Raw genomic sequence first — 56,130 nt, forward strand, 5'->3', positions numbered from 1 at the left:
CTCCCAGCCAGGAAGAATTGCGCAAGTCGGATTTGCGTGTAGAACGAGAGTTGGTTCGCGAATATGTTGAAGCCCTTCTTGTCCTTGCGTTCAATCCTCTTTGCCTACCGCCCTATTCTCCTGATGTTTTGCATGCTTTCTGTGTTGACTTTGTTCTTTCTATAGGGTCTAAGAGAACATTTGTCGGCTTCTCGGAAGAAGTATTTTTCGAAGTGCAGTTAACCTTACGTATTCCGGGAAGAAGTAAGCCGTTACAAGTAACACAGCCTCAAGAATTCATCGATGCAGTGAAGTATCAAGAGGTGGCTACTTTCAACGGAAGACAAGTTCTTCTTTCAAAGGAATGTTTCACAGAAGATTCTTGGAAGATCTTGAATGTCTCTTCTGAACATCTTGTGATGCTAGCCGATACAAAGCCTTCTGGAGAGAGCTCTAAACGAGCTGTCGTCAAGAAGGCTTTTTTGGGAATTGAGGCTATTGCTCATATCTTATGTGAACAGAGGTCGCTTTTACTGGAAAAATTACCTGTTTCCTCTTCTTGTGAGGAAAGGGAGTTCCCTCTTCTTTTTACATTTGGAATGGAAGCTCCTTTGCGTTTTGCTGTGGATCCTATTGAAGTGGTTCTCGAATTAGATGCGATCCAATCACCTTCACCTAAGTTGATTCTCAAAATCCTCTTGGCCTTAAATCAGACAATGCGCGTCAAGCTACAAGATGTTTGCCTCTTGCTAAAGAGTTCTCCCCCCGGTCTGCTATTTAACGGAGTTTACTACGCTTTTCGGAATGAAGTGATGTCTGCTCATTTGCGTAGAATTGAGCGACTTGACAACCTCGTCATACCAGAGCCCTTGTGTGGTACATTTTTAGAGTATGTTCTTCCTGAAATGCGCAAATTGCTCCGAATCGACAACGAAGAGTTGATCCAGCAATTCTCGACCTACGTGTACACAGGTGATGTAAGAGGAATCTGTCATGTCTTTTATGTAGGAGGGAAGCTGGAAGTTCAGTTTTCATTCCTTTACGGTGACTTGGAAGTGCCTGAAGCTGTTTCTAGATTGACAGTGGAGATTATTCGACAGTTTGTGTCGGATGAGGGTATTTTGGCACGTAACCTCGTTCAAGAGCGAGCTTTGGTTAACGACATTTTCCATCATTTTGTTTTTGATCCAGAAACAAATCTTTTTCTGGCCAAAAACGAGAGAGCTCTCCTTTACTTCATGACAGAAGTCATTCCGAAATATCGAGATCGAATTGAGTTTCGATGCCCAGACAATCTTTTGGATCAATTTATCTATGATGCAACGACTTTCAAGGTTGGACTCTATGAGGGTATTGTTCCAGGACAGTACGAGGCGCATATTGAAGTGAATGGTCACTTGGCAGGGCTTTCTCTAGAAAGATTGTGGGAATGTGTTCTATACGAAAGAAGATATGTCGATTTGATTTCTTCAGATCGAAGAAGTGCAGGGAAAAAGATTAAGCGTGTTCTTGTTCTTGATCTAAAAAGGCTGATGGAAATTATCCATTTCTTTGATGACTTGGGGATTAAGAAGCTCGAGACTGGAGTTTTCCAGGTGCCGTTTTGGACATTGGCCCAAGTTAACCCTAAAGAAAAGCTTAATGAACTCATTGATTTAACGATTGATGAAAAGCTTTTAGCTTTTCAACGAGAAATGAGCGACTTTCCTCTCAGTGAGACTGCCGTCATTCCCCAAGATATTAAAGCCGTTTTTCGAACTTATCAAGAGGAGGGGATTGTTTGGCTCGAGCGGTTACGGAAGATGCACCTCAACGGAATTCTAGCTGACGATATGGGGTTAGGCAAGACCTTACAAGGTATTGTTGCTTTGACCCACTTCAAAGAATTGAATCCAGGTGCTGTTTCTTTAGTCGTTTGCCCAACCTCTCTTCTCTACAATTGGCAAGAAGAGATTCAGAAGTTTAGTCCGAATCTCAGTTCTTATGTTGTAGACGGTGCGCCCATTACCAGAAAGAAAATAATTGAATCGTGTCAAGGTCAAATCGACGTTCTTATCACTTCCTACACCCTACTCCAAAAGGACGTGGAATCATATAAAAAGACCGTTTTCGGATATGTCGTTCTTGATGAGGCTCAACACATTAAAAATAGGTCTACTCGCAACGCAAAAGCTGTCAAACTGGTGAAGAGCCATCACCGACTCGTTCTCACTGGAACACCCGTAGAAAATAATGTCCAAGAACTGTGGAGCCTATTTGATTTTTTAATGCCAGGCTTTCTGAGCAATTATGAACGTTTTGTAGATAAGTATGTTAAAGGGACTCTTTTTCAGGATGATAGCGAAGAACGTATGGAAAGATTGAAGAGAAAAGTGTCTCCTTTCATTCTCAGACGCTTAAAGAAGGATGTTGTGCAAGACTTACCTCCTGTCAATGAAATCGTTTATCACTGTGCTTTGACAGACTCCCAGAAGGAGCTCTATTGCTCTTATGCTCGTTCTGCGAAGGAAGAGCTGACAACATTGATTTCAAAAGAAGGTTTCGAAAGCGTTCAAATCAATGTTTTAGCGACTTTGACACGATTAAAACAAATTTGTTGTCATCCTGCTATATTCTCAAAGGACAACAGCTTGAAATGTGATTCCGCAAAATATCAAATGTTTTTGGAGCTCGTTGATTCCCTTGTTGCTAGCCAGCACAAGGCCGTTGTCTTCAGTCAGTATACGAAAATGTTACAGATCATGAAAGAGGACTTAGAAAAACGTGATGTTGTGTTTTCCTATTTAGATGGCTCATCTAAAAATCGTATGGAGACAGTACATCAATTCAATGAGAATCCTGACATTTCACTTTTTCTCGTCTCTTTAAAAGCAGGTGGAACAGGTCTAAATTTGGTTGGAGCAGATAGTGTCATTCACTATGACATGTGGTGGAACCCGGCTTTGGAGGAGCAAGCAACGAGTCGCGTTCATCGAACGGGACAAAGCAAAAACGTCTCGTGCTACAAACTCGTAACTTTGGGAACGATTGAAGAAAAAATTATAGAGATGCAAGAGAGAAAGCGCAATCTTGCGGAACAGGTCATCACTAATGAGGAAGACGTGATGACCAAGCTAACCTGGGAAGAGGTTCTTGAGCTTCTTGAAACATAAAGGTATCCTTTTTTGATTCAAAAGTACGACAGGGTTAAGAGATGAGTGAAAGAACTTTAGTTTTGATTAAACCAGATTCTGTTCAAAAGAAATGCATTGGAAAGATTCTCTCACGATTCGAGGAGGGAGGGTTGACTTTGGTCGCCATGAAGTTAGACACGTTTACCGAAGAACGTGCCCAGGAGTTTTATCGAGAGCACCTTGATAAGGCTTTTTTCCACGATCTTGTTGCCTTTATGACAGAAGGTCCTATGGTTGTTTGTGTGTTTGAGGGAGACAGTGCCGTTGCTCTTGGGAGAGAGTTGATTGGAGAAACGGATCCTAAAAGATCTCCAAAGGGGACTATTCGTGCCGATTTTGGTGAGTCAATTGACCGTAATGCGGTACACGGCTCCGATTCTGTTCCCTCTGCTAGACGAGAAATTGCCTGTTTTCAATTTACGTGACATGAGCAGATTCAACTGGTTGACCGGATTCTTATGTTTAGTATGGATTCCTTTCGACTTGAAAGCCGATGGCGTCTTGCGATCTAGAAATCGCAGTCCATTTGTCTGTGAGTATTGCTCTTGGTCAGCTGATTGTTTTATCCAGTGGGATATAGACGCGACAGCTCCTCTTAATCTACAGCCAAGGGTTATCCCTTGGCGAGAGGGTTGTTTTTCTTATCGTTTTTCTGAATGGGCTACTTTTCTCGAGTGGTATTGTTTTGGTGTCCGTGCTTCTCTAACCAAGGCAAAGACGGTCTTTGGGCTTTCCATGGAGCCACCACCAGACAGCACACAACAGGTTGTGACTACAGACCATTGTTTCTATGGCACTTTAGGATGTGCATGTGATTTCGGAATTAATTTTTTATTTAATCGCTGCTTTGGTAGCGACGTGGATTTATTCCCATTTGTTGGTGTTTCTCGTTTAAGACAGGGTGTCTTTTTTAGCGATGTGCATTCCATTTACAGTGCATTAACGCTGTCCAGTACACAACTGGATAGAAGGGGAACAAGATGGCCTAGTCTCTTTTGGGACTGTGTACGTGTCGGGGTGGCCACTCGTTTGCAATATGCCCAGCTCATGTTAAAGGGAGAATGCGCCTTTTCCCCGGTGGTGTATGCCGATACGGCCGGAATGGGGCTAGATTACTGGGATTTTTTTGGAGCAGGTAGTGCATCGAGTTATCAGATGGGTTTATCGTACCAGCTCAGCGTACATTTTCCCTTTCATGCAGTGGAAGTGGGTTTAGGAAAAGCATATTGGTCGTTGGATGCCGACATTCTTTTGCCAGCTCTTCAAACACGTGTGGGTGAGGATGGGAGGTTGATTTTCAGTGCAGTGGATCAATATTTACGAGGCACTTTGGTACAAACTTTCTCTGGTTTTTTCGTTCAATTTAACTACTCTTTTTGAGAAGGGCTAATGCCATGTTGGGACGAATCTCGCATTTTTGTGTTTTAATTCTTGTGTATGCTCCTGTCACAGGAGCGTGTTTACAATCTGCTATCACATCAAACAAAGCAGGTAGTGAGGTGAATCTAGGTAAGAAAAAGGGATTTTCTTTAATAAAGTTTCTTTTTTCTCCTCTCATTCGTCTTTTGGTTGGATTTGCTAATTCGGGCATGGTTCTTCAAGAGAAGGGTGTGCTCAAGTTGCCCCCTGGGTTTACTGAAAAGACTTTCCACCACATGGCCAAACAAACAGGATTATGGCGGCAAGTTTCCTCTTCTATTACGGAAGAGGCCTCGTTCACAGATATTTGTACTGCCTTTCTGCAGAAGGGCTGTTTTTCAGCTTGGTGTCGGGTCTTAGAAGCCACTCTCAATTTGCGTGTTCTTATCAATCCTGTAGATCGTTTTCAAAGAAGCAGTTGGTCTCCTTCAGGCAGTTATCTTATTTTACATGAGGCGGCTCCCAGGCAAGTGGCTATGGAGACCGTTATTTACGTTAATGGTATTCAAAACACCTTGGCTGATGCCTTGTATCAAGGCTGGTTTCTTTCTCGGTTTTGTGGTGTGAATGTTCTAGTCTCTTACAACTCTTCTTGTCGAGTAGCGCTCAAGAATTTGGCCAGAGGATTTTTGAACGCTAAAGGTTTTTTGCCTGCAGAGACCAATCCAGCTGTCAGGAATTTGAAGGAGGCTATGCGCCTCGTTTTGATTTTGAATCGGTCTGAGCCTTCTATGCTGTTTGCACACAGTGATGGCACTTCAGTTTCCAAAGTCGTCTTTCGAAACTCTGCCTGGAAGACGGCAAGACACTTTCATTACTTTGCCTGTGGTCCAGCCTCTGTTTTGGAGCCTAGAGGCTTTCTCTCTTCTTTTCAGGTTGTTTCCTCGAGGGATCCTATCACTCTAGTCATGGGGGGGCGTGCAAACAAAAGGTCGATACTTTCGTTCGTTCCTGCGACAACAACAGCGCCCTTTCTCGATCATCCTTTTCTTTCGCCCACTTATTTTCGACATATTGAGAAGTTTGTAGAGAATTTTCGAGGCTTATCTTATGAATAGAGGCAAGGTCCTGCTCATTATTTCTTTTGCTTATCTTATGAGGCTATGCGCTCATGAGGTGCCCCAACCTTATCATCGTCTGCAAGATTTGCAAATGACTATTCTTGAAGAGGTTTGTCGTCTTTTCGACCTTCAGTCCTCTGGTACAGCATCGAGCTGCTATACAGCTATTCGTAATCTTTATTGGTCTTTTTCTTCTCCGAGAAGGGTTCTTTCGAAGGAAGAAGCAGCTCAATTGCTTTACCAAATCTACGAGGCAATTTACCATCGACTCAATGCAAGTCAAGATCTTGATCTAATCAAGCTCAGGCCATGTTTAGATGCCGACTTTCTACACGTTGTTCTTTTTTTTCGGGAAAGGAATGGTATTGGAGACTCTTCCATTGACTTGATGCGCGGCTGGACAACTTTTGAAAGATACAACAAAAACGAAACCAACCTTCTTTTCAAAGAGCGAAGACTCTTGAAGGAGCAGCTTGAGGATGGAACGCATCCGGCCCTCATGCCTGAAGAAGCAGACTTCTTCAACAGGTTTGATTTTACCACGCATCTACTGCTTAGACAACCTTTTGGTCACTTGTTTGCAGCCTTACCAGATCTTTTAGATGATGAATTGAATGAATTAGGGATTATTCAATTTCGTTTAGAAGATCGGGCATGTAACGTATGTGATTCGTCCTTCGGTGCAGTAAGAAAGATCTTTTGTTCTGGAAAGTGGATTGATCCTCATCCCTTTCCTAAAGGCAATTTACAGGATGCTTTTGTGCGAGCTGTTGAAAAGATCCTACACGTGATTAATACAAATGAACAATGGCGTCCCTATTTGGCAAACTATCCGTTTTCTGTCGAAGATATTGAACTGGTTCTGATTCCAAGTGTTAATCATAGCAATGAGGAATCGTGGTTGCAGAGCGTGTATAACGTAGGAAAAAATATTCTCTTCATGGGCCATAGCTCAGAAGGGAAAGATAATTTCTTGGTTCAAGTTCAATTTTATCCTGATGCAAAGGAATTTGTTCTTTCCCAATATGCTCGTGAGAAATCAATATCCTGAAAGAAAGGGTCAATGTTTACCCCTTTTAGTCCAAGTCGCGTCCCACATAGGTACCCAGGATGGTAGAGCGGTATAACGATGTAATTATCCAGTAAAGTCTGCTCCATCTCCTCAATAGAAAGCTCTTCAGAAAGAAAACGGACCTTCTCTTCAGGTGTGAGCAGATGATGTAAATGTCCGTGTAAAAAAGGTTCCAGGAAGGAATCATTTTCAGGACAACTACTTTGGTAAAAAAGGAGTGCAATATTGAAATCTCCTGATAGGAGCTGTTGAATCCCTTGTTCGAAGGGAGGTTGTTCAATAGGTAAAGAAACCCCTAAACTCTTAATCCAAGTTTTTCGAATGATCTGTCGAACTATGAAAGGAGGACCTTCTTCAAGGGCGAGAATATTAAGGCCATCAAAGTCGTCCGTTGATAAATGTAGTTCTCGGATAGCTCCTTCGAGGAGCTCTTTAGCTTTTTCCTTCCTCTTATGATAGGGCTCTGTATTTTCCTTTTCTTTCTTAGCAAGTACAGGTGGAATGAGTTGATAAGCTGGGAAGTTGAGGTGAGAATGCTGCTCTAGGAGAGCTTCTCTCTTAATGGCTAAGCTTAAGGCTTGACGAATTTGAAGATGGTGGAGAGGTTGCTTCTTCCTGTTGAATAAGATCGCTGCTGTCAGACCAGATTGTCCGATAACATGCAGTAGATAAGGTTCTGCACGTATAAGTTGCCGTGAAGGTTTGACTTGGTCATAAAAAACAGCAAGGTCAATTTGTCCCTGTTCGAGAAGGGAAAAAGATAATTTTTCATCTCTCAAAAAGAGAATACTGACTTCATCTAAATGAACTTGATGTGCCCTAGGATAAAAAGGGTTTCTTTTCAAAACCAAGTTCCCGGGATGCCACGATTTGATAAAGAAAGGGCCGTTATTTTTCTCTTGTCCAAGTGTCGGATCCCTAGGGACAAGAAAAGGAAGGGATAATACCCTTGGAAAAGCAGGATCTGGCTCATTCAATGAGACTTGAAATTGATCAGGTTGCGTTGCTTTGATTCCAACTTGATCCCAGGGGATGCGATTGTTAAGAAAATCTGTCACCCCAGTAATCAATTTCATCACTTGGGGACATCCCTCAGGGCCGAACTGGAGAAGAATATCTTTCCATCCTTGTTCTAGGTCAAAAGAAGTTAGAGGAGATCCATCGGACCAAAAACGATTACGTAAGGAAAAGGTGTAAGTTGTTTCGTCGTCAGAAACATGCATGCCATCCGCTAGTGCAAGCTCCACCTCACCCTGCTCGTTGACGCATGTTAACCCTTCATAGAGGTGCCGCACTAAAATGGTGGTGATCGAGGAAGGTGCAGGTGGAAAAAGTGACCCATTTGGGTCAAAGGGCAAAGCAACAGTTAACCCAGATCTAGAAGGAGACTGCTTGGTCCAAAGGTAAGTACATGACCCCCAAAGAGTGAGAAAGAGAATAAACAAGGCCTGAGACAATTTTCTGTCGTAAAAGTGTTTGTCCGTTCTGTGATTCTTGGTCATTGTTCTGGGTCCCAGTAACATCGCGAGAAATCCATAGTGTGAATAGGGCTAATTTGAAAATTTCTCAATGATCGATCGACTGCAAAGAGGGCAGGGGGCCTGTAAAGAGGGATCACGGATGCCTCATGTAGTAGAATCTGTTCTGCCTTGGACAGAAAGAGCTCTTTCTCTCGAGTTGTTGAGGCACTTTTTGCTTTTTTAATTAGGTCGTCAAAAGAGGAGGAGTTCCACTGAAGGTTAAATAATCCGTCCCCAGCAAAGATCTCTAAGAAATTCAAGACGTCTGCATAGTCTGGGCACCACGTTATGGCATAAAGTCCCGGTTGGCCTTTCGCCAATTGTTCTAAACTCGATGTGGCGTCCTTAGCTTGAGCGGGAATGAAAATACCTAAGACTTTATGCCATCTTTGTTGAATGGCTTCAGGGACCTCTCTAGGCAAAGTTGTGGGAAAGTAGAGGCAGATTTCGCTAAAATCTGTACGAGACAGTCCTAATTCTTTCAACCCCTCATCAAGAAACTGCTTTGCAAGGTTCGGGTCTTCCTTAATGGGTTGAACAAGATGCTGTTCGATAGAAGAAATGTATGGTGGAATCATGGTGTAAGCAGGTTGTCCATATCGTGCAACGACGCGAACAAGCGTTTCTCGATCTAGGCTTAAGTTGAGAGCTTTTCGAATTTTTGTATTGGCAAGAAGGGGATGTGTTGCATTGATACAGATGACACGTGTGCGATAGGTTTGGTTGAGAACGTGCAAGCGATTGGCTAGAAGAAGCTCTGTTTCAACGAAGGGGAGGTTTTCTGGTAACTCGCAAAAGTGGATTTCTTTTTTTTCCAGTAAAAGGAGACCTAACTTCGTATGAACAAGTTGAAACTCTAAAGTATCTAAACTGACTGACGTAGCATCCCAATAGAAGGGGTTTTTCTTAAGTGTGACCGAATGGTCAAAAGTCCACTTTTCTAGGAAAAATGGGCCATTCGTTGGACCGAACTCGTCCTTCCAAGACGGATGGCGTGGGCAAAACAAAGGCAGCGCCAAGTAGGACAGGAATGAAGGTGCATCTCGTTCTAGGGTCACTTCAATGGTATGCTCATTTAGTACGCGTACCCCTACCTCTTCCCAGATGCCCTTAAAAGGAAAGTCTTTTGCGCCTTGAATGGAGGTCATATAATGACGCATATGATGGTTCAGATGCGTCTTGTCGCCTTCCAAGCTATATTTCCATGATCGTTCAAAGTCATAAGCTGTAACAGGTGTGCCGTCGGACCAGGAGGCTTTTCGAAGATAAAAGGTGTATGTCTTTCTTTCAGGGTCAAATTCAAACCTTTCACAAGCTTTAGGGACAATTGTGTTCTTGCTATCTAATTCGACAAGACTTTCGTATAAGTGTTTGGAGATGATCATCGAAGAAAGAGATAAATAGCCAAAAGGGTTAAGCGTAATCGTCGCATTTTTAATGCCAATGCGTACGCTACGATTCTCCCCTTTTTTGACACCGAGCACCGAGAGGTAACTGACGAGACAGATAAAGAGAAAACAAAAGAAGAGGAGAAGGGGACGACTACTTCTTCGTTCGAACATAAAAAAGTGCTCTCCTTCGTTCCTTTCTGATCGCCCGAAGAAATTCGAAAATATAACTCGACATCAGCTCCCAGAGCCTACAAACCCCAAAGAATGTTCCTCAAGGATCGCAAAAATTCTGTACGAGGGCATCTTTTCCTCCAATCTTTTTCTATACGTGTTTATCAAGAAGAATGAGGGCTATTGGTATAAGAGCCGTATGAGAGCTTTTTTCCAAAAGGATAAGTCCCAATCTTTTTGTAGCTCGAGCTGGTGTAAAGAGAGAGGAGGCTGTTTATGTAGGTGGAGCAAGAAAGACCATCCCTTTTTCAAAGGATCCTTTTTAAAAATCGAGGAAGGCCAATCTTCCAGAGTTGAGGGCCAAAGGCCCTCTGAAGCCAGCAGAAAGCAAGCCACTTTGATAAAAAGAATATCTGGATCTGCTTGGGGTGGGAAAAGAAGCTCTTGTACAAGTCGAAAAAGAGCATCGACTGGTATACCAGGTTGCAAAGAAGAAGCAAGTAGAGATTGTAGTTCGAAGAGAGGCATTCCTTTTTCTAAAGGGGAGGGATACATCTGCTCAGAGTAGAGGAGGGAGGAAAAATCGACTGTATGCTGTCTTAGGAAGACACGCAAAAGAGAGAGAGGATAGGGAGAGAAAGGGGCAGGAATAAAGATCTCTTCTGTACCTTGCTCAGATAAAAAAAGCATCATGCGATGGTGAGGTTTAGATTTACAAGGTTTTATTCGAATGGGGAATCCCGTTTTTTCTACGTAAAACATATTCAGCGTTAGCTAAAAAAATAGGGAAGTTTTAACATACCTCTCCTTGCACCGGTAGCTCAACGGACAGAGCACCTGGCTTCGGACCAGGGGGTTGGAGGTTCGAATCCTTTCCGGTGTATCCTGTCCCTCTATCTAGAGGTTGCAGTTGATTTCGGAACCATCTTTTAAGAATCGTCTTTTGATTTCAATGGAGCGCCTAGGTTTTTCAAGACAAAGTTTGGCTTCAGAAAAAGATACGAAGTGCCTGAGCCCCATCCTTTCTTCCGCTATAAAACGTTTGGACTTGCTTTACTGTTATTCTCGAGAAGGCAGAATGGAACCCTTACTGCTTATTGAGTGTAAAACAAAAGAATCCTTTTGGAGAAAAGCCAAGAGACAAGTGGCGAACTACAACTACTTTATCCAGTCCCCTTTCATTGCTGTCGCCTGCCCAGGCCGTCTAGAGTTGACGTCTCCAAAGGAAGAGCTACAGGACGCGTTGTCTCTCTTAAGGGAAATATCTTTTTCAGAGTACTGTCTGGGGTTGCCCTGGTGGCAGGGCATACCACCTTGCTCTAAGTTAAGAGGTCTTTTAGAGAAGTATCACTTGCAATAGCCTTCATCAAGTTGATAGTGCCAGCAACATCTTTTCTGTGTACTGTTTCCACTGGAGAGTGCATGTAGCGCAGAGGCAGAGAAACACCTCCCACAATGCAGTTGACAAGCGAAAGATACTGCATACCCGCAGCATCCGTTCCTCCACTGGTACAAGCGTCGATTTGAAAAGGAATTGCATTTCTTAAGGCAATGCCCTTCATTTTTTCAAAGAGACCACGATGACTAAAAGAAGTGGCATCAAGTAATTTAATTGCCGTGCCCTCTCCTAGCTTTAAACGCGCTTCATGCTCAGGCGTGCCAGGGGTATCTCCCGCTAATCCAACGTCGAAGTTGATACCGATATTAGGTCGAATAGCTGCGGCTGCATTACGAATCCCTCTTAAGCCTACTTCTTCCTGAGTGCAAAAAACACAATAAAGATCGTGAGGGCACTGCTCTAATTGCATGAGAAAGGAGACAAGGGCAAAGACACAAATGCGATTATCCATCGATTTAGAAGAAAGAAGAGGTCCTAACTCTTTCAAGTGTCCAACCCGGACAACGGGTGTTCCAATGGAGACCCCCTTTGCTTCTAATTCTTCCTTTGTTAAGCCAGTGTCGATTAGACAATCATCTAATTTTGTCTCACCTTTCTTGTCCTCAGCTTTCTGGATGTGGATCGGCTTTGTTCCAATGACACCACGAATGGGTTCAGAGCCCAACACGATGAACTCTTGGCAAACCAATGTGCGGGGATCAATACCTCCGATAGGGAGGACACGCAAAAAGCCGGAAGACTCGATGTGTTTGACCATCAAGCCAATCTCGTCAATATGAGCGCTGAACATCAAACGGGTTCCGGCTTTCGTTGTTCCCTTTCTATAGGCAGTTAAATTACCCATTGCGTCCGTATTGAAAGAAGTAACATAAGGGGCAAGTTTACCTTTCAACAGTTCAACGACTAGTTTTTCATCTCCTGATGTTCCATGTGTCAAAAGGATTTCCCTTAACAAATTCAGGTCCAACTCTTCAGACATGACGCCCAGATCCTTAGATTTTTAGTTTGATGTCAACACCACAGGAAAGGGCAAGGCCCTTCAAGGCGTCCAAAGTCTTTGCTGGAGGATCTAAGATCTCTATTAATCTGTTGTAAGTGATGAGCTCGAACTGCTCGCGAGATTTGCGATCGACATGAGGGGAGCGCAAAACAGTATAACGTTCTCGACTAGTCGGTAGAGGAATCGGACCGACAACCATCGCTCCTGTCCTTTTCGCAGTTTCTGTGATGTCCCTTGCAGAATGATCAAGCAGTCCCTTATCAAAACCTTTCAAGCGAATCCTGATCTTTTTTTCGAACTTTTTCTTTGGCATAATTGCTTTCCCTCTCTCAGAACAAACAAAGCTTAGTTTTTAACGATAGCTTCCTGAATTTTCGAAGGAACTTGCTCGAAGTGGCTGATCGATGCAGTATAGGTTCCACGTCCAGAAGTCAGAGAACGAAGCTCTGTTGAATAGCCTGACATTTCTGCTAAGGGAACCTCTGCAGCAACTTGATAGGTTCCTTTCACGATTTCCTGCCCTAAAACTTTTCCTCGGCGACGATTCAAGTCTCCAATTACATCTCCAATTTGAGCCTCTGGAGTCAAGACCTCAACCTTCATGATAGGTTCCTTTAGAATGGGCTTCGCACCTCGAGCAGCATCCTTCAGCCCCATAGATCCACAAATGCGAAAGGCAATCTCGCTTGAGTCAACCTCATGATAAGATCCAAAAACGATGGACACCTTGACATCGACTAGCGGATAACCAGCCAGTACACCTGTCGTCAAGCCGTCTTCCACGCCTTTTATGACTGCAGGAATGTACTCCTTCGGAATGACACCGCATGTAATTTTATTAAGGATTTCATTGCCTTTTCCTGGAGGGTTCGGCTCTATTTCTAAAACTACGTGTGCGTACTGACCACGACCTCCGCTCTGTTTCACATATTTCATTTCAGAGCGATTGGGCTTGGAAATAGTCTCTTTATAAGAAACTTGAGGCTTACCAACATTAGCTGCAACACTGAATTCTCGAAACATTCTGTCGCACAGAATCTCAAGATGGAGCTCGCCCATTCCTGAGATAATTGTCTGGCCTGTCTCTTCGTTTGTTGAAACCCGAAAAGTAGGATCTTCAGAAGATAAGGAGGAGAGAGCAAGGGACAACTTTTCTCTGTCCGCTTTCGATTTCGGTTCAATTGCCATGGAAATGACGGGCTCTGGAAACTCCATTCTTTCGAGAAGGAACTGAGTGCCTTCTTGACAAAGCGTATCACCCGTCGTTGTGAACTTCAAACCGACAAAAGCTGGAATTTCTCCAACGGATGTGCGATCCAGATCCGTTCGATCGTTGGCATTCATCTGCAAGATACGAGAGACCCGTTCCTTCTTGCCCTTGGAGACGTTCAAAATCGCTGTCCCCTTGTCTAGACTCCCACTATACACGCGAGCATAAGTCAGGCGACCCACATAAGGATCACTCATAATCTTGAAAGCTAAAGCAACAAATGGCCCCTTTATATCAGGAGGGAGGGCTTTTTCTTCTTCTGTATAAGGGTCAAAACCGTTAACAGCTTGTCGATCTAGAGGAGAGGGTAACCAACGGATGACGCAGTCTAAAAGCTGCTGAACACCCTTATTTTTAAAGGCGCTCCCACAAAGAACTGGGATGAAATCCCCTGCTAGGACTCCCTTCCTGATCTGCTGTTGAATGCGTTCCGGGGTAATGCTATCTGGTCTGATCAAAAGGTCGTCCAAAAAAGATTCGTCGTTAGAACAACTCGCTATTTCTTCTAACATGTAGGTACGACGATCTTCGCACTCACCCCGCATGTCTTCTGGAATTTCTCCAATAGAAAACTTTTTTCCTAAATCGTCCTCAAAAAAAACAGCCTTCCTCTCAATAAGATCGACAATGCCGCGGAACTCACTTTCGGCTCCGATGGGGACATGGACAGGAACGGGAGAGGCTCCTAACTTTTCACGAATAGAATTGACCGCGCCAAAAAAGTCGGCACCCATGCGGTCCATCTTGTTCACAAAAACAATCCGAGGGACCCCATACTTGTCTGCTTGTCTCCAAACTGTTTCGGTTTGCGGTTGTACTCCAGCTACTGCACAAATAACGGCACAGGCACCATCAAGAACTCGTAGAGCTCGCTCCACTTCCATTGTAAAGTCAACGTGTCCTGGAGTATCGATAATGTTAATAATAGAGTTGCCCCAAAACACGCGAGTCGCAGCCGCTGTGATCGTAATACCACGCTCCCTCTCTTGTTCCATCCAATCCATGGTGGCTGAACCCTTGTGCACTTCACCCATGGCATGCACTGAACCAGAGTAAAAGAGGATCCTTTCTGTCAGGGTTGTTTTGCCCGCATCAATATGGGCCATGATCCCGATATTTCGGAGAAAGGCTAGTGGATTCTCTTGCGAGTTGGACGACATGTACTCTCCTCTGAACTTACCACTTGTAATGTGCAAAAGCCTTGTTCGCTTCTGCTGCTCGGTGCATCTCATCGCGTTTTTTCACACTGGTTCCTTGACCATTGTAGGCATCCAGCAACTCTAAAGCGAGAGCCTCCTCCATGCTGCGCCCAGGCTTGGCTCTGGCAAATTGAATAATCCATTTGAAAGCCATAGAAACCCTCTTGTCAGCAGGTAATTCAACGGGAACCTGATAAGTAGCGCCTCCCACTCTCCTCGACTTGACGGAAACAAGAGGTTTGACATTTTCCACGGCTTGTTCAAAGGCTTTGGCAGGATCCTCTGCATTAATCTTCTGCGCAAAACGAGAAAGAGCGCGATAGACAATCCTTTGAGCAAGGGATTTCTTCCCTTGCATCATAACCTTATTAATGAACTTGGAAAGAAGCTGACTGGAAAACTCAGGGTCTGGGTCAACTATTCTTTTTTCTGCGCGACGCCGACGAGACATAAACAGGCACCTTAAAAATCCGTATTTATTGTTTGAAAAAGATACCCGTTACTTATCGGGCCCTCCAGTAAGGTATAAGGAAATTTGGGATAACAGCTTCACTGAACTATCTGGAAGCTGTCTTGGCGACAGGCCTTTTCGACCCGTACTTCGACCTTCCTTTCATCCTGCCTTTTACTCCAGCACAGTCCATAATGCCTCGGACGATGTGATATCGGACACCAGGCAAGTCTTTGGTACGACCACCACGCACGAGCACCATACTGTGCTCCTGCAGATTGTGCCCCTCTCCTCCAATGTAGGCGATGACCTCTTGCCCATTAGAAAGACGGACCCAAGCGACCTTTCTCAAGGCGGAGTTCGGCTTCTTCGGTGTTTTCGTCTTGACTTGTAAACAAACTCCACGCTTTTGGGGACAGGACTGCAGAGCCGGTGCTTTCGATGCTCTCGTTTTCGATTGACGACCCTTTCTGAGAAGTTGGTTTTTTGTCGGCATCCAGTAATGCTCCTGAAAGTAAAAAGATCTCCGAGAGGTTAGCTTTTTTACACAATTTTTTCAATGATTGGTGGTCTCTAAGTTTGGGGAGTGTCGTCTACTACATTGCGAAGAAAGACTTCTCCAGTTACTCTCCTGTCCTCTTTCCCGGCCAGGTAGCTCAGTCGGTAGAGCAAAGGACTGAAAATCCTTGTGTCACCGGTTCGATTCCGGTCCTGGCTAATCTTTCAGGCTCTCTGGAGTCCTTTCGCTGCAGGTCTCATTTTTAGTAGTGTTTGACTTCTCAGTGCTGCGCGATTTAACATGGCCGACTCGTTCTATGGTTTCGTCGCTTTGATTGCGCGTTGTTTTTTTATATCAAGTTTGGGAGCGTGTCAGATGGATTTAGCGTATGCAGTTGCGCGTACAGGTGGGAAGCAGTACAAATTCGAGCCTGGACACTATGTCGACGTGGAACTGCTGGGGGCCGAGTCTGGTCAAACTTTGGAGTTGTGTGATGTTTTAGCGATTCGGGAGAATGGCGGCAAGCTAGTGTTAGGGTCTCCTTTTATTCCCGGAGCGAAGGTGGTTGTGCGTGTTTTGGGAAGTGTAGCCGGTGAGAAGTTGATTTTTTTCCGTTACAAAAGAAGGAAAAGATGTCGTCGTCGTCTTGGGCATCGTCAAAAGTATTCCCGAATTGAAGTGCTAGAAATTGTAAGAGGGTAAGTCGAGATGGCTCACAAAAAAGGTCAAGGTTCTACGCGAAATGGAAGAGATTCTCGCCCTAAGTATCTGGGCGTAAAAGTTGGTAATGGTCAGATCGTTTTAGCAGGAAGTATTTTGGTGCGTCAGCGTGGAACGAAATGGCATCCTGGAAGAAATGTTGGCAGGGGATCGGATGACACGCTTTTTGCTCGTGTTTCTGGTCGTGTGCGTTTTGTAAGACGAAAGAGCACTGTCTTGGAAGTTGAGTCGCTGGGAGTAGCCAAAGAGTAGTCCGTTCAGACATGGTCCTTTTTGTTGATGAAATAGAAAATTTGGAGTGGATTGCAGGTCGTGGTGGTGACGGGTCCGTGTCTTGGATTCGTGCTAAGCGATTACCCAAGGGAGGACCTGGAGGAGGAAACGGAGGAGACGGTGGGTGTATTTGTGTTCGTGCTTCTCCTCATCTTCACTCTCTTCATTTTTTTTCAGATAAACCTTCTCTTCGTGCTGAAAACGGTAGGAAAGGTGGATCAAATGGCTGTCGGGGGCCTAGTGGAGGGGATCTCATTCTTGAGGTTCCTTTCGGTACGCTTGTCTGGGATCAGGATAGTGGGGAGCGTTTGGGGGATGTCATGTCTTCTGCTTGTCCTATCGTCATTTGCAAAGGAGGCCGAGGAGGCAAAGGGAATTTGGTCTTCCGTTCTTCCTCTAATCAAACGCCATGGTCCAAAACAGAAGGAGCTCCTGGAGAAGTTCGGAAAATTCGTCTGGAGTTGCGGTCTATTGCGGATGTGGGATGTATCGGACTTCCCAATGCAGGTAAGTCCACTTTGTTCTCTGCCCTTACAGGTCTACCGGTCCGCATTGGGGATTACCCTTTCACAACTCTCATTCCAAATTTAGGTGTACTGTCAACACCGTTTGGTCCATGGACTCTTGCTGACATTCCGGGTCTTATTGAAGGTGCTCATTTGGGCAAGGGTCTTGGAATTCGTTTTTTACGCCATATTAGTCGTGTGAAGGCTCTCCTCTTTGTTCTTGAGCTGAAAGAAGAGTTATCAGAAATGAAGAAAGACTTTGAACTCTTGCTTGGGCAATTGAAAGAATACGATTCCTCTCTTCTTCAGAAAGAGATGTTTCTTGTCCTCAACAAGGTAGATTGTTTTGAGGGGGATCGTGGTGCTGTAGTCTCTTTTTTTAGATCGAATGTCTGTTTTCGATGTGCTCTTGTTCTTTCAGGTCGAACGGGCGAAGGTATCTCAGAGTTGAGGAGATGTTTGGAGTCCTTTCTTTTCACTCCAGGTTGTACGTCCCTCCAGTGATGCCATTGAGATAGAGCGATTGTGTTTCTCCTTTCCACTTAAACAAGAGGCGGTAGATGGGCAAGAATACGATCTGGTATGATCTCACTCTCAACTGTTTCCCTACAAAAAGCTGCTCTATAAAAGGCAAAACATTCTCAGCGTGAAACATAGCTTGGATGGTCTGTCGTCTTTCAAGAGAGGTCCAAGCGATTAAGCGGTTCTCCTGTGTATAAGGTAGAGAGGGCCATATAGGATTGTGGAAGTAAAGCATGACGTGAGAGCCTTGCCGTACCAGAAGGCCTTTATCGATACAGCTTTCTAAAGCAAGTTCGGTTTGCTTTTCCCCCTGTTGCCTAAATATGTTCTGTAATCGGGAAAGAGCAATTGTATGGCGTTCTTGCTGTGATACAAACCGGAGCAATTGAAGTTCTTTTGCATTTACTCTTGCTCGAAGACAATCACCAAGTCCATGTGTCTTCCCCCAAGTTTTCGTATTTAAGACCATTTCACCGTCACGGAGAGACCAGAGGATCACGCCTGATTCGACCGATAGGGATTCTTGGATATGATTCGCTCTTAGCTTAAGATACGGTACAAATTCTTGTCTGATGTCTAAAAGGCTCGCTTCAGGGTATTGCTGGTATAGACTTTCCGAAAGGGCTTGTGTTGACAAGGTTGTCGCGAAAGCCTCACAAGGTGAACGATGGCTTGGAAGAAGAGATTTGAAAAAAGAGAAGGGCTCATTCTGTGTTGTATAAATGTAGCCGAGGAGGGTCAAGGTCAATATCCAGAATAGGCGCATGATAGGGCTCCTAATTTTCTAATTTGGAGGTGTTGTGAAAGAGTGGTTTACATCGTTTGGGTGTTCTTTTTCGAAGGGGATAGGTTGGATTTTAGGGTTTAGCATGGGATGTCTGCTGATAGGTGGAGCCCTTATGGCTGTCTCTTCAATGGGACCTTTAGGTTCTGGGGGAAAATACGTTCTACAAACCTCTTCTAATGCAAATGGAGTTTTCTTAGAGCCAAGTCTAGATACTTCTATCTTTCTCGAACTTTCGATTCGTGGGGAAATGAATGGAAAAAATATCTCCCGAAAAGAAATCGAAGGAGCTCTGAATTACGCGATCCAGTTAGCTGGAGAAAAGTGGAGAGGTGTGTCTGCTCTCATTCTTCATGTCGATTCTCCAGGTGGATTTGCAAAAGAAGGGTTTGATCTGTTTGATTGCTTGGAGGTTTGGAAAAACAGAGAACAAATTCCTGTGTATGTCTTTGTCAACGGAGTGTGTGCTTCTGCTGCTTTTTTCACGAGTTGTGTAGCAGATAAAATTTTTGCTCATACGATTTCTTTAATCGGCTCTATTGGTGTGATTTCTCCTTGTTTTTCTTTCGGGGAAGCCTTGGAACGCCTTGGTGTTGACATAAGATTAATCAGTGCTGGTACAGGCAAGACGGATTTAAACTTTCTTCTTCCCATAGAGGAACCTGGTGTTAACAGAAGACAACATCTTGTAAATGAGATTTATGAGCTTTTTCTGAACCATGTTGCAGTGCATCGTTCTATCTCTGTTGATCTATTGCGTCATGACATTGGAGCACGCGTTTTCTTAGCACAAGAAGCTCTTGAACTCGGTTTAATAGATGGAGTGGTTTCAGGACGAGCTGCGTGTTTGCGTCAAATTGAGCTTTTACATGGCACTTCTGGTGCAGCTGTCGTTAGGGTAGAAAAGGTACATACTTTCCCTTCCCAATTGGATAATCTTTTGCAATCGTGGCTAGCATCTCCTCTTTTTTCTTGGTTCGCCTTGGCATGATGACTAATAGGCCTGCTCTTGTTTTGGATGCTTCGGGCATCCTCTTTCGATCTTTCTTTGGGATGCCTTACCTCAAAAACGACAAGGGAGAACCTACAGGAGCCCTATTTGGGCTTGTGCGTTTCCTTTTTCGACTCAAAACAGAATTCTTTGGGGCTCCTATCTTGGTTGTTTTAGATGGTCCGGATAACAAGAGAAGGAGAAGACGACTCTATCCGCTTTACAAGGAGCAGAGAGTCGAGCTTGATCCGGACCTCTATTTTCAAATTGGGGAGGTTCCCGAGCTTTGTGCTCGTTTAGGATTGCCTTGCCTTGCCTTAGAAGGAGAAGAAGCTGATGACGTCATTGGATCCGTAGTTAGAAACAGAAAACAAGAGACGTATGTTTTCTCTTTTGATAAAGACCTTTGTCAGCTTGTTTCTACAAGTGTTCAGGTGGTTAGACCCAAAAAAGAATTCCTTTTTCTAAATGAAGCAGGTGTCCAGGCCGAGTACGGTGTTTTGCCCACACAAATTCCAGCTTGGTTGGCTATTGTCGGAGACGCATCAGATGGATTACCGGGGATTCCTGGTCTTGGCCCTAAAAAAGCGGTTGCGCTCCTACGAGAGTATGGCACATTGCAGGCGGCAATAGATTCGCACCAAGTTGGCCGAGTGGGTCAGTTGTTGCTGCAGTATCGTGAGCAGGCTCTTTTCATGGAAGCCTTTACTCGATTGATTGATTCGATTCCTCTTCCTGCTTTCTCATGGTCTTCCCCTGTTCAGCAAGGGGCTTTAGAAACTTGGCTCAAGGAAAAAGGTTTTTTTTCTTTGTTGAAAAACATGCCAGTTGATTAGCCCCGGGAAGAGGCAGGGCTTTTTTTAGCCTTGCTTGGCAAATAGCATCGACTGTAGATGCGACTTGAGCGCTTGACTTGCTTTTTTGATAAAAGGAACAGTCGGCTGAATGAAATAATGATCATCATGGATGATGAGGTAGCTTCCCTTTTGCGCTGCCATGTAAAAAAATCTCCCTGCTGCGTAGAGTCTACTTTGGAGAAAATGGGTTATCCAGTTAAAATGAGGGCCTTGCTCTAGTCGTCTCGTGTCAAGATTGTGGAGAATGCCGGAAAGTGTGTCTGGCAGGTGTCCTTTGGTCCGTACTCCCTTGTTTCTTTCTCACTGGGGTTGGTTCATCTGTCCATGTTTAGGGAGACTTTGGGTTATTTCTTGTGGAGTTATGGGCTTATTTGTCTCTCCGCTTTCTCGACGGGCGCTTGTTGCTGTAGATCAAGTCATTTTCCTATTGGTGAAGTTGTTCATCTTCTCTTTCTGTCATTTAAGGGACTTACATGAATTCGGAATCAGTTAATCAAGAGTCTTCTTCGGACGCCCTTTCGCAAAATGTGGGAGCAAAGGTCGCTTGTGATGATCGCTCAAGGGAGAACTTGCTCGTACCACCTTCCATGTTGGTTTCTCCTCCTTCTTCGGTTCAGAGAAGATCCTCTAAGGAAAATGGCTTGGCACGGTCTCGGTCTGTCGAGAAGGGAATAGAGCGCAATTCAGAGAGGAGTACAGGGGAGAGGCGGGAGCGTCGACCCGTTCCTAGAAGGCAAAAGTCTGATCGGGCTTATTCTTTGGGTGGTCATGGACAAACATGTTCTTCTGATCGTATGTATTCTGGCAATGTACGTGATCAACATGAGGATCGGTGTCGTTTGATTCGTATTTCTTCCGAAGAAAGTTCAGCTCCTTTTTCTGAGGAGGAGGGTTCTTCTCCTTCAGATAGGGTACCGCGTGTAACACGTATTGCGGATCTTCAAAGGATGAATGTTGAGGGGCTGCACGCTTTTGCTAAGCAGATTGGTTTTCGTTTCGCAGGATCTTTAACCAAGTCACAAATGGTGTTTGAGTGTGTTCGTGTGTTATGTGAACGCCCGGATGAGATTTTAGTTTGCGAAGGTGGTCTAGAAATTTTGGCGGACGGGTTTGGCTTTTTGCGTTCTCCTAATTACAATTATCTTTCTTCGGCTGAAGATATTTATGTTTCTCCTGCGCAGATTCGCCGCTTTGACCTTAAAAAAGGGGATACTGTTTCTGGTACAGTTCGATCTCCTAAGGATAAAGAAAAGTATTTTGCCCTTCATCAGATTGACAAGATTAATGGGAAGTCGGCTGTAGAGTTAAGGGATCGTGTTCTGTTTGAAAACTTGACTCCTTGCTATCCAAGCGAGCGTCTTGTTATGGAAACGACGAAAGATGTTCTTGCCACTCGGGTCATTGATTTGATCAGTCCTCTTGGGAAGGGTCAAAGAGGCATTATCTTGGCTCCTCCTCGTTCTGGGAAGACGGTTATGCTCCAGAACATTGCTCGTGCTATTGCAACCAACCATCCAGACGTTACTCTTTTGGTCTTATTGATTGATGAAAGGCCTGAAGAGGTGACAGACATGTTACGGACTGTCAAAGGGGAAGTTGTGGCTTCTACCTTTGACGAAACTCCAGAAAGGCATGTTCAGGTAGCAGAGATGGTGATTGAAAAAGCCAAGCGTTTGGTTGAAGTCGGGCACGATGTTGTTATCCTCCTCGATTCCTTAACTCGTTTGACTCGGGCCTACAATACGGTTCAGCCCCATTCGGGTAAGATTCTTTCTGGTGGTATTGACGCTAATGCTTTGCATAAACCGAAAAGGTTTTTTGGAGCAGCTCGTAATATTGAAGAAGGGGGCTCCCTGACTATTTTCGCTACTTTACTCGTCGAAACATCGTCTAGAATGGACGAAGTCATTGCTGAAGAGTTTAAAGGAACGGGGACAACAGAGCTTTGCCTTGAGAAGGCTTTATCGGATCGAAGGATTTACCCAGCTATCGATATTGTACGTAGTGGAACACGTAAAGAAGAGATGCTTTACCATCCTAGTGAGTTAGAGAAGATTTACATTCTTAGACAGGCTACAACAGAGTTGTCTGTCATTGACGCGATGAACTTATTGCTAGGTCGTTTACGTAAGACAAACAGCAACGTTGAGTTCCTGCTTTCCTTAAAGGACTAAAATAAAACATGCTCTTTTGGGCTTTTTGGATTGTTCCTCAAACCTTAACCTTGTTTAGGCTAGGCGTGGGGTTGGTTCTTTGTTTGAACCTCTCTATCTCCACAAAAAAGTTTTTGTTTTTCTTCGCTATTTTGTCTGATGGACTAGATGGTTTTCTGGCAAGACGCTGGAAAGTTTGTTCAGCTCTTGGAGCCTGCTTGGACCCTGTTGCTGACCGCGTTCTTTTCTATGCTCTTGCCTGGTCTTTTTCTTCTTCTGTACCTGGAAAACTACATCATCATCTTCTTCTCATTCCTTTACGGGATCTTGCCCTTCTCCTCTATTGGCTTTGCTGGCTAGCTCTTCCTGCTAGGGAAAGACAAACCTCTGCTCTTAGGCAATCCATGATTTCGGGAAAGTTGCTTACGGCTTTTCAGGCGCTGCTGATGTTCGCTCTTTTCTACGGTGTTCCAATCGGTCTAGAATGGTTTTTTGTTCATTCTTTTCTGATTGCCGTAACAGCCTTTGAATTAGGTAGTTTATTCTCCTGATGCTGGAATCTTAATAAGGTCCCCCTCATGAAAAGGTTCCCTTTTCTTAGGATTAGCATTAAGAATACTCTCAACGGAAATACCGTACTGTTTGGAAATCGAACAGATAGTATCTTCTTTCCCCATTAGATGCATGCCACGTATCTGTTCCGACTCTGAGGTCACGTGCTCTTGGTTTTCTAAGAAATCAAAAACTTGTGCTAAGCGTGCTAATTTTTGAGAAACAACAGATCTCTTGCGGTACAGTTTGACCTGTTTAGGTGAGACAATTTTACTGCTGGAAAGAAACTCTTCCAGTCTTTTCTCGAGACAAGAACGAAAGTCTTTTAAAGCTTCTCCTGTTATGGAGATTTCTTCCTTTACTTGTTCCAGCATGGGCAGCTGGACATTTACTGCTTGAAGTTCTTCAAGACGATCACGACACTTTTGAAGGTTTAAGGTAAAGTTCTTAAGATCTTCTCGATAGAGATTGATTTGCTCCTGTTGGAGGGGTTCGGGGAGTCCGTGATCTTTCAGACCATCCACTTGCTTCGTTGTATCTTGTCGGGCAGCTTCTCCTCTTCTTGCTTTTTCCTCTTCTGAAAAGAAATAGTGAGGGATCTTTTGCTGAACAAGAAGAAATTGTTCGAGTTTTGCTTGGGCTCTTTCAAGCTCCTCTTTCTCTACATTCATATCGGATCGAAGGCGTTCTAAACCAGCAATGGAGGCATGGCCAGGATTAGAGAGAAAAAATGTGATCTCATCTTCAATCAGACCAATATGGTAAATTGACTCCCGAGACTTGAGGTAGATCGTATTAACATCACGACACAACTGCTCATGAATCGTTACCATACAGGGCGAAGGATCTTGTGCACCACATCTCGATAGGAAGGTCTTCACTTCTTCAAGCTTCTCCAAAACAGGTTGCCACCTCTCTCGGAGAGACAAGGTCTCCTGCTGTAGACTTTGGAGTTCCTCTTCGAAGGGAACAGAGGCTGTTTTCTCTTTGCCTTGGTCTTGAGGAGGAGTTGGAAGGGGTGTCTCTCCAGCAGTAGTCCCTTCGGTAAGATCATGCTCAGTAGGTGCAGCTTCTGCCTTTTCCCTCTTTTGTCTTTCCCTTTGAGCGATTTCTGTTCTGACTTCCACGATTAAGTTTTGAATATCGCGACGGACTCGATCCAAGTCCTGTTCTTTTACATTTATATAGGGATTTTTTGATCGTACTTTTTCAAGAAGCTTCTCAACACGTCGAATATTTTCTTCGACCTTGCTAAGCTTACTAGGACATTTTTTTTCGACTTTTTCTTTAAGGTGTTCTAATGCAGACAGAAGCCTATGGAGATGCTTACGAATATGGTGTAAAGATCTGGTTGAGTTGCTCTCTTGACTAGCTTGCAAAACTAAGGGAGTCCGCTTACACAGTCTCTGTTCAACAGAGGCACAGGACATCCAATATGTACTCAAGAGAACAGACAGGAGGATCCTTTGGGAAGTCATCGAATGTTTCTCCAGTTAGAGCAGCAATAAGGATAAAAGGGGTCAGCGTAACAGAGCCCTATCCCTTTCCTAAGAATAATCAGGACAGACTCCCTCCGCCCTTCAAGCTTCAAGAACAGGAACCATCCATCTATAATCCGTCGACTTTTTGTGAGCCACCCTTATCTTTGAGCAAGAAGAGCTGTCCTCTCTAAGAAGTAACTCTTTTGTACTGAATTTCAACAGATTGCCTGATTCGCAGGAAGAGAGAATGAGCTCCCTCTACTGTGAGAGAAACATATCGTTGCAGCCAGTAGTGGTAGCTCAAGCAAGTCATCCCGTTTAGAAGGGCAAGAAGGGGAAAAACAAGGTCGAAGCTATACGTAGAAAGGAGAGGGGGCGGTTCTAGGCTCCAATCCACTGAGAGGGTGTACAAAAAACCAAAAAGGCCCATTCCTAAAGAAAGCCACATTCCAAAGGGGAAAAAGTTAATCCTTTGGTAGAGATCATGCTTTACCTCTTCAATCAAGCAGGAGACCCTCTGCTCAACAAGGGCAAGATCTTCATGAGACAAATAGCCACCTTCTTTGGTGCAGGAACTATTCTTTTGAATAAGAAGGAGGCAGGTGCCATAAAAATCTTCGTAAATTGGCTCAAGAATGGGATGAACCAAAATATCCTTTTTTAATAAATCAAAGGGTCGGTCTTGAGCTTCCTGAATGTAAAGCATCATATCCTCTTCTTTAATCGTACATGTCCTGAGGTGAAACAAGCCCCTAAGGAAAAAAAAGAAGTTAAGGGGAAGAAAAGCAAATAGGCACAGAAAGATGCACTTAGAGAAAGGACTAAAGTGACAATAGGCTTTAAAAAGAAAATGGATGTTCATGTTGCTGATTGGCATGGATACGATTTAAAGATCATAACAATCAAAGGAGAATCCTACTGGGTTAATCTCCTTCTCGCTAAACTTCAAGACAATTTTTTCGTTAGGGGAACATATGTTTAGTCGACTCTTTCGAGTTTTAGTCACTTTTTCGACCCTCTTCTCAGGGATATTGGTCTGTCAAGATACGACATCTTCTATCCTCCATCGAGAGGGTCTCTTCGGAAAGTTTTTTTCCGTTTTGCCCTCTTCCTCCTTTTTGCCCTCTTCCCATTACTTGGGCCTCCTTCTTGGTATGCTCGTCCTGGGACTCCTTATTCAACTAGCACCTTGGACTACTTCTTTTGACTTGGGAATCTGCTCCCAGTCTTTTTTTGTTTTGGGCCTCCTAGAAAGAGTGGTCGTAGCCGGTACGACATTGATGGCTACCCTAGCTGCAGGAAGTTCCATGCACCTTATGGCTTACTTCATTAACCTAAAGGCTGTTGTGGAGAACCTCTCACCTTATCACGCAGCTTTTTTTTCAACGGTCTGCATCCTTTGCGTAGGATGTGCCACGTATTTTTTTCTTGCGGACACTCGATCCCAATTTCAAGAAAAAGAAAAAGACCTCCTGGGTAGCCTTATTGCTCTTTTTTTTAAGACCTTTTTGCAAATAGGCTCCGTCTTTTTATTCTTAATTCCTATGACAAAAGGCTTGATGATCGATATCTTCTCCCAAAGCCTTCTCTCCTACTGGCCTCTTTACATCGTTTTAGGTTTAGGGACGCTGCTGCCTTCCTTTTCTAAGTCCATCTTTATGGGGGAAGCTGTTTCAGGGACAGTTTGGGATTCCTTTTCAAGGTGGGGACAAGCCCTGTCAGGGTGGATCTTCTTAATTGGAGCCATTTTCTTTGCACGGGCTTTTGCGGAAACAGTCTACTTCCCTTCTACAGTTTGGTCCCTCTGCCTGGCTTCTTATCTTGTCTCCTTTTGTCTTTTTTGCGCTCGAGAATTTTCTCATCGGATCGTATCTTGGGTCTGGATTATGATGGCTTTCTTGGTTGTCGTTGCCTTTTTTATTTTAGAACGCCATGAATTGTGTGTTCAGAATATCGGTTTTCACCCCGTTCAGGAACAGCTAGGACTCGTTTTCCCTTGAGGGTTCGTTATGTTTTTTGTCGACACCCATGTTCATTGGACGCATGACAAGTTATGGCCTGCTCATGCTTGGATCGAGAAAGCACAACAGGCTCAAGTAGCTTATATGATGACGATCTGTCTTTCTTCAAAGGACTTGAATCGAGCCATGGAGCTGCAACAAAGCTACTCCTCTGTCGGAATAGTTGCCGCTCTTCATCCAGCCGATGTATACGGACAGGACGATCTTTTTTGGGAAGAAGTACAGCAATATGCCAAAACAGCAAAGCTTAAGGCTGTCGGAGAAACAGGGCTCGATCTCTTCCATCAAGATGTACCTTTGGAAGAACAGAGAAGGCGTTTTATTCTCCATCTCGAATTGGCTTTATTGTGTCAGTTACCTGTTGTCGTTCACGCACGAGAGGCGCTTCCTCTTGTTTTGGAGATCTTAGACCAACATTACCTGTCAGATCGACAGGCACGCCGAGGCGTTATCCACTGCTTTGGTGGAGGAATAGAAGAATACAAAGAAATCACTAAAAGAGGATGGTGCGTCGGAATCGGCGGGTGTGTGACCTTCAAAAGGTCAAATGCACTGAGAGAATGCGTCAGGATACTCGACCCTTCAAGCTACGTCCTCGAGACAGATGCACCCTATCTCAGTCCGGAACCGGACAGAAGAAGGGTGAACCAAAGCGGATACCTTCCCGAAATAGCAAAGTTTGTTGCTCTCCTGAGAGACGAAACAGTAGAAAAAGTCGCTGAGGACACAACAAAAAACGCGATAGCCCTCTTCGATCTCAAAGAGATCACCTAGAAGGCTTTTCGCTCAAAACACTCTACTTGTACTTGTGCTTATGACGATCACGCCTGCGCCTTTTCTTGCGCTTGTGCTTATTCATTTTGTGTCTGCGTTTCTTTTTGACCGATGACATAGACGTCCTGTTCTTTGTCCTTAACTGAGCAAAAAAGAGTCAAGCGGCCGTTAGTCTACGGTTTGTTTCTTTTTTTAGAAACCGGAAGCCGTCAACTCGGTGAGAAATCTTGAAACTTTTTAGGTGAAGGGTGCTTCCCCGTCTCCCCCGGCTGTGAGGATGCCTCGTCTCGGAATAAATTAGCAAACTGTGCGAGTCGAGCACGATAAGCTAATTCCACTTGTCCAGTTATGCCATACCTGTTCTTTGCAACGATGACCTCTGCTGATCCTGGTCGATCATTTGGGTCGTAATACTCACGGCGCAGCAGAAAAAGAATAATATCTGCATCTTGTTCAATGCTGTTGTGTACGACGAAATCATTCGCAATGAAGTTATGCCATGGTGTAACTGTTAAGTCGAAAACGAAGTCTTCTCCATCAGGTTGAATACGAAGAATCCTATCCCAAACCACCTCTTGACCTTTACGAATACAGGCGACTTGTTCTCCAATAGAAAGGGCGTCCAGTCGGCTCCACCCTTGTTGTTGTAAAAAACGATGATTGGCTGTGGCGCGAATCGATCGTCCACTCTCTGTTTGCAAAAGAAATAAGGCTCTTTTCCCATTGTTCCAATGTTGCGACACTCTTCCGAGTGTAAGAGACGGATTGTCTAAAGGGGTTTGGCATGTCCAAGTTCTTGTCCCTTGCGAGACCACGTCACAGAGAGGAAGGGTAGTGTTTTCCAGAGAGATACGCGTCTCTCCTGCTAGGCAGCCCGACTCTCGTAGATCACTCATGATGGGCCGATGCCCTGGTCTCTCTTCAACTTTACGAGATAATTGAGCGAGGCAAAGAAGAGGAATATGGAGCTCTCTAGCTAAGTTCTTCATCATTCGCGAGATCTCAGATATTTCATTCTGTCTGCTTTCTGCATAACGGCTTGTTTTTGGGCCATCAAGAAGTTGAAGATAATCGACCATCAGAAGCTCAATATTGAATTTTTCTTTCATACGACGAGCACGCGTGCGCAAGTTAGAAATATTGATATTTGGCTGATCATCAATGATCATTTGCGCATTCTCGATGGTCTTGACACAGCTGACAATGCGCTGAAACTCCGCTCCTGTCAAATCTCCCTGTAGGATTTTACTTAAAGAAATCTCAGCTTGAGAGGCAATGATACGGTGAATCAGCTGTTCTGTAGGCATTTCTAAAGAAAAAATACCAACAGGTTTTTTCTGATGAAAACAAACATTTTCTAACATATTTAGGCCAAGTGCTGTTTTTCCCATACCAGGTCGTCCAGCCAGAATAATCAGATGGGCCGGATTTAGACCGTTGATCATATGATCTAAATCGTAGAATTGAGTGGGGAGGCCAGTTACGCGAGAATGGTCTGGTCCTTTACTGAGAAAATCTCCTTGTCGCTTTTCTAATATTTCTAGGAAAGGTTGGGGAGAAGACGGGTGTTTCCCCTGTAGAAAAGCGGAAAGTGCTAGACCGTCTCGTGCATGAACTTTTTGGCTGATCTGAAAAAAAAGATGTTGTGCACGATCCAACGCGGAATGCACATCATCCGGTTCCTCTCTAGCCTCTTTTTCCACTTTTTGAGCTGCGCGAATCATTTTACGCAATGTGGATTTGTCCTTTACGATACGAATATACTCTTCTGTGTAGGGTGTTAATCCAGAAAGGTGGGCCAAATCGGCTAACATCGCCATGCCACCGACATCAGCGAGTAAATTTTTCTTTTTTAGAGCTTCTATAACGAGCTGTGTATCTACTGGTCTGTCATTAAGATAAAACTCTTTCAACACTCGAAGGAGACACTGGTGTTCAGGAAAGAAAAAATCTATTTCCTCTAACTCGGAAGCTACAAGATGCAGGATATCGTTGTTGGACAATGAACAACCAAGAAGTATTTTTTCTGCATCTCTTGAGAAGAGCGATTTCTTTGATGCTTTCGGTGGAGTTTCCATTATGGGTACACTGTATGAATCAGAGAGGGAAGGTACACGAAAAATGGTTTTCCTGGCACACTCGCTCGGGTTTGGAAAGATGGCTGAGTGGTCGAAAGCACATCCCTGCTAAGGATGCGTATCCGTTAGGGTACCGTGGGTTCGAATCCCACTCTTTCCGTTTGTTCTATGTGGGCTTGGACTTGACTAAGTGCCGTTAGAGCAGCTGTTTCCGTTCGAAGAAGGTAACGATGTAGTTTAATGGCCTGGCCCCTTCTCTCAAGTTTTTTTTTCTCTTCTGATGAAAAACCATTTTCTGGTCCTACGATGATTTGGATAGGCAGACGGAGTGCCTTAATGGTGTTGACAGGGACCCCTTCTGTATCACACCAGAGAACAGATCCCTTCGGGTCCAAGTTGGATTCTGGGTCGGAAATCAATTGGATAGAGGGAAGAAGAGGGTTGCGACTTTGTTTGAGTGCCGCGATAGTGATTTGCTCGAGTCGGTGAAGTGTTAGCCTCATAGAGGAGTGGATGTAAAAAGCTGTGACTCCTAGTTCTGTTCCTTTTTCAATAAGCCACTCGAGTCGTTGTTTGTTTTCTATGTTTATGAAGAGGTGAAGTGGAGGTGAGGTGAGGTGCTTGATCTCCTCATGTCGTAGAATCGCCTTTTGGGGATCCGCTTCTATCAAATTTGAGAGAGCCACATCGCCTTTTCCGTTGATCACACGTAACTTCTCTCCCGCTCGTTTACGGAGAACGCGCACAACATGGTGTGATTCTTGTTCAGAAAGCTGGTAGTTCGTTCCAGAAGAGAGAGGCATGTTAGGGCAGAACGAAGTGAAGAGATGCTTTTTTATCATTGGTTAATTACCACTTTTGCAAAACTGGCTCGCTTTTGTAAAAGGCTTTCTACACGCTCAACAAAGCAAGGTTCTAGTTTAATTTGAACGAGATAGTGGGCGAAGAATTGTTCAGCGACTTCTTCGAGTTCAGATGGAGCCAGCCCCGTTTGCTCTTGTAAGTGCCGAGTATATTTCTCAATGAAATTCCTTTTCCATTGAGGCAAGTCTGTCATGCCCAAGGAAAGACAAAGACATGTTTCTGATTGCCAGTGCATGTCTAAAAAAAGATGCTCTTGTGCTGTTTTTAGAAAGAGGGGTGAAATGCCTTTGAAAGGAATCGTTTGTGTGGAAGAGAAGAGAGAACGTGCCAATGAGGAAGAAGATCGAGAGGATTTTATCGGTAATTCAACACTGTATTGATGATCGTGTCTTGGAACGAAAAAAATGTGTAATTGGGATAACCTTGTGTCTGTGATTGCTTTGGGCTCTTCAAATAAAGCTGGAAGGTAAACAGATCTTTGCTCAGGGGCCAATTTGAGACAGATGCCTGTATCAAGAGGCCCTGCAAGAAACTCTTCATAAGCCTGAACAATGGCTTGTTCAGGAATAGGCCAGAACAACCCGATTTGTAACTGTTTCTGAATAGAATCTTCGGTTCCACGCATTTGTTGCTGGAGCCTTTGAGGAGCGTAGGCCAAAACTTGGTGTTTCCATGTATGAGGCAAAATAATTTGCACAGGCGCTGTTTGTTGTGTTTTTTCAACCAGAGCGATATGCACCTGCGGTTTTCCTACTGCTGTTAAATCTCTCCAGTCTGTAAGCGGTGTGTTATTCATATAAATTTCTTTAGATGTGACGACATGGAAGAGACAGTCAACTGGTTTTTCAGCAAGGTCAAGTACGACACGCAGGTCGGAGGGGTTGATCTGGTCAAGTCTATTTCTTTTCCCTCTCAAAACGAGATTGGTGCTAGGTGTGACACGGCTATTCCTATGACAAAGATAGAATCCATTTGGGATGTTTTTGACGAATACAGGGACATCGAGAAAAATTTGGTTGATCTCTGTTAGAAGATGGACTTTCCACCACCAAAAAAGAGCGATCAAACAAGAAAATAAGTGTCTCTTCCAATTTTTTTGAACGCTAGGAGGGAGAGGACGCTCTTTCACGGAAACCGTTTCCTAGCTAACTGCAGATAGGGTGCTTCTGACAATAGAGCGAAACCGATCTGGTTTTACACCACTTGTCATTTGCCCATTCTTCAGGAGAGAGACTCGACCATGTTCTTCGGAGATCACAATCACGAGAGCATCCGTTTGCTGACTGACTCCCATGCCAGCTCGGTGGCGTGTTCCCATCGACTTCAAAAGCGGGTTATTCGGATCATTGGCAAGAGGTAGGATAGCGGCAGCTGCGAAAATCGTTAATCCTCTAATGATGACGGCCCCGTCATGTAAAGGAGTTCCAAAGGTAAAAATTGTTTCCAAAAGCTCTTGGGAAAACTTAGCTTGTAAAACGACTAACTGTGAGGAAATTCTCTCTTGTGAATCTTCGTCTTCGATGATGATCAATCCTCCTACTCTGTGATTGGCCATCCGAAAAACAGACTGTGTCAATTGATCCAAAAAAGATTCTAGTTCTTCTAGATCGAGATCTTTTCTTTTTTTACTTCCAAAAGTGACTAGCGCAATGCGGAGTTCGGGCTGAAAGAGAGAGGGAACAGCAAGGAGACAAATGGAGAAAGCAGCCCATGTCACTTGAGACAGTGCCGTTAAATCTAGGTGATGGGTACAAGTAGAGGCACACCATAAAACAGAAAGAAGGAGCAGGGCGTTCATGACCCGTGTCGCCCAAAAAAAAGATAAAAAATAGTCGATAATTAAAGCCGAAATGGAAATTTCACAGACGGAGAGGAGGCGAACGGCCCAATCAGATGGCAATAAGACAATCCAAGGCAAAACTTTCCCCTTAAAATGAAGGTACAGATATCAAGGAAGCGGTTTAGTGTGGAGGAGACGACAAGCTACCCGTAATTTAGCGGATCGGCTCCTCTTGTTTTTTCTCTTTTCTTCAGAAGAGGCGCCAAGAGGTTTCTTTGTTAGAATGGCGAGGTCTCCTTTTTGTTGCTGATTTTTCAAAGAATGTTTAACCATTCGATCTTCCAAACTGTGAAAGGAAAGGATGGCGGCAACTCCTTCCGGAGACAAAAGTTGGGGCAAAAGAGAAAGTGTGCTCTGCAATTGATCTAGTTCGCTATTGACCTCCATGCGTAAGGCTTGAAAAAGAAGCGTGGCCGGATGAAGGCTTCGATTCTTTTTGAGGACAGGGTGAACAGCTTCAAGTAGATGCTCTACAGTTTCAATAGGTTTCTTTTTTCGATAGATACAGAGGGCACGGGCTAGTTGACGTGATCGAGGAACTTCTCCTCTGAAGAAGAGATCCGAAAGTTCTCGTTCAGAGTAGGATTGTAAGATAGACAGGGCAGATAGAGGATCATGAGGGTTCATGCGCATGTCGAGGGGAGCATTACGAAAACGATAGGAAAATCCTCTTTCTGGGTGATCCAACTGCAAAGAACTCATTCCTAAGTCGAGAAGAAGGAAGTCAAAACTTTGTCCTTTTTTCACAGCTTGCTCGGAAAAAGAAGCAAAATCGGAATGGATAAAAGAATACAATTCAGGAAGGTCTGAATAAAGCGCCCGCTGTGCTTGCTCCAAGGCAGAGGGATCCCTGTCGACACCAACAAAATGGCGAACAGAAGATGTCCGAAGGATGTGTCGAGCGTGTCCCCCACAGCCAACAGTACAGTCCAAATAGGAAAAAGGACGATCCTGAGGCAGAAAAGAAGAGAGGACCTCGGAGAGAACAGGAATATGTAATTGTTGCACGTAGGGGCACCGGTTGTTTCCCGATTTTAACTTTAGATACTTTTGGGAACCAGTGAAAAGCTCTAAATGCATTTCCCTTCGGAAGAGTTTTTACTCTTTTCTCAAAAAAAGAGCGACTCAGATAATCCAGTGGGATAAGAAAGAAGAGAGGTAGATCATGCGCAAGGTGACTATTGCCGACTTTGGAAGAGACGAGTCGCAGAAATACGCTCGTCTTCAATCTTTGTTGGAATCTGTTTGGTCTGCACACCACGAAGCTCGGATTGTTCAGCATCATGCTAGAGTGAGCGTTTCTACCCCTTGGTTGGGAGATGATCGTTTTCGTGAGGCGGGCCTTGTTTCTGCGACAGTTGGTCAATCCCGGTTCTCGGAAAGGCTGGATATGTCCCATTATCAACATCCTCTCCGCAAGCCTTCGGTTGCACATTACGTTGCTCCTGTAGGATGGCGTTATTTCCCGGCCAGTTGGGCATATCAATACAAAATGATGAGCCTAGATGAAGACGAATGGTCAGAGATGAGCGACGTCTTATCGAGTTACTTACCAACCTCGAGCTTGAGGAAAAGACAGTTGCAAAGCTTGTGTTCTTTTGTGGAAAGGGTATTGGCTCTTGTAAAATGGTGTGTGAGTGCCATTTGTAACCGAGCTAGATTTCAAGGAGCCTAAAAATGAAGGACGGAGACAAGGAGATTGTGTGGCGTGACCTTCTAGGTTTTTCCGATGAGCAAATTCAAGATTTGCGTTTCACTGGTTACTTCTACATTCGACAGGGGAAATATGAAATAGCAAAATCGTTCTTTGAAGCTCTCGTTATTTTTCAATCTCAGGAAATGCCTTCTAAACAAGAAGTATATGATTTTAAGACTCTAGGTGCTCTTTATCTAGAGTTAGGCAAATATAGGCGTGCTTTAAGATACCTTGATCGTGCTTTACAATTTGATGCAGAGGATTGGACAGTCCGTCTTAATCGTCTCTATTGCCTTTTCTCCCTTAACAAAATTGAAGAGGGGTTAGAGGCTGCAGAGGAGTTACGGAACAGTCAGCTGCCGCAGATCGCTGGAGCAGCAGAAGCTTTGGTGTCGGGCTGGCGAGAACAGCTTGCTGTATAATGAGGACCTCAAGACGAAAAAGGGGGCGCTCAGGTGGCTTTACTGGATAGAGAGCCGATATGTCCATCCTTGACTGCTTGGGATCAATTTTTGGAATTTGCACGTTCGCGTTCCTCTCTAACGGCTTTTCAAAATTGGATCGATCCGATTGTCTGTTTGGGCGTTGAGGAGGACGAGTGTGTTCTTCAAGTGCCTAACGTTTTCGTGCAGGAGTATTTACTCTCTAATTTTGGCGAAGACTTGCGTTCTTTCCTTCCTGTGCGCTCAGATGGTAAACCTTCGATTCGGTTTGTTATTGCTGATCTTCCCTTGCCTGAACCGAATGATGTACAAGCGCGTTCGGCAGCCTCTTCTGCGTCTTCGGATCAGTCGGGTGGGATGAAGCTGAATCGATCGTACACCTTTGACTCTTTCATTGAAGGCACCTGTAATCAGTTTGCGAAATCGGCTGCTTTTGGTGTCGCTTCACGACCCGGTAGGGTTTACAATCCTTTTTTTATTCATGGGTCTGTTGGATTGGGGAAAACGCACTTACTTCATGCTATTGGACACCATCTCTTAGCAACGCATCGAAAAATTCGTGTACAATGTTTGACTGCCGAAGAGTTTGTGAATGCTCTCGTAGATAGCTTACGTAACAAGACTGTAGATCGTTTAAAAAAGACTTATCGCAATTTAGATGTTCTGCTTGTAGATGATATCCAGTTCCTTCAGGAAAGGATGAACTTTGAAAACGAATTTTGCACGATGTTCGAGGCTCTGATTAATCAATCCAGACAAATTGTGATTACAAGTGATAAGTCGCCTTCTGATCTTAAGCTTTCAGAAAGAATGGTTGCGCGTATGGAATGGGGACTAGTCGCCCAGTTAGGCATGCCAGATCTTGAAACACGTGTGGCTATTCTACAGCACAAGGCGGAGTTGCGCGGGTTAGACCTGGAGCAGAAAACAGCCTTTCTTTTGGCTCAACACCTTCAGTCTAATGTGCGACAAATTGAAGGTATCGTCAACAAATTGTGTGCACAAAGTCGCTTGCTTAGCCTTCCTGTAACGGAAGAGTTGGCTATGCAAAATTTAGGTGAACTTCTAGGGTCTTCTCAAAAGGAACAGTACCGCATTACTGCAGAGGAGATTATCGAACTGGTTAGCAACCATTTTGGCGTCAAAATTACAGATATCAGAAGCACAAAGAGAATAAAAGACGTGTCTCTTGCTAGGCAAGTAGCTATGTTTCTTGCTCGTGAATGGGTCCGAGGCCCTTTGATGGCCCTTGGGTTGGCTTTTCAAAAGACGCATTCCACGATCTTACATGCATACAGAACGATAGAGAGAAAGCTGCCTAACGACAAGGAGCTGTTTGTTAAGGTAGAGACGGTCCGCGCAGCCATTCGTGCTAAGGCTGTTATCCATTAGCTCTTTCTTGCTCTCGGCGCGACTCGAACGCGCGACCTGTCGCTTAGGAGGCGACCGCTCTATCCTACTGAGCTACGAGGGCCTAAATCATTTATCCTCTTGATTGCGAAGCCTGCTTCCCTGCATTTTCCCAAGAAGGGGGTTCTTTTCTATGCAACACCCTTCTAAAGTACCCATTTGAAAACGGCATTAAGGAGGATTGAAGTGCCTGATCATCAAGAAGAGTCAGATCTTGGGATCGTGGGATTAGGGACAATGGGGGCCAGTTTGGCTCTCAATTTCGCTGATCATCAGTATCGGGTAGTAGTCTACAACAGAACAACTTCCAAAGCGGAGAACTTTTTTGCAAAGTATAAAGATCGCTATCCTTTGCAACTGGCTCGATCTTTAGAAGATTTTGTCAAAAAACTACGAAGGCCTCGAAATATTCTTCTCATGGTTTCAGCAGGTTCTGCTCTGGATAAAATATTGGAACAACTTGTTCCTTTGTTGGAGGAGGGAGACTTAATCGTTGATGGAGGGAACAGTCACTTTCTCGATACAGAGAGAAGAATGCAGGCCCTCGTGGAAAAGAATATCCTTTATGTTGGATGCGGTATTTCCGGTGGAGAGGAAGGTGCACGACATGGACCAGCTATGATGCCAAGTGGGGCAGAAGCCTCTCGACAACGTGTTGAATCTCTTTTGGCTTCTGTCGCAGCTCGTGATGAAGAAGGCCATGCTTGTTGTCGCTGGATTGGATCGGGAGGCAGCGGGCACTATGTCAAGATGGTGCATAATGGCATCGAATACGTAGAAATGCAACTTCTTGCCGAAGCATACGATCTTTTGCGTCGAGGTTTTGGTTTGAATTGCTCAGAAATTGCTTCGATTTTTTCTCATTGGCAATCTGCCTCCTGGGGTGGTTTTTTATTGGACGCTTCCATTCGTGTTCTTCGTCATCACGGAGAGAGGAAAGAGTGTTTGGTCGATGAAATTTTGGATGAAGCTTCTCAAAAGGGGACAGGGCGTTGGTCTACTTCTGACAGCCTCGAATTAGGTGTGCCTGTACCAGCTTTTTATGAAGCCGTCGCAGCACGATTCCTTTCTATGGAAAAGGATTTGCGTACTCTTTTTCAATCCAGGAGTCGGGAGAAGGAGCCTTTTGCTAAGCAATCCTGGAGTGAGCGAGACTCACTCGATTTGGCTCAAGCGCTTGAGGTTTGCAAACTCTTCGCTTTTGGACAGGGCTTCCTATTGATTGTTCGTGCTTCTGAATTGCATAATTGGGGCGTGCTCCCTGCAACGGTTGCCGGAGTATGGAAATCGGGTTGTATTATACGTAGCCGCATTCTTGCTGAGATGCAAGAAGTCTTCGGGAAGAATCATCAAGCTTCTGTATTCTCCGATCCCTTCTTAGGGCGAATAGAAGGGGGTCTTGCGGGTTGGAGAAAAGTGGTAGGATTAGGGGTGTCCTTAGGGATCCCTTTGCCTTGCATGAGCAGTTCTTTGGCCCTTTACGATGGTCTCCGAGCGAGTGTGCTGCCGGCAAATTTCATTCAAGGCATTCGTGATTTTTTTGGGTCACACGGTTACACTCGTGTGGAACAGCCTCATGGTCAATCTTGTCACGCAGATTGGAACAGATCGTCTTAAGTGAGTCAATTGATGCAAAAGCTTTGGAAACGTATTCGTAATTTCTCCATCATTGCCCATATCGACCATGGAAAATCGAGTTTGGCTGATCGTTTGTTGGAAAAAACGGGTACTCTTTCTGCTCGTGAGCTCGTTCCTCAGGTCTTAGATGGGATGGAACTAGAGAGAGAACGGGGGATCACGATCAAGGCGCATTTGGTAACGATGCGCTATACCTTTATGGGGGAAGAGTATCAGTTGAATTTGCTCGATACTCCAGGACATGTCGATTTTTCTTACGAGGTTTCTAGATCCTTGGCGGCATGTGAGGGAGCCCTTCTTGTTGTAGATGCAACGCAGGGTGTGCAGGCGCAAACGCTTGCCAATCTTTTTCTAGCTGTAGAGCGGGGGCTAACGATTCTTCCGGTTCTTAACAAAATTGATTTACCTGCTGCTGATCCAGACCGGGTCACGCGAGAAATTCAAGAGATTTTGGGATGTTTAACGGATGTTTTTCTTTGTTCGGCCAAGACCGGTGAAGGAGTAGAGGAAATCTTGGAGGCTCTTGTCACACAGGTTCCACCACCTAGAGATCCGGAGGATGAAGAATTAAGAGCTCTTGTTTTCGACTCCCATTACGACTCTTATCGTGGTGTTTTAGTGTATGTGCGGCTGATATCTGGGTCGATTGCTAAAGGAGACAAAATTGTTTTTCTTTCATCTGGAAAAACCTTCGAAGTAACAGAGGTAGGAGTTTTTTGTCCAAAAGAACACCCTCTTGATGCTCTGTGCGTAGGAGAGGTGGGATATGTATGTGGCAATATCAAGCAAGTGAAAGATGTTCAAGTAGGGGATACGATTGTTCACATAAAAACCTCTGTCAAAGAGGGTCTTCCAGGTTTTCGTGTTATTAAGCCGACTGTATTTGCTGGTATTTATCCTTCGACTACAGATGACTATTTGAACTTACGAGAAGCCCTAGGCAAGTTACAGCTCAGTGATTCTGCTCTTTCTGTAGACCCAGAAACGAGTCACGCTCTTGGCTCAGGTTTTCGGTGCGGTTTTCTTGGCCTTCTTCACTTTGAAATTATTGTCGAAAGGTTACAGAGAGAATTTGATTTAGACATCATCTCGACATCCCCCGGTGTTCTGTATCGTTTTTCTTTGATTGGGAATAGGCAAGTTGAGGTAGATAATCCTACCTTCTATCCAGATCCTGTCACCATTGTAAAGGTAGAAGAACCTTGGGTTTCTGCACGTTTGTTTGTCCCAGCAGACTACCTAGGTGCTGTGATGCAGTTGGGTATTGAAAAGAGAGGAGAATTGCAAGCTACTGAGACCTTAGACTCATCTCGTCTTATTTTAACGTATGCGTTTCCATTAAATGAGATTGTTGTTGAGTTTGGTGACCAATTAAAGTCTTTGTCAAAGGGTTATGCTTCGTTCGATTATGAGCCAATTGGATATCGTGTTTCTGATATCGTGAAGCTAGAGGTACGGATTAACGGAGAAGTCGTAGATGCTTTTTCTTGTTTAATTCACCGATCTAAAGCAGAGCGTAAAGGGAGGTATCTTTGTAAAAAATTAGTGGGTGTCATTCCTCGGCATCTCTTCAAGATCCCGATCCAAGCTTCTGTTGGTGGCAAGATCTTGGCTCGAGAAACGATTTCAGCTTTGGCTAAAGATGTAACAGCCAAATGCTATGGGGGTGATATTACGAGGAAGCGTAAGCTTTGGGACAAGCAGAAGGAAGGGAAGAAAAGAATGAAGCAAATGGGAAAGGTTTCCGTTCCTCAGAAGGCTTTCTTGGAAGTATTGAAGTCGGAGGAATAAGTGCGAGTACGAGTAGAATGGGGAGAGTTACGAGCACGTGTTTTTTCTGGATTAGTTGGGGCTTCGCTAGCGGCCTTTCTTTTCTGGATGTCTGGTTATGCCCTGGGAAGTTTGGTCTGTCGTTTCGGGATCCGTTTGCTTGCCTGGGGGGCGACATATGAGCTAGTAAGAATGACGCAGATTGTGTACAAGGACCTGATTCATCCATCCTTTCACCTTCTCCTCAGTATCTTTTTCTTTGTTTGTGTCGACTTCTTACCTTCTCTTTCTCTAGCCCTTTTGTCTGCGATTTCTTTGATTTCTGTTTTGATCTTTTTCGACCCCTTTTCTGCCTTTATCCGTCTTTCGTCTTCCCTTTTGATCTTTCTCTACGTTCATTTTCCGATCGCTCTCTTCGAGCAATTGTTAGAGGACAAGCTCCCCCATGGGCGTTGGTGGGTGCTTTATCTACTGTTGGTTGCTAAGGGTTCAGATACGGGTGCCTACTTCTCAGGGAAGCATTTTGGGAAGCAACTTATAGCTCCTCGAGTTAGTCCTAATAAGACGGTGGTGGGTGTTGTAGGGGGTATGGTTTTCGCGACAGTGTTAGCGCTCTTCCTTTGTCTCTTCACTACCCCGCCTTGGAGTGGATCTGTGCTGACGTTTTGTGCTCCTGGAGTTGCTCTCTTTGCGCAGTTTGGTGATTTGATCGAGTCTTCTTTCAAGAGATCTTGTGGTGTGAGGAGTAGCGGTTCCTTTTCCGGTATGGGAGGAATCCTTGACATGCTCGACTCTGTCTTGATGGTCTGTCCTTTGATCTACGCCTTAGCATGTCTTTAGTCATTACTTTAGATGGTCCTGGGGGAAGTGGAAAGAGTGAAATCACACGACTCTGTACCGAAGCTTTAGGAGGACTTTGGTTAAACTCTGGACAGGCCTATCGACTTCTGACTTGGACAGCTCTGCAAAAGGGATGGGATGGAACAGAAGAGGATTTGGTTTCTTTTTTTCCTTGCCTGCTTGAAAAGGGGCAATTGCAATGGAAGCCTTGCCGACATCAGGTGGTTTGTGGTTTATCTTCTTCTGAGTCTTTGCCCTTCCCTGAAGATCAGCCACGTATTGAATCTGCAATCGGTGTTCTTGCTCGCCAACTTTGTGTGAGGGACTTCATCAATTCTTCTTTGAGAGACCTTTCCTTTGAAACTCCCTATTTCTTTTTTGAAGGGCGAGACATGGGTTCTGTTGTTTTTCCCAATGCTGATCTCAAAATCTTTCTAACAGCTTCCCTTAAAGAGAGGGCTCGGCGACGATTTAAACAAAGGCCTTCTGGTCAATCCTTAGAAGAGATTCAAGTTAAGTTAGCCCAAAGGGATTGGGACGATGCACACCGATCCATTGGAGCTTTGGTTCAACCCGCAGGTTGCTGGGTCTGTGACAGTTCAAATTTCTCTTTAGAGGAGACAGTTCAAGCCATTCTCGATCATATACGGAGTGGTCTGGGAGGCCATTTTTCTTCAAGTTGACGACGTAACCCTGTAAAGCGTGCTGTTTGTCCTTGATTGCGCACGCAATACCAGAGATGTTTTCTGCTACCAATCAGGAGGACGTATTGTCGTGCTCGTGTGATGGCTGTATAGAGCAGCCTTCTAAAGAGCATGATGGAATGGGAAGGATGAATAGGCATGACAATACACTCGGCCTCACTTCCTTGATACTTGTGAACAGACAAAGCATAGGCGTGCTGTAATTGATCAAGCTCATCAAAGCGATAGATTATAGATCTACCTTCCATGGAGATGAGTTCACATGTTTGGTTGGCTAGATCCGCATATCTTAAGAAATGGATGGACCCATTGAAGATTTCCTTACGATAGTTATTTCGGGTTTGAATTAACTTGTCTCCTAGAAAGAAAGTTCTCGATCCTACAGAGAAACTACCCGCTTGCCCTTTTTGAAAAGTCTGTTGGAGGGCTGTATTGAGACGCTCAATGCCTACGGGACCCTTCCTCATAGGACAGAGTACTTGAACCTCTTCTTGAGGATCCAACTTATAGAGACGGGGGAGTCTCTCGTATACTTCAAAACAGATGCGTTCGACAATACGCTGGCCATCTTGCTCTTCAATAAAAGAAAAGTCTGGGCTCTCTTGTATCAAAGGAGAACGGCCAGATTGAATCAGATGGGCTGCTTGAACAATGCCGGAGCGCTCCGATTGTCTGAACAGAACAGAAAGAGTGCAGATCGGTAACCTTCTGGAGGAGATCAAATCTTCCAAAACTTGGCCTGGACCAATACTGGCCAGTTGATCTCGGTCTCCTACTAAAACAAGATGGGCATGACAAGGTATAGCTTTGAGGAGATGGTGGAAAAGAAAAGAGTCAACCATGCTCATCTCGTCTACGATAACCAAATCGGCTTCCAAAGGAGCATTTTCTGTTTTTTGGAATGTTTGAGATGCGAAGTCATATTCCAGTAAATGATGAATCGTTTTGGAAGGATGTCCACTCGCTTCTCCTAGCCTCTTAGCTGCTTTTCCTGTTGGTGCACAGCAGATCAAATCAAGTCCAAGTTGCTTTCCAATCCAAGCTAGACAACGAGTGATGGTGCTCTTGCCCGTTCCAGGTCCGCCAGTCAAAATATGGACTTTATGCGTATAAGTCATGCGAACCGCCTCTTTTTGGGCGTCGGCTAAGGTCATGCCTAATTGATCAGATAACTTCTGCAGAAGACCTTCAAGATCAAAAGAGGGGATACGAGAAGGAGATTGTAAGAGGCGATCAAGCTGAGAAGCGATGTTCTGTTCCGTTCTATAGGCAAGAGCACTCCAAATAAAGGGCTCTTTGCCTAGAGACCCCTCTTTTAAGTCTTGTAATAGACGGCCCTCGTTCAAAAGATGTTCTAAATATTTTTCTAGGGCGCTTCTTTCATTTAGTTGGAGAAGCCTCTGGGCTTCTTCTAAAAGATGCCCTTTAGGAAGACAAGTATGACCCTCTTGATGACTCTGAGAGATAATCGCCTCGTAGGCAGCTTGGATCCTAACAGGGGCGTCTTGTGCTAAGCCTAAATGTTGGGCCACTTGATCTGCTCTCTTGAATCCAAATCCCCAAATCTCTCGCACCAAAATATAGGGATTACCTCGGATGACCTCTTCTGAGCGGAGACCCCACTTATCATGAATCTTCTTCGTATGTCGTGTCGATAAACCAATCTTTTGGCAAAAAACCATCAGATTGCACAAATCTCTTTGTTTCTTCCAAGCCTGGTGGATCTGTTCTGCTTTTTGAGGGGTGATACCCCGGATGATACTTAATTGATCCGGTCGATGATCAAGGATAAAAGGGGTCTCCTTCCCAAATTTCTCAACGATCTTGGCAGCTAAAACAGGGCCAATACCAGGAAGATTGCCTGAGCCCAAATAATGGATCATTTCTTCTAGGTTTTCTGTTGGCACATCCATAAAGAACGAGGTAACAGCAAACTGATCTCCATAGGAAGCAGAACGCTTCCACTGACCTTGACAGGAAACACGCTGTCCTATGCTAAGACCTGAGAGGGATCCAACGAGAGTAATGACCGATTGGTCATCCAGGCGAAGTCTAACGACAGAAAAAAGCCCTTTGGGATCATCATACGTCACTCGAACAACGATTCCCGAAAGACAGGTCTCATCAGACTTTTCGGAAAAGGACACGAGACACTCCGGATGCAAGACTCGAACTTGCGACAAATGGATTAACAGTCCACTGCTCTACCAACTGAGCTAATCCGGAACAAAAGTCCAGGTGCGAATTCTAAGTTCGCACCCCGAATTGAAGCAAGACTAATAGAGGAAGCCGGAATTTAACCGCCCATGGAACACATGTCATCACAACAGGAACTCTGCTTTCCTGCTTCAGGAAGGTCCGTTACTGTTGCTTCTGTTGTCAAGATCATGGAAGCCTGAGCTTCAGCATTGCGCAGAGCCATAACGACGACCTTCTTAGGATCAATGACACCACTGACGACAAGATCCTCGAATTTGTCTGTGCGGGCATTGTAGCCGAAGTGCCCCTTTAATCCTTCCACCTTTTGCAAGATGACAGCACTCTTCTTTCCTGCGTTATCCGCAATTTGAAGCAGAGGGGCTTCTAAGGCCTTTAAGACGATTTCAATGCCTAGATTCTCATCCCCTTGACAAGCAGGCAGAGCCTTGCGAAGCTTCTGGGCGGCTCGAATTAAAGCTGTTCCACCACCTGGGAGAATGCCTTCTGCGACGGCCGCCTTCGTTGCTTCAAGAGCATCGACAATACGATCCTTTCTCTCTTTCATTTCGACTTCTGTTGCACCGCCAACGTAGATAACTGCAACCCCTCCGGAAAAGTGCCCCAGTTCGGCCTGTAAATTTTCTTTCGTATAAGAAGAAGTCGCCTCTTCCAATTCGGACCGAATCTGCTCTCTTCTCGTCTCGATCCTCTCTTTGGATCCCTTCCCATCTACGAGAACTGTCTTCTCCTTTCCAACAACGACGCGACGGGCTTTCCCCAAGACGCCCTCTGCCAAGTCGAGAGACTCAAGTTTGTCTCCTAGCTCTTCACTGACGACACGACCACCGGTTAGGATAGCCAAATTTTCTAGAGACCGCTTTCTACGATCACCGAACCCAGGTGCCTTTACGGCACAAACACGCAGTCCCATGCGCAGACGGTTCACGACCATCGTTGTCAAGGCTTCATCCTCAACATCTTCAGCGACAATGAGAAGGGGAGAGTTGGAGGCAGCCGCCACTTGAAGAACGGGGACAATCTCTTTGATCTTACCGATCTTTTTGTCCGTGATGAAGATCAAACAATCTTCTAGGACAGCTTCTTGTGTGGCTGTGTTTGTGATGAAATTGGGCGAGATGAATCCTCTGTCAAAGGACATCCCTTCAGTGCGCTCCTGGTACGTGTCGAAGCCACGACCCTCTTCCACGGTGATGGCCCCATCTTTTCCCATCTCTGTAATGACGGTCGCAATCAGATTTCCAATCACTTCATCTCCATTTGCAGAAACAGAAGCAACTTGGGAGATCTCTTTCAAATCCTTAACAGGTAGGGTCATGTCTTCCAGAATGGAAATGATCTTTGAGGCAGCAAGATCCATTCCCCTTTTGATCTCAACCGGATTAGCACCAGCCGCAATCAGCTTAGCACCCTCTTTGCACATCGCATAGGTCAGGACGGTTGCTGTTGTTGTCCCATCCCCGGCCTTATCAGCTGTCTTACTAGCAGCTTGCTTAACGAGCTCAATTCCAAGGCCCTCTATTCCCGCATCGGAAATACTCTCTGCTACGGAGACACCGTCTTTAGTGACACGGGGGGGCCCGTACTTCTGTTCGACAATGACCCATCTTCCCTTTGGACCGAGGGTGACGGATACGGCCTTTGCAAGCCTCTCAACACCTCTCAAGATTCTTTTGCGAGCTTCTTCTCTGTATTTAATCTCTTTAATGGTCATGGCAAACTTCCCTCATCCTCTCGTTGACTAGTCCGACTCAACTTGCGCGATAATGTCACTACTGCTGGCGACCAAAAACTCCTCGCCTTCTAGCGTAACTTCCTGCCCGGAGTACTTGCTAACTAAGACGGTATCGCCCACTTGAACAGGCATAGCAATAAGCCGTCCCTCTTTGTCTCGCTTGCCGGGACCCACAGCAACTACGAGAGCGACCTCCGGTTTTTTCTTCGCGCTTTCAGGCAATATAATCCCGCCTGAATGTGTCTCCGCTTCAACTCTTTTCAGGAGAACTCGATCACCGAGAGGTTTGAAATTTTTTTGACAAGCACGCTTGTTTGCACAACAGCTCTTTTCCATGAGTAACGATCTCCAGTGTGGACATGCCCTGCCAGGGCAGGACGAAAGACTGACGGCCGTCAGTCTAACTGTGGAAGTGACTTTTTTGCAATGATCTTAGCAGGCAGAGAGGTAGAGTGCTAGCTTAGTCGTAAAAGGGAATGACGCGTTCAAAAAGTTCCCTTGTGCAGTAAATAGGAACATTCATCATGACGGCGAGAGTGATGCAGTCACTCGGACGTGCATCAATCTCGACGAGACAGTGTAAGTCTTTTTGCTTTTGTTCTAGGCAGAGTTTTGCAAAGTAAACAGTGTCTTGCATGTCTGTAATCACCACTCTGAGAAGTGAAACATCGAGACCTTTCAGGATGAGGAGTAAAAGGTCATGTGTCATTGGACGTGTGCGAGACAGTCCTGCAAGTTGCATTTGAATCATTCGGCCAATTTGCGGTTCGGTATAGATAGCAAACTGTTTTTCTTCGTTTCCAAGGACGAAGACTGTATAGGCTCGATTTGGAACAATCCTATCAAATTTCATTAAGATCAGGTCGTCGGGCATTTGTTCTAAAGTTTCTTCCACCTGCAACTCCTCAACAGAAAGAGGCACACCATACGTAGATGGGAATTGTGCCGTACCGCGAGTTTACCTTCACTGGAAGATTTTCTTGTGAACGATTCGTGCAGAATCGATGACCAAAATTGTTGTGGGTTGAGCGGGTTCAATGGGAAAGAGTCCTGTTTCGAGGACGCCTGCTAAAGAGTTCAATTGATGATACAAACTGTACCAAGAAGGTTGTTCCTGAGCGGGAAGGAAGAGGTCTACGAGCCAATTACCGTTATCAGAGAGGAGAGGGGAGCCTGATAAATTTTTTCGCAATTTACAAGTACCAAATTGGTCCAATTTCTTGAGAAGAAAGGGAAGACTAAAAGGGAGGATCTCAAGAGGAACATGTAAGGTTGAAGGTCGTTTCAACTTGTCTTCTGTGATGAGAATCAAGTAGTTTTTGGCAGCTTGTTTTAGAATTTTTTCTCGAAGAAGGGCGCCGCCTTCTCCCTTAATGAGGAGCCTTTTTTCTTCTAATAAGAAATCAGCACCGTCTACGACAAGGTTGAGTTGGCTAGGAACATTTTGTTTGAGTAGATTCAGTCCAGAGTGAATGGCTAGTTGTTCGCTTGCATAGGACGAAGCTGTAACTTGGTAAGACAGGTGATGTTCCCGAGCATATTTTCCTAACGCTGTGATGAAAGCATTTGTTGTGGATCCTGTTCCTAGTCCGATGACGCCTGTGGCTGGCACTTGCATGATTGCCTCTTTTGCCAAAATCGCTTTCAGATCATATTTGACCATAGGAGGTCCTCCTTGATGACCCAATTTGTTATTTTTGAGTTAGGTACAAGGATGGAGGGACAACACCGTGACAGCTAGAGTTGTGTTACAAGAGTTCTTAGACGACTTATATCAGCCTCATCTTTTTGACGATTTTGGGCCTAATGGCTTGCAGGTAGAGGGCAAAGAGAGTATCGAGAAGATTGGAGTGGGTGTCACAGCAAGTTTGCGTGTAATTCAGGAGGCGGTAGCTTGGGGAGCAGATGCTTTGATTGTTCACCATGGTTTGTTTTGGAACGGTCAGAGCTCTCTACTTATTGGCCGCTTTCTGCATCGGGTACGCCCTCTTATTACTAAAGGCGTATCTTTGTTCGGTTACCACTTACCTATGGATGGCCATCCAACTATTGGCAATTGCTGGGGAGCTGCTATCGATTTAGGACTGCAATCTTTAGAACCGCTTTCCTTATCTTCTCAAGAAAGAACGCCTATTGCCGTGAAGGGATGGTTTGAGCATCCGGTTCCTTTGCAGGAGTGTCTTTATCGGTTAGAGTCTTATTACTCCTCTTCTCTTCGGGTGGCGACATGTGCAGAGAGTGTAACCGTTCAACAGGTGGGTATTTGTTCAGGGGGTGCACACCGTTACTTTGAGAGAGCCATTGAAGAGGGCATAGACCTTTTCCTATCTGGGACTGGAGATGAGCCGCAATGGCATTTAGCACAGGAGTCGGGTAAGGTCTTTGTTGCTGCGGGGCATTTTGCAACAGAACGCGTTGGTCCACTTAAGTTGACGGAATTTCTTCAAAAAGCGTTCCCGGCTTTATCTGTGCGATTCTTTGATGAACCCAATCCTTTTTAGGGATAAATTGGAGCATGTTAAATCCATTAGTTTTTTTGAAAGAAAGAGGTTTAGTTGAAGCTACCACTCCTGATTGTGACAGCTATTTAATGGGAAAATCACCCAAAGTTTATCTAGGAGTGGATCCTACTGCAGGTAGCTTGCATTTAGGCAATTTGCAAGGCTTTATCGTTGCCAAATGGCTGGAGAGAATGGGATGTGATGTCACTTTGCTCATTGGAGATATGACAGCTTCTGTTGGAGATCCTTCTGGCAAATCGACCGAACGTCAAGTTTTAGACCATGATCGTATCCTAGAAAATAGTCGTACGGTTCAAAATTGGATTCGCTCTTTTATGGGGCCTTCTGTTCGTTTTGTGAACAATCTCGAATGGTTCGGTCATATGAGGTTGACCAATTATTTAGGAGAAATAGGGCGATTCTTTCGCATGGGGCCGATGCTGAGTAAAGAGTGGATTCGTCGTCGAATTCAATCCGATGTGGGCATGAGTTATACGGAGTTCTCTTATCAGTTATTGCAAGCATACGATTTTCTTCATCTTTTTCGAACACATGGTATCCGTTTACAAATGGGTGGCAGTGATCAATGGGGAAACATGACAGCGGGTTGCGACTTAATTCGCAGAAGGGAAGGAGAGGCTTCTCACGCCTTTGTCTGGCCTCTTTTAACAAAAGAAGACGGTTCTAAGTTTGGAAAAACAGAGTCAGGAGCGATTTGGCTCGATGCCAGCCAATTATCCCCTGCCTCTTTCTACCAGCAGATTATCGGTTTCTCCGATTTGATGGTGAGTCGCTGTTTTCGTCGTCTTACTTTTCTTTCTCTTGAAGAGATCGAAAGTCTAGAACAGACTCTTTCAAAGAGAGAGCGGCAACATCGGTTGGCGGAAGAATTAACTGTTTTACTTCATGGGCAAAAGGGGCTTCAAGAAGCCCTTGCAGTCAAAAAAGTTCAGAAACCTCTTTCTGAGATCTCTCTCAAAGATTTGGAGGTGGCTAACGCAATAGTCATAGATCGTGTTGCCCTATGCCATCGCAAGTTGATTGATCTGTGCACAGAATGGAAGTGGGTTAAAAGCAAAAGTGAATGCAGGCGCCTGATTCAACAAGGAGCCGTTTTGGTTAACGGAAAAAAGATAGAAGACGAAGGATGGATTTTTCAGGAAACAGATTTGCATGAAGGTCGTTTTTTCTTCATTGTCTTGGGAAAGAAAAAACGCTTTATCTTAGATGTATCAAAAAATTGATGGAGGCGCTTAGATGAGTTGTCGACTAAAGTATTGCTGTGCCACTTCAGGGGAGACTTGTCCGGCATTGGGTTCTGTAAAGATGACGTACAGAACGAAGCAAAAATAAAAAAAGGCGAGGAACTTATGAATGAAAGAAAAGAGGAAGAGTAGGACAAAAACGAGAAGATTAATATTGAAACGTTGAAGCACGGCCCTAAATGAACCAGTTGCTTCCTCTTGAAGGATTCCAACCGCAGAAAGGAAGGGCCAAAAACTGAAGCCAACTAATAGTTGTCGCTCTAATCCACTCTGACGGTCTTTGCGAGTAAAAAGCCAAGCCTTGCTCCATCCTAAAAGACACCGAATACATTTATTCGTTTTGTGTTTAAAAAGAAAAACATTCGGAGTTGTAAGAGCTACAGATTGGCTATCTGCTGATTTGAGATTACCCCACGTTGAAGAACAGAAACCTTTAATTGCTGAAATAGTCATGAGTTTCGATCCCGTTGGTGTCCGCATGAGGCTACCATTTTAAAATAAATTTTACTCTCTTGTCAAGAGTGCTGTCGTCAATCCTACACCAGATTTAACTTATGTATTGGCCGCTATTGAGCTCTTCTCCCCGACGGAATTATGTTCATTTCCTGTGCGTTTAGATCACGTGGCCTTATGGAATCGAAAGTAGGGGTATCTAGCCAGCTGATCAAGAGGTAGACAAGTGTGAGAAGCGTGACGAGAGGGGAATGCAGTTGAAAAAGAGCCCAACAAAGGAAAAGAGCAAGCAGATTGAGAGAACAGCAACGGATCCTGGGTAGATCAGGATGACGTTGGATATGTGCTTCAGCGGCAGAACAAAACGGCCAAAAGCTTAGTCCAAGGAAAAGTGCTCTTTGTCTAGGCGTCTTGTTGGGGTCATCTTGATTGAGAAGAACCCCTTGACTGTATTGTAGGAGAGATCTACGGACACAAAGACCAGGCAAATTCGAGTGTAAGGGCGTATGCCGTGAAGCTAAGCGTCTTAATATCACGATTTGCGATTGGAAAATAGTTTTGAAGAATTTCCAGCCGAGAACAAGAAGAGCATCCGAGTAGAGAAGAAGTGTAATCAACAGAAAGCTGTAAGGGGAGCCTTTGGAGGCTATCAGAAGAAGAGTCCAAAGCAAGTTGATATTGAGACGTTCACGCCCTGCTGTTCGACTTCTTGTTGGAAAGGGCCAAACACCGATCCCCAGAAGGATCTCTTGTTGTAGCTCTTCAGATGATGTCCTCCTGAATAGGCATCCTCCTCCCAATCGAAGAGAAACTCGTCCCAGTTGGTGTCTGGGCCGAGAGAATGAAGCTAGCCCTCTTTCCTTGGAGAGTCTTCCTCCCCAGGTGTATTGCCATCCGAAAAGATTTGTCATCAAAACTCCCAAAGGGGGCCATTATTAAGAATAAATTTTACCAAAGAAACGTTATACTTGGATAGACAGACAAGTGGACATTCTTATTGCTTATTTATTCGTTTGCTGGAGGATCCTCTGAAACATCGTAAAAGCTTTCACCATGTTCCAGAAGAAAGGCAAGGGATTTTTGAGAGGTAGCTGTGACTTCATCGACTTGTCGAGCGAGGGAGTGGAGTTCGTGCCGAAGAGGAGTCAAATTTTGAACTTCTTGGCTAAGGCGTTCTAATCTTTCTGGGGTATCCTTTAGTTGTTCTTTAGCTGATTCGGTTAACATAGTCAGACTGTTTATACTTTCTTCTAAACGGGTAAGCTGCTGTTTAAGCTCCTGCTGAAATTGTTCTATTTTATCTAAGGCGTCAGACTGTTGTTTTAGCTTTTCTTCTAGAGTCTTGTCCAATTGGAAAAGATAGTTGAGAATACGTAGGCAAAGAAGGACAAAGAAGAGAACGACTAGTCCTTTCATCAAAGGGCGTAAGGGGCGTAAGTGCGATAGGGTTTGTCGATATAACTGTTTGTAGAAACGTAAAACATAACGTGTACAGCGCAGGGAAGAGGCAGCAAGACGAACATTCATCCAAAGCTTTGAAAGGAGCTGAATCGAATAGTTCAAATAGTCATTGGCCTTGTTAGAGCAAAAAGAAAAAAATCGAAGTCCGAGGGATGAAGAACGAATGCGTAGGGAGTTCGTGTGCATTGTGTCGTATAGGGCAAATTTCTAAGGCAAAGAAAATTTTATTAACTTAATTTTTATATAGCAAGAACAGGATCTGCGTCTGGAAGAGTTTGGCTAGTTTTGCTTAGGGTTTGTCAAAAACGTGTTTATACCCGAAACGAAAGAATCAAAAACAATTTGGACCACTTTTATGATCGTGGATAGCCCAAAAAGGCTAAAGGGAATGCAAAGAACGAAAACAAAAAGAGCCAGGAGAGTATCGAAGAGTAGCCAGAGACAGTGAAAAGGTCTTGGCCAATACAAATTCATGACTTTGTCAAGAAGGGCTATTAGTAGAATCGTAAGAAGGGAGGTTAGGCCGAAAACAAAGGGGTTGTCCTTATAGTCGGTGTACAAGTGTACACATTGTCTTCCAACAAGAAGGACAAGATCCCTCGTAGCATTGAAGCTTTGTAGGGCGACTTGCTGAACCTTGTTGACAAGGTCCATTAGATTCTTTTTCAAAAAGGAGCAAGTACAGGAGCAGCTCCCTATTTGGGGAAGGGAACTTATTGTGTCACACATTGCAACAATGGTGTTCTCCTTTTAGATCCAAAGCGCACCACTTCTGTTTCTTTATCTGTGTGAAAAAAAGATAAATGCAAATATCTACCTCGTGGGCTTTGCTTTAACGAAGTCCTCTCAATAGGTCGAGGACTAGAGTAACAATGAGCAAGTGCATAAAAGAAACAGCATGGATCCCAAATAGAAAACAGAGAAGATAGGAGCAAGTTGTGACGAGGAAGAGTAAAAAGGCACGCCGACAAAGTGGTTCTTTACGAGCTCCTCTCTCGAGGATAGCAAGACATCTGTTGAGTAAGCATAAACCTTTGATGGTCAACATGACGAATAGGACACTGCCTGCTATTTGCATGGCTATGTGCCAAAACGAGACTTTGGAGAGTGTCAGGCGAAATTTGTCTACAAAGCGTGGACACCTCATTTCGTCTAAATTCACAACAGAAGAAAAGCCCGAGGAAGCAGCAGCTAATAGAGCCTGAGAAAAAGAGTCAAGAAGAGCATTGGCTTCCGCGAAATAGCAAGTTAGTGCTTTGACACTTTGAAGACAGTCTTTTATTTGTAGAGGCATGGTCTTTGTTCCTTAAAATCCAGGTTCTGCTTAAGCTAGTCTCTAAGTCAAGGAGATCGAAAATTCTTTTCCTTGTTTTTTTAAAGAAAAAGATGAGCCTCACATTATCATACTAATGCTTTTAAAAAAAAAGCACCGGAAAAGACCGGTGCAATGGAATGAGTATAAGATCCTAACAGGACTACTGAGCTGTGTCCTGTTTGCTTGTATCGTTTTCGCTCGAGTCTGGATTGCCGTTCCTTTCTAGAAGGCCTGTGTCCTTTTTCTTTCCTGGAATTAATTTGTAAAGTGCGGACATAAGTTTGTAGGCAATTGTAAGAACGAAAAGAATAACGGCTGCTTGCATGCATTTCATAGACCCAAGGAGACGAATCTTCCCGATGAGGAAGGAAATGCTGGGAGAGTTCATAAGAGCTTTGGAGATCCTGCCGCCCATTGCTCTGATGGCCCGCATTACACCATTGGTCACCTTAGGCTGATGTCTAGAAGTATTTTGAAGCGTAGAAACAGCGCTTTTATAAGCTGTGGAAAGAGGGTCGGTCATGTTTAGCTACCAGGTTGAAAGTCAGTAGATCGATGTCGTTAGGAAACGCGCTCGCGTATGCAGATATAGTATACCATGCCAGCACTATTGGCATAGTATATTTTTTTGATAAAAAAATCAAGATGGGTTGCCCTGTCTGTACAAAGCAGCAATTCTGGAGTTTGGATCGACATGCTGAACCATAAGCTGGTCTGCCTTTTTCTTGTCAGACCAACATTTATAGAAAAGCATTGCCAGTATCAGAAGGAAAGAGATACTAATTGTTTTCTTATGTCTTACTAAGAAGTACCTTATCTTAAAGAGCAGGACATTCAAAATAATAAAAATGAAGACTGTAAAACAGCAACACAGTCTATTAGACAGGCAGCTGCAAAAACAGACAAAGGGGTCCAGAATTAAGATGAGCACTGCGGTAATGGCGAGGCCCCAATGGGGGGTCACCATTGTCCCACACCGCAGCAGGAGCTCAGCTCCTGATTTTCCACTAGAAGGAAGAGGCAATCGGGAAATTACGCAATAGAAGGTCATGCTGAAAATAGTGGAAAAAAGACATTTGGGTGTAGCAGAGAAGATGTACTAAGTACACTTCTCTTTAACGAAGCCCAGAATTTTGCTGGCAGCAACTCGCATCTCTTCTTTGAGAGCTTGTTTCTCTTGGCTGTTTAGTTTGGGATCGATCTCAATTCGCATGATAAGCTCAGTCTTCTGTGTGTCTTTGACATCAATGATCTCATTGATCTCATCTTCCAAGGACGTCCTTGGTTCATCTCTCTCTCTTTGCTTCCTGGTGATCTTGAGGAGGCGCTTGGGAAGCAAATAGAGCAGAAAGAGAAGAAAGAGGGCAAAAACGGGCATAACTTCTGCGGTCCTACGATGCAAGAGACGGAAACAGCAAGACCTAAATTTTGAAAAGCCGCGAGAAAAGAAAGTGGCAATATGACAAGCTCGATTTTTAATTTGGGAAACGAAAGCTAATATGCTCTCTGGAATCTTAATTGGAACGGAAAAACGTAAGTTAGGGATGGCGGACATGCGTCTAACATTTGTGGACAGAGCGAGGGAAAAAGGCATTTTGTTTCCGGTTGAACTAGAGTAAGAACGAATTGTAATTAGTATTAGGTTATATCCAAGGGGGCCATTTTAAACGTTTCCCTAAAAAACCCCTAGACTACTTCTCTGGGACAGAAACCATACGTTTTGTTTGCTATCTAGTTTCTTGTCCTCTTTTTCTGCGTTTTTTCTTGTATGAGTGTCTCCTTAAGCTGTCGTATAACTTCTGGTTTTAATGTTTCTTTTAGAATGCCTCGGACGGACACCTTCATTGCTGGGTCATTCATGAGAGCTTGTTTGGCTTCTTCCCTGACAGAGACATCCTGTAGCAACTGTTCTCTAATCTCTTCTCTCATCTTCTTTTTTTCTTCTTCCGTTGGTTTCCAGCGCTTTATTAAAAATTTAATAAGACGACAAAGGAGCAAGAGAAGAAAAAAAAGGCCTGTTACCATGAACAAGGGTTTGATCCAGAAAAAGGATGTACGATGCCAGGAAATTGTGTAAAGAGTGCGTGACGCAGATTGTCTAGCTGAGCGGAGACAGGGACGAATTTTTGAAAAAACATTGTTCTGGAAGAACAGTCTGCTCCCCTTCAAAGACATGCAATCTCGTATAGCGCTTGTGGGAAAGCTCCTTGGAGACAGCTTAAATAAACGCAAAAGAGCCCTCTTTTTAACCGGTGTTATCAGAACTGGATGAATTTCTGTTCTCTTCGCCTGTTTCTGCTTCTGTCTTCCTCGAAGACTTAGCTTGGCTACTGATTCCTGAACCACTCCCAAACGATCCAAAAAAGAGATGATAAACGACGCAAAAGAGGAAGACCAATATGACCAACCCGGAAAAAAGAAGTGCTGTTTTCAGAAGAAAAACAATCAGATAATACACCTTTTTTACTACCAAGCAACATGCCTTTCCTAGTAAAGAGGGGCATTGTATTGTCTCTCCTGCTACTCGAAGCGGTGTAGAGATTCTAGGAGGTGGCATGCGTTTCAAAATAGTTATTCTAGAAGAAATGATTCCAGCTGCTCTCCGAAAAGTTAAGAAACCTTTTAACAACGCATTAGGTACACGAGAAGCAGACATCATTTATCCCTCACCAAATCAAAGTTGAAAGCAGGCTTTTTCAATCGGTTGTTTTATTAGAGTGAGCTTGCATATTCCGGTAGGCATTGTGGCTCCTTTGAAAAAAAAACTCAATTGATGAAGAGAACAAAGGCACGCAGGCCCATTTTGGAAGCTCTTTATGGATTATAGGCAGAGAGATAGCTGAACATAGATTAGACAAAGAGCCCCTTTTAGGGGCATGAAGGTCATATATGCATATGCAAGTATTTTCCTTATAGTTTTTTTCTGCTGTTTCTTTTTCCAGCCTTTTCTCTATCTCTTGTGTGATTCTCCCCCTTAGCCTCGAATCGTTAGGTCAATAGGTTACTTTAAATGAGCATATTAAACCTTTGTAGCCATGTGTTGGTCTATTCATTCAAGAGTCTTTTTTTATTTTTTTTTCTTCTTTTTGAAGAGTGAGAATCCGCTTGTCCTGCTTTTTGCAGAGCTTGTTGATGAACCAATACTTCCTGACCTTTGCTCTTTGTGCTGTACTGCTCTTTGTTCTTGACCATCCTGCAAATGGGCAATTAATGGGGGCTGTAGTTGTAAGCTTACTGGTCCCTGTGGTTGTGGTCCCTGTGGTTGTGGTCCCTGTGGTTGTGGTGGCTGTAGTACTGGTCCCTCAGGAGCAGGTGCTCGCGTAACTAGGCGAGCCTGAGGTGGTTTGAGTTTATCATCTTTTTTAAACAGGAATTTAGAAAGCAAATAAAACAGAACGGCTACGACGACGTAAAACAGGAGAAGTTTTCCAAGAAGGAAAGGAAGACCAATGAGGCTCAATTGAGTCATGACGCGGCTCATTCGTGTCTGAGGCCTTTGATAAAAAGTGGAAAATCGTGAAAGGATCATTCTCTTTAGATGGGATAATGACCTATGAGAATAGGCCCTGTAGAACAGCCTAGAGCCGAAACTTGGTAAACTTCTAGATAGAAACGTTATGGACATCGTTGTTCTCCAATCAAGTCATAGGTGAGAACAAGCTCATTGCTCTTTAATGCAGAGATCTTTTCGATAGGAAGTAGAATCTAAACTAAGAAAAGTCTTTTTGTAGTCTACTTCCTGTTCCTCACCCGCTTGGATTCTATCTTTTTTTACTCTGAATTGTCTCGACCTTTTTCAACTTGAAAAGGGTCCTCAGGGAAAGAAGTCGCAAAATATCTAGTGGGTATATTCTAATTAAGTTTGGTTTTTGAAATGAGTCAAGCTACTACAAGTTCAAGAAATATGTTTCTTGAGTACCAGGAGAGGCCTGTTGCCCAGGCTCTAGTGTTCACTTTTCTTCAGAGAGAGCTTCAATGGCTTCTTTTTTTAGTTCAGGATCTTTCTTTAATTCTTCGAGAGCTTTTCTTTGGAGGGCGGCGTCATTCTCGAGTGCTGTGAGAACAGCTGTTCTTAAAACACGATCCTGCCTTAACGCCTCGAAGGCCTCTTTCCTCAGTTCTGGTTCTCTTTTTAGCTCTTTCAGAGCCTCCTTCCTCAGCTCAGGTTCCTCCTTCAATTTCTTAAGAACATCTCTCTTGAGCTTTTTGAGAAACATGCAAAAGAGCAAGCAGCTAATAAGAATGAAAAGCCCCACACTAATGACTACCAGCACTGTTTTAGAGAAGCCAAATAGGGTAAGCACTCCTACTGTCCTGTTTATACGAGGGTGCTTTAAAGCCGCAGAGCGGAGATAATGTGCAAGTCTAAAAGAGAAAGCCTGTTTTAGAGACGTCGGGAGACTAAGCCTGGAAAAGGATGCTAGAGTCTGGCCTCTCAAGTGGAAAACATTTTTTACTGGATAAAGTACGGTCAAGAAACTGGGCATTAACTATCTCAAATCAAAGAGACCGGGTGCTCTAAAGCTCGAGCCAAAATAACAGTGATTTTTTTCTAACAGAAACTCTGCCTGGGTCAACAAAAAGAGAAAAACGAATTAGAAGAGGGGAAAGCAACCGGAGCGGTCCTACAAGAGAAGCTCTTCCGGGCCAGAAAAAACTTCT

Annotated in this window: 56 protein-coding genes and 5 tRNA genes; 26 read left to right on the plus strand and 35 right to left on the minus strand. The window is 44.4% G+C overall.

The window, feature by feature from the left end; genetic code table 11:
• The 5 genes from HAT2_RS00430 to HAT2_RS00450 all read left to right on the plus strand — a co-directional run.
• Window positions 1-3,131 (plus strand): DEAD/DEAH box helicase (locus tag HAT2_RS00430; RefSeq protein WP_114544080.1); only part of this gene is annotated, 3,131 nt, incomplete at its 5' end.
• A 41-nt stretch (window positions 3,132-3,172) separates the two neighbouring features.
• Window positions 3,173-3,577: a nucleoside-diphosphate kinase gene (ndk, locus tag HAT2_RS00435; protein WP_114544081.1), complete on the plus strand. Its 405-nt coding sequence runs from the start codon at window positions 3,173-3,175 to the stop codon at window positions 3,575-3,577.
• Window position 3,578: 1 nt separating this feature from the next.
• Window positions 3,579-4,532 (plus strand): hypothetical protein, encoded by a 954-nt coding sequence (locus tag HAT2_RS00440; protein ID WP_114544082.1) that lies wholly within the window; start codon window positions 3,579-3,581, stop codon window positions 4,530-4,532.
• A 14-nt stretch (window positions 4,533-4,546) separates the two neighbouring features.
• Window positions 4,547-5,629: a hypothetical protein gene (locus HAT2_RS00445; protein ID WP_114544083.1), complete on the plus strand. Its 1,083-nt coding sequence runs from the start codon at window positions 4,547-4,549 to the stop codon at window positions 5,627-5,629.
• Window positions 5,622-6,683 carry a hypothetical protein gene (locus HAT2_RS00450; protein ID WP_114544084.1) on the plus strand — a complete coding sequence of 354 codons (1,062 nt, stop codon included), beginning with the start codon at window positions 5,622-5,624 and terminating at the stop codon, window positions 6,681-6,683. Before HAT2_RS00445 ends, HAT2_RS00450 begins: the two co-directional genes overlap by 8 nt.
• Here HAT2_RS00450 and HAT2_RS00455 read toward each other — a convergent pair.
• The 3 genes from HAT2_RS00455 to HAT2_RS00465 form a co-directional block, all read right to left on the minus strand.
• Window positions 6,623-8,206 carry an ABC transporter substrate-binding protein gene (locus HAT2_RS00455; protein ID WP_181860266.1) on the minus strand — a complete coding sequence of 528 codons (1,584 nt, stop codon included), beginning with the start codon at window positions 8,204-8,206 and terminating at the stop codon, window positions 6,623-6,625. The genes HAT2_RS00450 and HAT2_RS00455 overlap by 61 nt on opposite strands.
• On the minus strand, window positions 8,203-9,786 hold the full coding sequence (locus HAT2_RS00460; RefSeq protein WP_114544086.1) for a peptide ABC transporter substrate-binding protein: 1,584 nt from the start codon (window positions 9,784-9,786) through the stop codon (window positions 8,203-8,205). Before HAT2_RS00460 ends, HAT2_RS00455 begins: the two co-directional genes overlap by 4 nt.
• Window positions 9,787-9,966: 180 nt before the next feature.
• Window positions 9,967-10,548: a hypothetical protein gene (locus HAT2_RS00465; protein ID WP_114544087.1), complete on the minus strand. Its 582-nt coding sequence runs from the start codon at window positions 10,546-10,548 to the stop codon at window positions 9,967-9,969.
• Between the two features lie 48 nt (window positions 10,549-10,596).
• Between HAT2_RS00465 and HAT2_RS00470 the strand changes: the two genes are divergently transcribed.
• Window positions 10,597-10,669: transfer RNA gene (locus HAT2_RS00470), tRNA-Arg, on the plus strand.
• Between the two features lie 436 nt (window positions 10,670-11,105).
• Here the strand turns inward: HAT2_RS00470 and HAT2_RS00480 are convergent.
• The 5 genes from HAT2_RS00480 to rpsL all read right to left on the minus strand — a co-directional run bounded on the left by HAT2_RS00480 (window position 11,106) and on the right by rpsL (window position 15,601).
• The gene (locus HAT2_RS00480; RefSeq protein ID WP_114544089.1) at window positions 11,106-12,164 is read right to left on the minus strand and encodes a M42 family metallopeptidase; all 1,059 of its coding nucleotides are present in this window, start codon (window positions 12,162-12,164) and stop codon (window positions 11,106-11,108) included.
• A 13-nt stretch (window positions 12,165-12,177) separates the two neighbouring features.
• A complete protein-coding gene (gene rpsJ / locus HAT2_RS00485; protein WP_114544090.1) occupies window positions 12,178-12,498 on the minus strand; it encodes a 30S ribosomal protein S10 in 321 nt (106 codons plus the stop codon).
• A 32-nt stretch (window positions 12,499-12,530) separates the two neighbouring features.
• Window positions 12,531-14,615 (minus strand): elongation factor G, encoded by a 2,085-nt coding sequence (gene fusA, locus HAT2_RS00490; RefSeq protein WP_114544091.1) that lies wholly within the window; start codon window positions 14,613-14,615, stop codon window positions 12,531-12,533.
• Between the two features lie 16 nt (window positions 14,616-14,631).
• A complete protein-coding gene (gene rpsG, locus HAT2_RS00495; RefSeq protein WP_114544092.1) occupies window positions 14,632-15,105 on the minus strand; it encodes a 30S ribosomal protein S7 in 474 nt (157 codons plus the stop codon).
• A gap of 106 nt (window positions 15,106-15,211) precedes the next feature.
• On the minus strand, window positions 15,212-15,601 hold the full coding sequence (gene rpsL / locus HAT2_RS00500) for a 30S ribosomal protein S12 (protein ID WP_114544093.1): 390 nt from the start codon (window positions 15,599-15,601) through the stop codon (window positions 15,212-15,214).
• A 149-nt stretch (window positions 15,602-15,750) separates the two neighbouring features.
• On the opposite strand from rpsL, the gene HAT2_RS00505 reads away from it, so the two are divergent.
• The 4 genes from HAT2_RS00505 to obgE all read left to right on the plus strand — a co-directional run bounded on the left by HAT2_RS00505 (window position 15,751) and on the right by obgE (window position 17,607).
• Window positions 15,751-15,823 (plus strand) — tRNA-Phe (locus HAT2_RS00505).
• 81 nt (window positions 15,824-15,904) lie between these two features.
• On the plus strand, window positions 15,905-16,306 hold the full coding sequence (rplU, locus tag HAT2_RS00510; protein WP_114544094.1) for a 50S ribosomal protein L21: 402 nt from the start codon (window positions 15,905-15,907) through the stop codon (window positions 16,304-16,306).
• A 6-nt stretch (window positions 16,307-16,312) separates the two neighbouring features.
• Window positions 16,313-16,576: a 50S ribosomal protein L27 gene (gene rpmA, locus HAT2_RS00515; RefSeq protein ID WP_114544095.1), complete on the plus strand. Its 264-nt coding sequence runs from the start codon at window positions 16,313-16,315 to the stop codon at window positions 16,574-16,576.
• Between the two features lie 11 nt (window positions 16,577-16,587).
• On the plus strand, window positions 16,588-17,607 hold the full coding sequence (gene obgE / locus HAT2_RS00520) for a GTPase ObgE (protein WP_114544096.1): 1,020 nt from the start codon (window positions 16,588-16,590) through the stop codon (window positions 17,605-17,607).
• On the opposite strand, the gene HAT2_RS00525 is transcribed toward obgE, so the two are convergent.
• Window positions 17,579-18,391: a hypothetical protein gene (locus HAT2_RS00525; protein WP_114544097.1), complete on the minus strand. Its 813-nt coding sequence runs from the start codon at window positions 18,389-18,391 to the stop codon at window positions 17,579-17,581. The two genes, obgE and HAT2_RS00525, sit on opposite strands and share 29 nt — an antisense overlap.
• A gap of 34 nt (window positions 18,392-18,425) precedes the next feature.
• On the opposite strand from HAT2_RS00525, the gene HAT2_RS00530 reads away from it, so the two are divergent.
• Both HAT2_RS00530 and HAT2_RS00535 read left to right on the plus strand, forming a co-directional pair.
• Complete coding sequence (locus HAT2_RS00530; protein ID WP_114544098.1) at window positions 18,426-19,400, plus strand: S49 family peptidase; 975 nt, start codon at window positions 18,426-18,428, stop codon at window positions 19,398-19,400.
• On the plus strand, window positions 19,397-20,236 hold the full coding sequence (locus tag HAT2_RS00535; RefSeq protein WP_147267448.1) for a 5'-3' exonuclease: 840 nt from the start codon (window positions 19,397-19,399) through the stop codon (window positions 20,234-20,236). Before HAT2_RS00530 ends, HAT2_RS00535 begins: the two co-directional genes overlap by 4 nt.
• A gap of 24 nt (window positions 20,237-20,260) precedes the next feature.
• On the opposite strand, the gene HAT2_RS03810 is transcribed toward HAT2_RS00535, so the two are convergent.
• Window positions 20,261-20,398 carry a hypothetical protein gene (locus HAT2_RS03810; protein ID WP_181860267.1) on the minus strand — a complete coding sequence of 46 codons (138 nt, stop codon included), beginning with the start codon at window positions 20,396-20,398 and terminating at the stop codon, window positions 20,261-20,263.
• 653 nt (window positions 20,399-21,051) lie between these two features.
• Here HAT2_RS03810 and rho point away from each other — a divergent pair.
• Both rho and HAT2_RS00550 read left to right on the plus strand, forming a co-directional pair.
• Window positions 21,052-22,431 (plus strand): transcription termination factor Rho, encoded by a 1,380-nt coding sequence (rho, locus tag HAT2_RS00545; RefSeq protein ID WP_114544145.1) that lies wholly within the window; start codon window positions 21,052-21,054, stop codon window positions 22,429-22,431.
• Window positions 22,432-22,439: 8 nt separating this feature from the next.
• Window positions 22,440-22,961 (plus strand): CDP-alcohol phosphatidyltransferase family protein, encoded by a 522-nt coding sequence (locus tag HAT2_RS00550; RefSeq protein WP_114544101.1) that lies wholly within the window; start codon window positions 22,440-22,442, stop codon window positions 22,959-22,961.
• Here the strand turns inward: HAT2_RS00550 and HAT2_RS00555 are convergent.
• Entirely contained in the window at window positions 22,950-24,440 is a 1,491-nt protein-coding gene (locus HAT2_RS00555; RefSeq protein ID WP_114544102.1) for a LysM peptidoglycan-binding domain-containing protein, read from the minus strand. The two genes, HAT2_RS00550 and HAT2_RS00555, sit on opposite strands and share 12 nt — an antisense overlap.
• Window positions 24,441-24,630: 190 nt before the next feature.
• Window positions 24,631-25,191 carry a hypothetical protein gene (locus HAT2_RS00560; protein WP_147267449.1) on the minus strand — a complete coding sequence of 187 codons (561 nt, stop codon included), beginning with the start codon at window positions 25,189-25,191 and terminating at the stop codon, window positions 24,631-24,633.
• A gap of 226 nt (window positions 25,192-25,417) precedes the next feature.
• Between HAT2_RS00560 and HAT2_RS00565 the strand changes: the two genes are divergently transcribed.
• Together HAT2_RS00565 and HAT2_RS00570 are read left to right on the plus strand one after the other, a co-directional pair.
• Window positions 25,418-26,443: a hypothetical protein gene (locus HAT2_RS00565; protein WP_114544104.1), complete on the plus strand. Its 1,026-nt coding sequence runs from the start codon at window positions 25,418-25,420 to the stop codon at window positions 26,441-26,443.
• 9 nt (window positions 26,444-26,452) lie between these two features.
• Window positions 26,453-27,238 carry a TatD family hydrolase gene (locus HAT2_RS00570; RefSeq protein ID WP_114544105.1) on the plus strand — a complete coding sequence of 262 codons (786 nt, stop codon included), beginning with the start codon at window positions 26,453-26,455 and terminating at the stop codon, window positions 27,236-27,238.
• Window positions 27,239-27,260: 22 nt separating this feature from the next.
• Here HAT2_RS00570 and HAT2_RS03990 read toward each other — a convergent pair whose 3' ends face one another.
• Together HAT2_RS03990 and dnaB are read right to left on the minus strand one after the other, a co-directional pair.
• Complete coding sequence (locus HAT2_RS03990) at window positions 27,261-27,356, minus strand: AURKAIP1/COX24 domain-containing protein (protein WP_108623965.1); 96 nt, start codon at window positions 27,354-27,356, stop codon at window positions 27,261-27,263.
• A 91-nt stretch (window positions 27,357-27,447) separates the two neighbouring features.
• Window positions 27,448-29,316: a replicative DNA helicase gene (dnaB, locus tag HAT2_RS00580; RefSeq protein ID WP_114544106.1), complete on the minus strand. Its 1,869-nt coding sequence runs from the start codon at window positions 29,314-29,316 to the stop codon at window positions 27,448-27,450.
• A 73-nt stretch (window positions 29,317-29,389) separates the two neighbouring features.
• Here dnaB and HAT2_RS00585 point away from each other — a divergent pair.
• Window positions 29,390-29,476: transfer RNA gene (locus HAT2_RS00585), tRNA-Ser, on the plus strand.
• On the opposite strand, the gene HAT2_RS00590 is transcribed toward HAT2_RS00585, so the two are convergent.
• The 4 genes from HAT2_RS00590 to rsmH are packed head-to-tail and all read right to left on the minus strand — an operon-like array spanning window position 29,442 to window position 33,028.
• Complete coding sequence (locus HAT2_RS00590) at window positions 29,442-30,158, minus strand: RsmE family RNA methyltransferase (protein WP_114544107.1); 717 nt, start codon at window positions 30,156-30,158, stop codon at window positions 29,442-29,444. The two genes, HAT2_RS00585 and HAT2_RS00590, sit on opposite strands and share 35 nt — an antisense overlap.
• Window positions 30,155-31,309, minus strand: a complete 1,155-nt coding sequence (locus HAT2_RS00595) for a YbbR-like domain-containing protein (RefSeq protein ID WP_114544108.1) — start codon at window positions 31,307-31,309, stop codon at window positions 30,155-30,157. Before HAT2_RS00595 ends, HAT2_RS00590 begins: the two co-directional genes overlap by 4 nt.
• 12 nt (window positions 31,310-31,321) lie before the next feature.
• Complete coding sequence (locus HAT2_RS00600) at window positions 31,322-32,098, minus strand: diadenylate cyclase (RefSeq protein WP_114544109.1); 777 nt, start codon at window positions 32,096-32,098, stop codon at window positions 31,322-31,324.
• Window positions 32,099-32,128: 30 nt separating this feature from the next.
• Window positions 32,129-33,028 carry a 16S rRNA (cytosine(1402)-N(4))-methyltransferase RsmH gene (gene rsmH, locus HAT2_RS00605; protein ID WP_181860270.1) on the minus strand — a complete coding sequence of 300 codons (900 nt, stop codon included), beginning with the start codon at window positions 33,026-33,028 and terminating at the stop codon, window positions 32,129-32,131.
• Window positions 33,029-33,185: 157 nt separating this feature from the next.
• Here rsmH and HAT2_RS00610 point away from each other — a divergent pair, with 157 nt between their 5' ends.
• From HAT2_RS00610 to dnaA, 3 genes are read left to right on the plus strand one after another with little or no spacing between them, the layout of a single operon-like run.
• Window positions 33,186-33,695 carry a hypothetical protein gene (locus HAT2_RS00610; protein WP_114544111.1) on the plus strand — a complete coding sequence of 170 codons (510 nt, stop codon included), beginning with the start codon at window positions 33,186-33,188 and terminating at the stop codon, window positions 33,693-33,695.
• Between the two features lie 2 nt (window positions 33,696-33,697).
• Window positions 33,698-34,138, plus strand: coding sequence for a tetratricopeptide repeat protein (locus HAT2_RS00615; RefSeq protein ID WP_114544112.1), 441 nt, complete (start codon window positions 33,698-33,700; stop codon window positions 34,136-34,138).
• 33 nt (window positions 34,139-34,171) lie between these two features.
• Window positions 34,172-35,551: a chromosomal replication initiator protein DnaA gene (dnaA, locus tag HAT2_RS00620; RefSeq protein WP_245932336.1), complete on the plus strand. Its 1,380-nt coding sequence runs from the start codon at window positions 34,172-34,174 to the stop codon at window positions 35,549-35,551.
• Window positions 35,552-35,559: 8 nt separating this feature from the next.
• On the opposite strand, the gene HAT2_RS00625 is transcribed toward dnaA, so the two are convergent.
• Window positions 35,560-35,633 (minus strand) — tRNA-Arg (locus HAT2_RS00625).
• Between the two features lie 122 nt (window positions 35,634-35,755).
• On the opposite strand from HAT2_RS00625, the gene gnd reads away from it, so the two are divergent.
• The 4 genes from gnd to HAT2_RS00645 are packed head-to-tail and all read left to right on the plus strand — an operon-like array spanning window position 35,756 to window position 40,500.
• The gene (gene gnd, locus HAT2_RS00630) at window positions 35,756-37,186 is read left to right on the plus strand and encodes a decarboxylating NADP(+)-dependent phosphogluconate dehydrogenase (RefSeq protein WP_114544113.1); all 1,431 of its coding nucleotides are present in this window, start codon (window positions 35,756-35,758) and stop codon (window positions 37,184-37,186) included.
• A gap of 12 nt (window positions 37,187-37,198) precedes the next feature.
• Window positions 37,199-38,998: a translation elongation factor 4 gene (lepA, locus tag HAT2_RS00635; protein ID WP_114544147.1), complete on the plus strand. Its 1,800-nt coding sequence runs from the start codon at window positions 37,199-37,201 to the stop codon at window positions 38,996-38,998.
• Window positions 38,999-39,817, plus strand: a complete 819-nt coding sequence (locus HAT2_RS00640) for a phosphatidate cytidylyltransferase (RefSeq protein ID WP_114544114.1) — start codon at window positions 38,999-39,001, stop codon at window positions 39,815-39,817.
• A complete protein-coding gene (locus tag HAT2_RS00645; protein WP_114544115.1) occupies window positions 39,808-40,500 on the plus strand; it encodes a (d)CMP kinase in 693 nt (230 codons plus the stop codon). The genes HAT2_RS00640 and HAT2_RS00645 overlap by 10 nt, the downstream gene beginning before the upstream one ends.
• On the opposite strand, the gene recD2 is transcribed toward HAT2_RS00645, so the two are convergent.
• The 6 genes from recD2 to rpiA form a co-directional block, all read right to left on the minus strand.
• On the minus strand, window positions 40,458-42,668 hold the full coding sequence (gene recD2 / locus HAT2_RS00650) for an SF1B family DNA helicase RecD2 (RefSeq protein ID WP_181860271.1): 2,211 nt from the start codon (window positions 42,666-42,668) through the stop codon (window positions 40,458-40,460). The genes HAT2_RS00645 and recD2 overlap by 43 nt on opposite strands.
• Window positions 42,669-42,674: 6 nt before the next feature.
• A tRNA-Asn gene (locus HAT2_RS00655) sits at window positions 42,675-42,747 on the minus strand.
• A gap of 70 nt (window positions 42,748-42,817) precedes the next feature.
• The gene (gene groL, locus HAT2_RS00660) at window positions 42,818-44,452 is read right to left on the minus strand and encodes a chaperonin GroEL (RefSeq protein ID WP_114544117.1); all 1,635 of its coding nucleotides are present in this window, start codon (window positions 44,450-44,452) and stop codon (window positions 42,818-42,820) included.
• 27 nt (window positions 44,453-44,479) lie between these two features.
• Window positions 44,480-44,809, minus strand: coding sequence for a co-chaperone GroES (locus tag HAT2_RS00665; RefSeq protein ID WP_114544118.1), 330 nt, complete (start codon window positions 44,807-44,809; stop codon window positions 44,480-44,482).
• A gap of 124 nt (window positions 44,810-44,933) precedes the next feature.
• Window positions 44,934-45,368, minus strand: coding sequence for a bifunctional nuclease family protein (locus tag HAT2_RS00670; RefSeq protein ID WP_245932337.1), 435 nt, complete (start codon window positions 45,366-45,368; stop codon window positions 44,934-44,936).
• A gap of 69 nt (window positions 45,369-45,437) precedes the next feature.
• On the minus strand, window positions 45,438-46,136 hold the full coding sequence (gene rpiA / locus HAT2_RS00675; protein ID WP_114544119.1) for a ribose 5-phosphate isomerase A: 699 nt from the start codon (window positions 46,134-46,136) through the stop codon (window positions 45,438-45,440).
• A 67-nt stretch (window positions 46,137-46,203) separates the two neighbouring features.
• Between rpiA and HAT2_RS00680 the strand changes: the two genes are divergently transcribed.
• A complete protein-coding gene (locus tag HAT2_RS00680; RefSeq protein ID WP_114544120.1) occupies window positions 46,204-46,974 on the plus strand; it encodes a Nif3-like dinuclear metal center hexameric protein in 771 nt (256 codons plus the stop codon).
• Between the two features lie 14 nt (window positions 46,975-46,988).
• A complete protein-coding gene (gene tyrS, locus HAT2_RS00685) occupies window positions 46,989-48,218 on the plus strand; it encodes a tyrosine--tRNA ligase (protein WP_114544121.1) in 1,230 nt (409 codons plus the stop codon).
• Between the two features lie 9 nt (window positions 48,219-48,227).
• Here the strand turns inward: tyrS and HAT2_RS00690 are convergent, their stop codons facing one another.
• The 10 genes from HAT2_RS00690 to HAT2_RS00735 form a co-directional block, all read right to left on the minus strand.
• A complete protein-coding gene (locus tag HAT2_RS00690) occupies window positions 48,228-48,719 on the minus strand; it encodes a hypothetical protein (RefSeq protein WP_114544122.1) in 492 nt (163 codons plus the stop codon).
• An 86-nt stretch (window positions 48,720-48,805) separates the two neighbouring features.
• On the minus strand, window positions 48,806-49,603 hold the full coding sequence (locus tag HAT2_RS00695; protein WP_114544123.1) for a hypothetical protein: 798 nt from the start codon (window positions 49,601-49,603) through the stop codon (window positions 48,806-48,808).
• A gap of 94 nt (window positions 49,604-49,697) precedes the next feature.
• Window positions 49,698-50,339 (minus strand): hypothetical protein, encoded by a 642-nt coding sequence (locus HAT2_RS00700; protein ID WP_114544124.1) that lies wholly within the window; start codon window positions 50,337-50,339, stop codon window positions 49,698-49,700.
• Window positions 50,340-50,985: 646 nt separating this feature from the next.
• Window positions 50,986-51,447, minus strand: a complete 462-nt coding sequence (locus HAT2_RS00710) for a hypothetical protein (RefSeq protein ID WP_114544126.1) — start codon at window positions 51,445-51,447, stop codon at window positions 50,986-50,988.
• Between the two features lie 181 nt (window positions 51,448-51,628).
• Entirely contained in the window at window positions 51,629-51,991 is a 363-nt protein-coding gene (locus HAT2_RS00715; RefSeq protein ID WP_147267450.1) for a hypothetical protein, read from the minus strand.
• Window positions 51,992-52,567: 576 nt separating this feature from the next.
• A complete protein-coding gene (locus HAT2_RS00725) occupies window positions 52,568-53,062 on the minus strand; it encodes a hypothetical protein (protein ID WP_114544129.1) in 495 nt (164 codons plus the stop codon).
• 137 nt (window positions 53,063-53,199) lie between these two features.
• Window positions 53,200-53,493: a hypothetical protein gene (locus tag HAT2_RS03755; protein ID WP_147267451.1), complete on the minus strand. Its 294-nt coding sequence runs from the start codon at window positions 53,491-53,493 to the stop codon at window positions 53,200-53,202.
• Window positions 53,494-53,795: 302 nt separating this feature from the next.
• Window positions 53,796-53,948, minus strand: coding sequence for a hypothetical protein (locus HAT2_RS03820; protein WP_220253861.1), 153 nt, complete (start codon window positions 53,946-53,948; stop codon window positions 53,796-53,798).
• Window positions 53,949-54,535: 587 nt separating this feature from the next.
• The gene (locus HAT2_RS03825; RefSeq protein ID WP_181860274.1) at window positions 54,536-54,997 is read right to left on the minus strand and encodes a hypothetical protein; all 462 of its coding nucleotides are present in this window, start codon (window positions 54,995-54,997) and stop codon (window positions 54,536-54,538) included.
• A 421-nt stretch (window positions 54,998-55,418) separates the two neighbouring features.
• The gene (locus HAT2_RS00735) at window positions 55,419-55,742 is read right to left on the minus strand and encodes a hypothetical protein (protein ID WP_181860275.1); all 324 of its coding nucleotides are present in this window, start codon (window positions 55,740-55,742) and stop codon (window positions 55,419-55,421) included.
• Window positions 55,743-56,130 lie beyond the last annotated feature (388 nt).

Source organism: Candidatus Similichlamydia laticola, from assembly GCF_003339615.1.
Taxonomy (GTDB): Bacteria; Chlamydiota; Chlamydiia; order Chlamydiales; family Parilichlamydiaceae; genus Similichlamydia; species Similichlamydia laticola.

What these genes read in the sequence shown, in the direction of transcription:
- ndk (WP_114544081.1), top strand. Translation starts at nt 3,173, where the DNA reads ATGAGTGAAAGAACTTTAGTTTTGATTAAACCAGATTCTGTTCAAAAG.
- HAT2_RS00440 (WP_114544082.1), top strand. Translation starts at nt 3,579, where the DNA reads ATGAGCAGATTCAACTGGTTGACCGGATTCTTATGTTTAGTATGGATT.
- HAT2_RS00445 (WP_114544083.1), top strand. Translation starts at nt 4,547, where the DNA reads ATGTTGGGACGAATCTCGCATTTTTGTGTTTTAATTCTTGTGTATGCT.
- HAT2_RS00450 (WP_114544084.1), top strand. Translation starts at nt 5,622, where the DNA reads ATGAATAGAGGCAAGGTCCTGCTCATTATTTCTTTTGCTTATCTTATG.
- HAT2_RS00455 (WP_181860266.1), bottom strand. Translation starts at nt 8,206, where the DNA reads ATGACCAAGAATCACAGAACGGACAAACACTTTTACGACAGAAAATTG.
- HAT2_RS00460 (WP_114544086.1), bottom strand. Translation starts at nt 9,786, where the DNA reads ATGTTCGAACGAAGAAGTAGTCGTCCCCTTCTCCTCTTCTTTTGTTTT.
- HAT2_RS00465 (WP_114544087.1), bottom strand. Translation starts at nt 10,548, where the DNA reads ATGTTTTACGTAGAAAAAACGGGATTCCCCATTCGAATAAAACCTTGT.
- HAT2_RS00480 (WP_114544089.1), bottom strand. Translation starts at nt 12,164, where the DNA reads ATGTCTGAAGAGTTGGACCTGAATTTGTTAAGGGAAATCCTTTTGACA.
- rpsJ (WP_114544090.1), bottom strand. Translation starts at nt 12,498, where the DNA reads ATGCCAAAGAAAAAGTTCGAAAAAAAGATCAGGATTCGCTTGAAAGGT.
- fusA (WP_114544091.1), bottom strand. Translation starts at nt 14,615, where the DNA reads ATGTCGTCCAACTCGCAAGAGAATCCACTAGCCTTTCTCCGAAATATC.
- rpsG (WP_114544092.1), bottom strand. Translation starts at nt 15,105, where the DNA reads ATGTCTCGTCGGCGTCGCGCAGAAAAAAGAATAGTTGACCCAGACCCT.
- rpsL (WP_114544093.1), bottom strand. Translation starts at nt 15,601, where the DNA reads ATGCCGACAAAAAACCAACTTCTCAGAAAGGGTCGTCAATCGAAAACG.
- rplU (WP_114544094.1), top strand. Translation starts at nt 15,905, where the DNA reads ATGGCCGACTCGTTCTATGGTTTCGTCGCTTTGATTGCGCGTTGTTTT.
- rpmA (WP_114544095.1), top strand. Translation starts at nt 16,313, where the DNA reads ATGGCTCACAAAAAAGGTCAAGGTTCTACGCGAAATGGAAGAGATTCT.
- obgE (WP_114544096.1), top strand. Translation starts at nt 16,588, where the DNA reads ATGGTCCTTTTTGTTGATGAAATAGAAAATTTGGAGTGGATTGCAGGT.
- HAT2_RS00525 (WP_114544097.1), bottom strand. Translation starts at nt 18,391, where the DNA reads ATGCGCCTATTCTGGATATTGACCTTGACCCTCCTCGGCTACATTTAT.
- HAT2_RS00535 (WP_147267448.1), top strand. Translation starts at nt 19,397, where the DNA reads ATGATGACTAATAGGCCTGCTCTTGTTTTGGATGCTTCGGGCATCCTC.
- HAT2_RS03810 (WP_181860267.1), bottom strand. Translation starts at nt 20,398, where the DNA reads ATGGCAGCGCAAAAGGGAAGCTACCTCATCATCCATGATGATCATTAT.
- rho (WP_114544145.1), top strand. Translation starts at nt 21,052, where the DNA reads ATGTATTCTGGCAATGTACGTGATCAACATGAGGATCGGTGTCGTTTG.
- HAT2_RS00550 (WP_114544101.1), top strand. Translation starts at nt 22,440, where the DNA reads ATGCTCTTTTGGGCTTTTTGGATTGTTCCTCAAACCTTAACCTTGTTT.
- HAT2_RS00555 (WP_114544102.1), bottom strand. Translation starts at nt 24,440, where the DNA reads ATGACTTCCCAAAGGATCCTCCTGTCTGTTCTCTTGAGTACATATTGG.
- HAT2_RS00565 (WP_114544104.1), top strand. Translation starts at nt 25,418, where the DNA reads ATGTTTAGTCGACTCTTTCGAGTTTTAGTCACTTTTTCGACCCTCTTC.
- HAT2_RS00570 (WP_114544105.1), top strand. Translation starts at nt 26,453, where the DNA reads ATGTTTTTTGTCGACACCCATGTTCATTGGACGCATGACAAGTTATGG.
- HAT2_RS03990 (WP_108623965.1), bottom strand. Translation starts at nt 27,356, where the DNA reads ATGTCATCGGTCAAAAAGAAACGCAGACACAAAATGAATAAGCACAAG.
- dnaB (WP_114544106.1), bottom strand. Translation starts at nt 29,316, where the DNA reads ATGGAAACTCCACCGAAAGCATCAAAGAAATCGCTCTTCTCAAGAGAT.
- HAT2_RS00590 (WP_114544107.1), bottom strand. Translation starts at nt 30,158, where the DNA reads ATGATAAAAAAGCATCTCTTCACTTCGTTCTGCCCTAACATGCCTCTC.
- HAT2_RS00610 (WP_114544111.1), top strand. Translation starts at nt 33,186, where the DNA reads ATGCGCAAGGTGACTATTGCCGACTTTGGAAGAGACGAGTCGCAGAAA.
- HAT2_RS00615 (WP_114544112.1), top strand. Translation starts at nt 33,698, where the DNA reads ATGAAGGACGGAGACAAGGAGATTGTGTGGCGTGACCTTCTAGGTTTT.
- lepA (WP_114544147.1), top strand. Translation starts at nt 37,199, where the DNA reads ATGCAAAAGCTTTGGAAACGTATTCGTAATTTCTCCATCATTGCCCAT.
- HAT2_RS00645 (WP_114544115.1), top strand. Translation starts at nt 39,808, where the DNA reads ATGTCTTTAGTCATTACTTTAGATGGTCCTGGGGGAAGTGGAAAGAGT.
- groL (WP_114544117.1), bottom strand. Translation starts at nt 44,452, where the DNA reads ATGACCATTAAAGAGATTAAATACAGAGAAGAAGCTCGCAAAAGAATC.
- HAT2_RS00665 (WP_114544118.1), bottom strand. Translation starts at nt 44,809, where the DNA reads ATGGAAAAGAGCTGTTGTGCAAACAAGCGTGCTTGTCAAAAAAATTTC.
- rpiA (WP_114544119.1), bottom strand. Translation starts at nt 46,136, where the DNA reads ATGGTCAAATATGATCTGAAAGCGATTTTGGCAAAAGAGGCAATCATG.
- tyrS (WP_114544121.1), top strand. Translation starts at nt 46,989, where the DNA reads ATGTTAAATCCATTAGTTTTTTTGAAAGAAAGAGGTTTAGTTGAAGCT.
- HAT2_RS00690 (WP_114544122.1), bottom strand. Translation starts at nt 48,719, where the DNA reads ATGCGGACACCAACGGGATCGAAACTCATGACTATTTCAGCAATTAAA.
- HAT2_RS00695 (WP_114544123.1), bottom strand. Translation starts at nt 49,603, where the DNA reads ATGACAAATCTTTTCGGATGGCAATACACCTGGGGAGGAAGACTCTCC.
- HAT2_RS00700 (WP_114544124.1), bottom strand. Translation starts at nt 50,339, where the DNA reads ATGCACACGAACTCCCTACGCATTCGTTCTTCATCCCTCGGACTTCGA.
- HAT2_RS00710 (WP_114544126.1), bottom strand. Translation starts at nt 51,447, where the DNA reads ATGCCTCTACAAATAAAAGACTGTCTTCAAAGTGTCAAAGCACTAACT.
- HAT2_RS00715 (WP_147267450.1), bottom strand. Translation starts at nt 51,991, where the DNA reads ATGACCGACCCTCTTTCCACAGCTTATAAAAGCGCTGTTTCTACGCTT.
- HAT2_RS00725 (WP_114544129.1), bottom strand. Translation starts at nt 53,062, where the DNA reads ATGCCTTTTTCCCTCGCTCTGTCCACAAATGTTAGACGCATGTCCGCC.
- HAT2_RS03755 (WP_147267451.1), bottom strand. Translation starts at nt 53,493, where the DNA reads ATGGTAACAGGCCTTTTTTTTCTTCTCTTGCTCCTTTGTCGTCTTATT.
- HAT2_RS03820 (WP_220253861.1), bottom strand. Translation starts at nt 53,948, where the DNA reads ATGTTGCTTGGTAGTAAAAAAGGTGTATTATCTGATTGTTTTTCTTCT.
- HAT2_RS03825 (WP_181860274.1), bottom strand. Translation starts at nt 54,997, where the DNA reads ATGATCCTTTCACGATTTTCCACTTTTTATCAAAGGCCTCAGACACGA.